This is a genomic window from Micromonospora sp. NPDC005710, assembly GCF_040630995.1.
GTDB lineage: Bacteria > Actinomycetota > Actinomycetes > Mycobacteriales > Micromonosporaceae > Micromonospora.
Genome location: NZ_JBEXYP010000013.1, coordinates 1 through 57214 on the forward strand (window position 1 = coordinate 1; position 57214 = coordinate 57214).

Annotated in this window: 48 protein-coding genes; 17 read left to right on the forward strand and 31 right to left on the reverse strand. The window is 71.2% G+C overall.

Annotated features, from left to right (window positions below; genetic code table 11):
* Positions 1-76: 76 nt before the first annotated feature.
* The 7 genes from ABZ406_RS18620 to ABZ406_RS18650 all read right to left on the reverse strand — a co-directional run bounded on the left by ABZ406_RS18620 (position 77) and on the right by ABZ406_RS18650 (position 7959).
* Entirely contained in the window at positions 77-928 is an 852-nt protein-coding gene (locus ABZ406_RS18620; protein ID WP_357762865.1) for a type IV toxin-antitoxin system AbiEi family antitoxin domain-containing protein, read from the reverse strand.
* Positions 929-1217: 289 nt separating this feature from the next.
* Positions 1218-2399, reverse strand: a complete 1182-nt coding sequence (locus ABZ406_RS18625; RefSeq protein WP_357762868.1) for a saccharopine dehydrogenase C-terminal domain-containing protein — start codon at positions 2397-2399, stop codon at positions 1218-1220.
* Entirely contained in the window at positions 2399-3838 is a 1440-nt protein-coding gene (locus ABZ406_RS18630; RefSeq protein ID WP_357762871.1) for an FAD-dependent oxidoreductase, read from the reverse strand. Before ABZ406_RS18630 ends, ABZ406_RS18625 begins: the two co-directional genes overlap by 1 nt.
* A gap of 37 nt (positions 3839-3875) precedes the next feature.
* Positions 3876-4712 (reverse strand): ABC transporter permease, encoded by an 837-nt coding sequence (locus ABZ406_RS18635; protein ID WP_357762874.1) that lies wholly within the window; start codon positions 4710-4712, stop codon positions 3876-3878.
* Positions 4713-5621: an ABC transporter permease gene (locus ABZ406_RS18640; RefSeq protein ID WP_357762877.1), complete on the reverse strand. Its 909-nt coding sequence runs from the start codon at positions 5619-5621 to the stop codon at positions 4713-4715.
* Positions 5618-6769, reverse strand: a complete 1152-nt coding sequence (locus ABZ406_RS18645) for an ABC transporter ATP-binding protein (protein ID WP_357762880.1) — start codon at positions 6767-6769, stop codon at positions 5618-5620. The genes ABZ406_RS18640 and ABZ406_RS18645 overlap by 4 nt, the downstream gene beginning before the upstream one ends.
* Before the next feature lie 5 nt (positions 6770-6774).
* Positions 6775-7959 carry a spermidine/putrescine ABC transporter substrate-binding protein gene (locus ABZ406_RS18650; protein ID WP_357762883.1) on the reverse strand — a complete coding sequence of 395 codons (1185 nt, stop codon included), beginning with the start codon at positions 7957-7959 and terminating at the stop codon, positions 6775-6777.
* A gap of 215 nt (positions 7960-8174) precedes the next feature.
* Here ABZ406_RS18650 and ABZ406_RS18655 point away from each other — a divergent pair, with 215 nt between their 5' ends.
* Complete coding sequence (locus tag ABZ406_RS18655) at positions 8175-8687, forward strand: Lrp/AsnC family transcriptional regulator (RefSeq protein WP_354941307.1); 513 nt, start codon at positions 8175-8177, stop codon at positions 8685-8687.
* 82 nt (positions 8688-8769) lie between these two features.
* Here the strand turns inward: ABZ406_RS18655 and ABZ406_RS18660 are convergent, their stop codons facing one another.
* Both ABZ406_RS18660 and ABZ406_RS18665 read right to left on the reverse strand, forming a co-directional pair.
* Positions 8770-8964, reverse strand: a complete 195-nt coding sequence (locus ABZ406_RS18660; protein WP_357762887.1) for a DUF397 domain-containing protein — start codon at positions 8962-8964, stop codon at positions 8770-8772.
* The gene (locus ABZ406_RS18665) at positions 8955-9698 is read right to left on the reverse strand and encodes a Scr1 family TA system antitoxin-like transcriptional regulator (protein WP_357763346.1); all 744 of its coding nucleotides are present in this window, start codon (positions 9696-9698) and stop codon (positions 8955-8957) included. The genes ABZ406_RS18660 and ABZ406_RS18665 overlap by 10 nt, the downstream gene beginning before the upstream one ends.
* A gap of 907 nt (positions 9699-10605) precedes the next feature.
* On the opposite strand from ABZ406_RS18665, the gene ABZ406_RS18670 reads away from it, so the two are divergent.
* The gene (locus tag ABZ406_RS18670) at positions 10606-11952 is read left to right on the forward strand and encodes an aspartate aminotransferase family protein (RefSeq protein WP_357762890.1); all 1347 of its coding nucleotides are present in this window, start codon (positions 10606-10608) and stop codon (positions 11950-11952) included.
* A gap of 188 nt (positions 11953-12140) precedes the next feature.
* On the opposite strand, the gene ABZ406_RS18675 is transcribed toward ABZ406_RS18670, so the two are convergent.
* Positions 12141-12509 carry a DUF3499 domain-containing protein gene (locus ABZ406_RS18675; RefSeq protein ID WP_091394110.1) on the reverse strand — a complete coding sequence of 123 codons (369 nt, stop codon included), beginning with the start codon at positions 12507-12509 and terminating at the stop codon, positions 12141-12143.
* 153 nt (positions 12510-12662) lie between these two features.
* Here ABZ406_RS18675 and ABZ406_RS18680 point away from each other — a divergent pair, with 153 nt between their 5' ends.
* Positions 12663-13112 carry a metallopeptidase family protein gene (locus ABZ406_RS18680; RefSeq protein WP_074316962.1) on the forward strand — a complete coding sequence of 150 codons (450 nt, stop codon included), beginning with the start codon at positions 12663-12665 and terminating at the stop codon, positions 13110-13112.
* Between the two features lie 201 nt (positions 13113-13313).
* Here the strand turns inward: ABZ406_RS18680 and ABZ406_RS18685 are convergent, their stop codons facing one another.
* The 6 genes from ABZ406_RS18685 to ABZ406_RS18710 form a co-directional block, all read right to left on the reverse strand.
* A complete protein-coding gene (locus tag ABZ406_RS18685; protein WP_088980572.1) occupies positions 13314-13571 on the reverse strand; it encodes a WhiB family transcriptional regulator in 258 nt (85 codons plus the stop codon).
* Positions 13572-14030: 459 nt separating this feature from the next.
* Entirely contained in the window at positions 14031-14360 is a 330-nt protein-coding gene (locus ABZ406_RS18690) for a phospholipase (RefSeq protein WP_357762895.1), read from the reverse strand.
* A gap of 20 nt (positions 14361-14380) precedes the next feature.
* Positions 14381-15775 (reverse strand): DUF4331 domain-containing protein, encoded by a 1395-nt coding sequence (locus ABZ406_RS18695; protein ID WP_357762898.1) that lies wholly within the window; start codon positions 15773-15775, stop codon positions 14381-14383.
* A gap of 52 nt (positions 15776-15827) precedes the next feature.
* Positions 15828-16106 carry a hypothetical protein gene (locus tag ABZ406_RS18700; RefSeq protein WP_357762901.1) on the reverse strand — a complete coding sequence of 93 codons (279 nt, stop codon included), beginning with the start codon at positions 16104-16106 and terminating at the stop codon, positions 15828-15830.
* A 162-nt stretch (positions 16107-16268) separates the two neighbouring features.
* Positions 16269-18812, reverse strand: a complete 2544-nt coding sequence (locus ABZ406_RS18705) for a bifunctional FO biosynthesis protein CofGH (RefSeq protein WP_357762904.1) — start codon at positions 18810-18812, stop codon at positions 16269-16271.
* A 516-nt stretch (positions 18813-19328) separates the two neighbouring features.
* Positions 19329-20414, reverse strand: a complete 1086-nt coding sequence (locus tag ABZ406_RS18710) for a hypothetical protein (RefSeq protein ID WP_357762907.1) — start codon at positions 20412-20414, stop codon at positions 19329-19331.
* Between the two features lie 98 nt (positions 20415-20512).
* Here ABZ406_RS18710 and cofD point away from each other — a divergent pair, with 98 nt between their 5' ends.
* Positions 20513-21460 (forward strand): 2-phospho-L-lactate transferase, encoded by a 948-nt coding sequence (gene cofD / locus ABZ406_RS18715; protein WP_357762910.1) that lies wholly within the window; start codon positions 20513-20515, stop codon positions 21458-21460.
* Positions 21457-22542: a coenzyme F420-0:L-glutamate ligase gene (locus tag ABZ406_RS18720; protein WP_357762913.1), complete on the forward strand. Its 1086-nt coding sequence runs from the start codon at positions 21457-21459 to the stop codon at positions 22540-22542. Before cofD ends, ABZ406_RS18720 begins: the two co-directional genes overlap by 4 nt.
* A gap of 118 nt (positions 22543-22660) precedes the next feature.
* Here ABZ406_RS18720 and ABZ406_RS18725 read toward each other — a convergent pair whose 3' ends face one another.
* A complete protein-coding gene (locus tag ABZ406_RS18725) occupies positions 22661-23659 on the reverse strand; it encodes a winged helix-turn-helix domain-containing protein (protein ID WP_357762916.1) in 999 nt (332 codons plus the stop codon).
* A gap of 280 nt (positions 23660-23939) precedes the next feature.
* Complete coding sequence (locus ABZ406_RS18730; RefSeq protein WP_357762919.1) at positions 23940-24986, reverse strand: hypothetical protein; 1047 nt, start codon at positions 24984-24986, stop codon at positions 23940-23942.
* Between the two features lie 39 nt (positions 24987-25025).
* On the opposite strand from ABZ406_RS18730, the gene ABZ406_RS18735 reads away from it, so the two are divergent.
* Positions 25026-25643 (forward strand): NUDIX domain-containing protein, encoded by a 618-nt coding sequence (locus ABZ406_RS18735; RefSeq protein ID WP_357762922.1) that lies wholly within the window; start codon positions 25026-25028, stop codon positions 25641-25643.
* Here the strand turns inward: ABZ406_RS18735 and ABZ406_RS18740 are convergent.
* Both ABZ406_RS18740 and ABZ406_RS18745 read right to left on the reverse strand, forming a co-directional pair.
* Positions 25612-26703 carry a sugar phosphate nucleotidyltransferase gene (locus ABZ406_RS18740; protein WP_357762925.1) on the reverse strand — a complete coding sequence of 364 codons (1092 nt, stop codon included), beginning with the start codon at positions 26701-26703 and terminating at the stop codon, positions 25612-25614. The two genes, ABZ406_RS18735 and ABZ406_RS18740, sit on opposite strands and share 32 nt — an antisense overlap.
* 63 nt (positions 26704-26766) lie before the next feature.
* Positions 26767-27912, reverse strand: a complete 1146-nt coding sequence (locus tag ABZ406_RS18745) for a glycosyltransferase family 1 protein (protein ID WP_357762928.1) — start codon at positions 27910-27912, stop codon at positions 26767-26769.
* Positions 27913-28066: 154 nt separating this feature from the next.
* Here ABZ406_RS18745 and ABZ406_RS18750 point away from each other — a divergent pair, with 154 nt between their 5' ends.
* Positions 28067-28756 (forward strand): TIGR03089 family protein, encoded by a 690-nt coding sequence (locus ABZ406_RS18750; RefSeq protein ID WP_357762931.1) that lies wholly within the window; start codon positions 28067-28069, stop codon positions 28754-28756.
* Positions 28757-28931: 175 nt separating this feature from the next.
* Here the strand turns inward: ABZ406_RS18750 and ABZ406_RS18755 are convergent, their stop codons facing one another.
* Together ABZ406_RS18755 and ABZ406_RS18760 are read right to left on the reverse strand one after the other, a co-directional pair.
* The gene (locus tag ABZ406_RS18755; RefSeq protein ID WP_357762934.1) at positions 28932-30929 is read right to left on the reverse strand and encodes an acetoacetate--CoA ligase; all 1998 of its coding nucleotides are present in this window, start codon (positions 30927-30929) and stop codon (positions 28932-28934) included.
* 143 nt (positions 30930-31072) lie between these two features.
* Complete coding sequence (locus ABZ406_RS18760) at positions 31073-31591, reverse strand: hotdog domain-containing protein (protein ID WP_357762937.1); 519 nt, start codon at positions 31589-31591, stop codon at positions 31073-31075.
* A gap of 23 nt (positions 31592-31614) precedes the next feature.
* Between ABZ406_RS18760 and ABZ406_RS18765 the strand changes: the two genes are divergently transcribed.
* On the forward strand, positions 31615-32286 hold the full coding sequence (locus ABZ406_RS18765; protein WP_357762940.1) for a hypothetical protein: 672 nt from the start codon (positions 31615-31617) through the stop codon (positions 32284-32286).
* 49 nt (positions 32287-32335) lie between these two features.
* Here the strand turns inward: ABZ406_RS18765 and ABZ406_RS18770 are convergent, their stop codons facing one another.
* Entirely contained in the window at positions 32336-33622 is a 1287-nt protein-coding gene (locus tag ABZ406_RS18770) for a multidrug effflux MFS transporter (protein ID WP_357762943.1), read from the reverse strand.
* 255 nt (positions 33623-33877) lie between these two features.
* On the opposite strand from ABZ406_RS18770, the gene ABZ406_RS18775 reads away from it, so the two are divergent.
* Genes ABZ406_RS18775 through ABZ406_RS18795 form a run of 5 tightly spaced genes read left to right on the forward strand, consistent with a single transcriptional unit; the run spans position 33878 to position 38057 of the window.
* Positions 33878-34429: an RNA polymerase sigma factor gene (locus ABZ406_RS18775; RefSeq protein WP_357762946.1), complete on the forward strand. Its 552-nt coding sequence runs from the start codon at positions 33878-33880 to the stop codon at positions 34427-34429.
* The gene (locus tag ABZ406_RS18780; protein ID WP_357762949.1) at positions 34426-35226 is read left to right on the forward strand and encodes a zf-HC2 domain-containing protein; all 801 of its coding nucleotides are present in this window, start codon (positions 34426-34428) and stop codon (positions 35224-35226) included. The genes ABZ406_RS18775 and ABZ406_RS18780 overlap by 4 nt, the downstream gene beginning before the upstream one ends.
* A 37-nt stretch (positions 35227-35263) precedes the next feature.
* A complete protein-coding gene (locus ABZ406_RS18785) occupies positions 35264-36064 on the forward strand; it encodes an ABC transporter ATP-binding protein (RefSeq protein ID WP_357763349.1) in 801 nt (266 codons plus the stop codon).
* Positions 36061-37446 (forward strand): hypothetical protein, encoded by a 1386-nt coding sequence (locus ABZ406_RS18790; RefSeq protein WP_357762952.1) that lies wholly within the window; start codon positions 36061-36063, stop codon positions 37444-37446. The genes ABZ406_RS18785 and ABZ406_RS18790 overlap by 4 nt, the downstream gene beginning before the upstream one ends.
* Positions 37443-38057 (forward strand): hypothetical protein, encoded by a 615-nt coding sequence (locus tag ABZ406_RS18795; RefSeq protein WP_357762955.1) that lies wholly within the window; start codon positions 37443-37445, stop codon positions 38055-38057. The genes ABZ406_RS18790 and ABZ406_RS18795 overlap by 4 nt, the downstream gene beginning before the upstream one ends.
* Before the next feature lie 39 nt (positions 38058-38096).
* On the opposite strand, the gene ABZ406_RS18800 is transcribed toward ABZ406_RS18795, so the two are convergent.
* Positions 38097-39263, reverse strand: a complete 1167-nt coding sequence (locus ABZ406_RS18800; protein WP_357762958.1) for an acyl-CoA dehydrogenase family protein — start codon at positions 39261-39263, stop codon at positions 38097-38099.
* Between the two features lie 252 nt (positions 39264-39515).
* Here ABZ406_RS18800 and ABZ406_RS18805 point away from each other — a divergent pair, with 252 nt between their 5' ends.
* On the forward strand, positions 39516-40943 hold the full coding sequence (locus ABZ406_RS18805; RefSeq protein ID WP_357762961.1) for a UDP-glucose/GDP-mannose dehydrogenase family protein: 1428 nt from the start codon (positions 39516-39518) through the stop codon (positions 40941-40943).
* A 150-nt stretch (positions 40944-41093) separates the two neighbouring features.
* Complete coding sequence (locus ABZ406_RS18810) at positions 41094-45992, forward strand: permease (RefSeq protein ID WP_357762963.1); 4899 nt, start codon at positions 41094-41096, stop codon at positions 45990-45992.
* 535 nt (positions 45993-46527) lie between these two features.
* Here ABZ406_RS18810 and purE read toward each other — a convergent pair.
* From purE to mca, 6 genes are all read right to left on the reverse strand, one after another.
* On the reverse strand, positions 46528-47025 hold the full coding sequence (gene purE, locus ABZ406_RS18815; protein ID WP_357762966.1) for a 5-(carboxyamino)imidazole ribonucleotide mutase: 498 nt from the start codon (positions 47023-47025) through the stop codon (positions 46528-46530).
* Positions 47026-47057: 32 nt separating this feature from the next.
* Complete coding sequence (locus ABZ406_RS18820; protein WP_357762970.1) at positions 47058-48233, reverse strand: 5-(carboxyamino)imidazole ribonucleotide synthase; 1176 nt, start codon at positions 48231-48233, stop codon at positions 47058-47060.
* 121 nt (positions 48234-48354) lie between these two features.
* Positions 48355-50391 carry a thioredoxin domain-containing protein gene (locus ABZ406_RS18825; RefSeq protein WP_357762972.1) on the reverse strand — a complete coding sequence of 679 codons (2037 nt, stop codon included), beginning with the start codon at positions 50389-50391 and terminating at the stop codon, positions 48355-48357.
* A gap of 52 nt (positions 50392-50443) precedes the next feature.
* Positions 50444-52975 carry a bifunctional diguanylate cyclase/phosphodiesterase gene (locus ABZ406_RS18830; RefSeq protein WP_357762975.1) on the reverse strand — a complete coding sequence of 844 codons (2532 nt, stop codon included), beginning with the start codon at positions 52973-52975 and terminating at the stop codon, positions 50444-50446.
* 179 nt (positions 52976-53154) lie between these two features.
* The gene (locus ABZ406_RS18835; RefSeq protein WP_357762978.1) at positions 53155-53448 is read right to left on the reverse strand and encodes a hypothetical protein; all 294 of its coding nucleotides are present in this window, start codon (positions 53446-53448) and stop codon (positions 53155-53157) included.
* A gap of 48 nt (positions 53449-53496) precedes the next feature.
* Entirely contained in the window at positions 53497-54378 is an 882-nt protein-coding gene (gene mca / locus ABZ406_RS18840) for a mycothiol conjugate amidase Mca (protein WP_357762981.1), read from the reverse strand.
* A 203-nt stretch (positions 54379-54581) separates the two neighbouring features.
* Between mca and ABZ406_RS18845 the strand changes: the two genes are divergently transcribed.
* Both ABZ406_RS18845 and greA read left to right on the forward strand, forming a co-directional pair.
* Entirely contained in the window at positions 54582-55022 is a 441-nt protein-coding gene (locus ABZ406_RS18845; RefSeq protein WP_357762984.1) for a DUF4307 domain-containing protein, read from the forward strand.
* Between the two features lie 156 nt (positions 55023-55178).
* Complete coding sequence (greA, locus tag ABZ406_RS18850; RefSeq protein ID WP_357762987.1) at positions 55179-55676, forward strand: transcription elongation factor GreA; 498 nt, start codon at positions 55179-55181, stop codon at positions 55674-55676.
* Between the two features lie 95 nt (positions 55677-55771).
* Here the strand turns inward: greA and ilvA are convergent, their stop codons facing one another.
* Positions 55772-56992 (reverse strand): threonine ammonia-lyase, encoded by a 1221-nt coding sequence (gene ilvA / locus ABZ406_RS18855; protein ID WP_357762990.1) that lies wholly within the window; start codon positions 56990-56992, stop codon positions 55772-55774.
* Positions 56993-57214 lie beyond the last annotated feature (222 nt).

Genomic DNA, 57214 nt, shown 5'->3' on the forward strand with positions numbered 1-57214 from the left:
GGGCGGGGGCGGGGGCGGGGGCGGGGGCGGGTGGGCAGGCAGGCAGGCAGGCAGTAAAGGCTGGGTGGGGCGGTGGCTAGGGGCCCAGGAGTGGGATCAAGGTTCGGATGATGTGGGTAGGCCGCCGGTACAGGTCCTCGTCCGTGAAGTGGCGCATCTGCCAGCCGTTGGCGGCGAGCCAGTTCGTTCGGGCGCGGTCGCGACGGAGGCGGACACGGTCCAGGTGAGACAGTCCGTCGTACTCCACACCGACGCGGTGTCGCCGGTACCCAAGATCCAGGCGATAGAGGGGTATCCCATTGCTGTCCGGGACCCAGATCTGCGGCTCGGGCGTCGGCAGGCCGCCATCCATCAGCACCAGGCGTAGCTGACTCTCCTGCCGACACTCTGCACGAGGATCGGCGCGTGGTACGAGATCACGTGCCTGGCAGACTCCACGCAAACGATCGTGCCGAACGACTTCGACCCTCAGTTCCTCGGACCGACAGGCCCCTACGCGAAGGCAAAGGTCCAACAGCGGCAGCGCATCCATCCGGCGCAACGACCGGGCCAGGTCCACCGCGCACCTGGCGGCGGGTGCACAGGGCACTCCGGCCAGCAGCACCGGATCACGCACCGGCAGCACCGCCTCGTGGGTAACCACGCCGCGAATACGGGGGACGCTCTCCCCCGCCGGCACGATTACGTGCACGTCGGGGCTACGCGCGTCGCCGAAGCCGTGCAGTTGCGCGCCCGTGTGGAAGCCGACGACGGCGCCTGCGGGCAGCCGCCGGAATATTGCCGGCAGGCTTCGGATCTGGTCGGCTGACGGCGCGTAGACGCTCCGTGACAGTCGGTGTAGGCGGGACATGTCGGTCAACCTGCGCACTTGTTCCCGGCTGAGGCCGGCTGCGAGTAACTCCTTGTATCGATACAGAGGTTCTGCCATGCCGCAGAAATCTGCAGCACCAGGCCACCAATCCTCGACCCCAATGATGCGTCCTGTGGATAACTACCCCTCCTGTGCACAACCCCCAGCAGCCTGCCCAACCGTGCTACGCACCGAGTCGAGCCACCCGGGTCGATCATGGAGTTGTGGTGGTGCACGAATGCCGCAATTTGGCACATCACGCCCACCACAACTCCATGATCCACGCGGTCAGCGGGCGGGGCGGGGGCGGGGATTGTCCACTGGTGACGACGGAACTGTCGCGATGCCGTCAGTCACCGGGGCGTGGTCACCGCTCTTCCAGGCCCCAGGGCGAGCCGTAGCTGGTGAGCAGGTCGAGGAACGGCATCGGGGGCAGCGCCTCCGGCCCGAGCACCCCGACACCGGCCCAGGCGCCGCTGGCGAGCAACTCCAACGCGACGACGGGGTTGACGGCGGTCTGCCAGACGACGGCCTGGTGCCCGTACTCCCGCATCGACCATTCGTTGTCGACTACGTGGTACAGGTAGACCTCCCGGGGTTGCCCGTCCGGGCCGAGGCCGCGTACCCAGGTGCCGGCGCAGGTCTTGCCACGCATCCGGGTGCCGAGCGTGGCCGGGTCGGGCAGGCTCGCGGCCACCACGTCACGGGGGGAGACGTCGACGCCACGGACCCGCACCGGTGTGACAGCGTCCAGGCCGAGTTTGTGGAGGGTCTTGAGCACCTCGATGAACTCGTTGCCGAGGCCGTACTTGAAGGTGACCCGCCGGGCCTCGACCCAGCGCGGGATGAGCAGCACCTCCTCGTGCTCGACGTTGACGCACTCGACCGGCCCGATTCCCTCCGGGAAGTGGAAGACCTCCGGTTCGGAGAATGGTTCGGTGGTGAACCAGCCCCGGTCCCGCTCCCAGACGACGGGCCGGTTGAGGCATTCCTCGATCGTGGTCCAGATGGAGAACGAGGGCGCGAAGTCGTACCCGTCGACGGTGAGGTTCGCCCCGTCCCGGACGCCGATCTCGTCGATCTCGGTGAAGAGTTCGTCGGCGGCGTACCGGGCGAACACGTCGGACAGGCCGGGCTCGACGCCGATGCCGCACAGTGCCAGTCGACCGGCCGCCGACCAGGTGTCGGCCAGCGCGAACTGTTCGTCGCCGAGTTTCACACCGGTCTCCGCGCGGGACAGTGACATGGCCATGTCCAGGTAGTCCGCGCCGGCGGCGAACGCGCCGTTGAAGATGGGCATGACGAACCGCGGGTCGACGGCGTTGAGCACGTGCGTGATGCGGTGCTCCCGGCACAGCGCGGTGACCTCCTCGGCGGAGGAGGCGTCGACCTGGGCGGCGACGAACCGGTCACCGTGTCCGGCCACCGCCCGTTGGGCGCGGACGGGGTCGTGGTCGGCGACGACGACGGTCTCGAAGAAGGTCCGTCGGGCGGCGATGGCTACGGCGGCGGAGCCGACGCCACCGGCGCCGACGAGGAGGACACGCATCAGGAATCAAACCCCAAACCGAAACGATCGAGAGTACGGAGCCAGAGGTCGCGCCGACCCTCGCGCGCGTCGGCGCGGGCCAGTGACCAGCGGGTGAGGTTGATGCCGACCGCGCGGACGGGTTCCGGCGGGAACGGCAGTGGCTTGCGGCGAACCAGGTCGAGCCGGGTCAGCGGGGTGTTCCCGCCGTCGAGCAGGTCGAGCAGCACCCGGGCCGCGAAGCGGGTGGCCCCGACGCCGAGGCCCGTGTAGCCGGCCGCATACGCCAGCCGACCGCCGTAGGCGGTGCCGAAGAACGGGCAGAACCGGGTGCAGGTGTCGATGACCCCGCCCCACCGGTGGCTGAAGCGCACGTCGGCGAGCTGCGGGAACGTGGTGAAGAAGTGGCGGGCGAGGGTGGTGAAGGTGGCCGGTCGTTGTTCGAGTTCGGGCGCGACCCGGTTGCCGTAGTGGTAGACGGCGTCGTAGCCGCCGAAGAGGATCCGCCCGTCGGCGGTGATCCGGTAGTAGTGGAACTGGTTGGCGGTGTCGGCCAGCCCCTGTCGGTTGCGCCAGCCGATGGCGTCGCGCTGGGTCGGGGTGAGCGGTTCGGTCATCAGCACGTGGTCGTAGACCGGCACCACGTACGCCCGCAGCCGTCGCAGCAGCGGCGGGAACGCGTTGGTGGCCAGCACGACCCGGCGCGCCCGGACCGAGCCGGGCAGAGTGGCGGCGGGCCGGGCGGCGGGGTCGGTGCCCACTGTGCTGGCGTGCAGGGCCGCGCCGTCGGCGCGCAGGCCGGTGACCCTGGTGTGTTCGTGCACGCGTACGCCGAGGTCGAGGCAGGCGCGGCGCAGACCCCAGGCCAGCTTCGCCGGGTCCACCATGGCCACCCGGTCGGCGTCGAACATGCCACCCAGGTACGTCGGGGAGTGCACTTCGGCGCGCACCTCGTCGCGGTCGAGCAGCCGTACCCGGTGGCCGTACCGGCGGGCCAGGTCCGCGTCGGCGGCCAGCGCGTCGAGTTGGTACGGCTCGACGGCGACGGCCAGTTCGCCGGTGCGCTCGAAGTCGCAGTCGATGTCGAATTTTGCGACGGTGGCGGCGATGGCGTCCAGGTTGTCCCGGCCCAGGCGTTCCAGCTCGCCGACCTCGTCGGGAAACCTGTCGACGCCGTTGGCGAGGCCGTGGGTCAGCGACGCGGCGCAGAACCCGCCGTTGCGCCCGGACGCGGCCCACCCGCAGGTTCCGGCGTCGACGAGCAGCACGTCCCGGTCCGGGTCGGCCTGTTTCGCCAGCAACGCGGCCCACAGCCCGCTGTAACCGCCGCCGATCACCAGCAGGTCGGCGGACTGCCGTCCACCGAGTGGCGGCAGTGGATCGGGGCGGTCCGGGCGATCGAGCCAGTACGGCACTGGTGCCGCGTCGGCCAACGCCCGGCCGGTGTCCGGGAGCGTCACGAGGGCGTCTCCGTCGGACGATCCGCAGGTGAGGACGTCATGACGGCCGACGTACGGGACGTGCCGGCCCGGCCAGCAGGTTGGCGCGGCGGGCCCGTCGACCGCGCAGCGAGCTGAGCCCCACGAGCAGCAGCGCGATGGCGAACATCGCGGTGCCGATCACGTTCACCTGCGGGGGGATGCCACGCTGGGCAGCGCCCCAGACGTACATCGGGAACGTGACGGTGGTGCCGGCGTTGAAGTTCGTGATGATGAAATCGTCGAAGCTCAGCGAGAAGGCGAGCAACGCGGCGGCCACGATGCCGGGCAGCACCAGCGGCAGGGTGATCCTCCGGAAGGTCTGCCACTCGTTGGCGTAGAGGTCCATGGCGGCCTCCTCCAGCCGCCGGTCCATCCCGGCGAGCCGTGCCTTCACGGTGACCACCACGAACGACACGCAGAACATCACGTGCGCGATCACGATGGTCCAGAAACCCTGCGGTACGCCCGCCGACACGAACAGGGCCAGCAACGACGTACCCATCACCAGTTCCGGCGTGGCCATCGGCAGGAAGATCAGCACGTTGATCCCGGACCGGCCCCGGAAACGGTGCCGGACCAGCGCGAACGCCATCAGGGTGCCGAGCACCGTGGCGACAACCGTGGCGATGAAGCCGATCTGCACACTGCGGACCACCGCGTCGCACATGTCCGAGGTGGCACACGGCTGCCGCCAGTTGTCCAACGTGAACTCGTTGAAGTCGTACGACAATCGGCTTGACGGCCGGTTGAACGACAGCGCGGCCACCACCAGGATCGGCAGCGCCAGGTAGCCGAGCACCAGCAACGCCACGATCATCACCCAGCGGTCCGCCCACCAGCACGAGAGTCTCATTTAGAGCACCTCCTCCGTGCCGGCTCGGCGGAGGTAACCGAAGACCACAGCGAGGATCGCCGCCATCAACAGGAACGACAGCGCGGCGCCCTGCGGGTAGTCCAGTCGGACCAGGAACGCCGAGTCGATGACGTTGCCGATCATGTATTCGTTCGGGGTGCCGAGCAGTTCCGCGTTGATGTAGTCGCCGCTGGCCGGGATGAAGAACAGCAGCGTGCCGGCGACCAGACCGGGCATGGACAGCGGCAGCGTGACCCGGCGGAACGCCTGCACCGGGCTCGCGTACAGGTCGGTGGCCGCCTCCAGCAACCTGTGGTCCAGCCGCTCCAGGCTCGCGTACAGCGGCAGCACCAGAAACGGCAGGAAGTTGTACGTCAGGCCGAGGACCACGGCGAACGGGGTGGCCAGCAGCCGACCGTCCGGGGCGAGCAGGTGCACGTCGCGCAGCAGGCCGACGAGCGCGCCGTTGTCCGACAGGATCGTCTTCCAGGCCAGCGTCCGGACCAGGAAGCTGGTGAACATCGGCGCGACGACACACACCAGCAGCAGGTTCTTCCACCGGCCGGCCTTCTGCGCTATCGCGTACGCCAGCGGGTAGCCCAGCAGCAGCGCCAGCACCAGGGCCAGCCCGGCGTAGCCGAACGAGCGCAGGAACTGCGGCCAGTACGCCTGCACCACGTCCGGGTAGTTGCCGACCGCCCAGGTCATCGCGTACCCGGTGGAGAGCGAGCCGCTGGGGTCGTACAGGCTGGCCGCCGCCAACTGCACGAGCGGCACACCGAAGAAGATGAGCAGCCAGGCCGCGCCCGGCAACAAGAGGAGGTACGGCAGGAGTCGGCGTCGCCCGGACCGGGCTGCCGGTGGTGCGGGTGGCGGGTGCCCCGCTCCGGTGGGAGCCAGGAGGGTCACGACGACGCACCCACCGGCTCGTCGAGCACCGGCGACGTCCGGTCGCTGTCGCCGTCGGCGCGGGGTAGCAGGAACGCGTGCCGCGGATCCCAGTACGCCACCGCCTCACTGCCGACCGCCACCGGCGTCGACGTTCCGCTGTTGGCGGCGAACACCGACAGCTCGGTGCCCCAGCCGGTGCGCAGCAGGTACTGGGTGCTGACTCCCACGTAGGAGGCGTCGGTGACCACCCCGGTGACGTGCTGATGCCCAGCGGGCACCTGGTCGGCGGAGTCGACCAGAATCAGCTTCTCGGGGCGTACCCCCAGGTGGACCGGACCGTTCTCGGCGCGCGAGCGGCCGACGGGCACCGAGAGGCGCGTGCCGTGTGCCGTGACGGTGACGTCGCCGCCGCTGACGCCGGTGGCGTCCCCGGCGAGCAGGTTGGACTGGCCGAGGAAGTTCGCCACGAAGGCGGTGGCGGGGAACTCGTACAGGTCGGCCGGGGCACCCAACTGCTCGATCCGACCGGCGTTCATCACCGCGACGGTGTCGGCCATGGTCATGGCCTCTTCCTGGTCGTGGGTGACGTGGACGAAGGTGATGCCCACCTCCGTCTGGATGCGCTTCAACTCGATCTGCATCTGCCGGCGCAGCTTGAGGTCGAGGGCACCCAACGGTTCGTCGAGCAGCAGCACCTGCGGCCGGTTGATCAGGGCGCGGGCCAGCGCGACCCGCTGCTGCTGACCGCCGGAGAGCTGGGCGGGGCGGCGGTTGCCGTACCCGTCGAGCTGCACCAGTGACAGCATCCGGGTGACCTCGTCGTCGACCGAGCGGATGCCACGGCGACGCAGCCCGAAGGCGACGTTCTCGAAGATGCTGAGGTGCGGGAAGAGGGCGTAGCTCTGGAAGACGGTGTTGACCGGCCGTTTGTACGGGCGCAGCCGGGCGATGTCGGTGTCGCCGAGCAGCACCTGGCCGCTCGTCGGCTCCTCCAGACCGGCGATCATCCGCAACGTGGTGGTCTTGCCGCAGCCGGACGCGCCGAGCAGCGCGAAGAACGAACCCTGCTCGATGGTCAGGCTCAGGTCGTCGACGGCGGTGAAGACGCCGAACCGTTTGGTGAGGTCGGCCAGGCGCAGGTCGCCGGCGGGTGCTTCGCGTGCCATCCCCGTCACGCCCCGATGACCTGTTGGAACTTGCCCTCGTACTCCTTCTCCTGCTTCTCGTCCAGGGCCATGAACACTGTGGACTTCGACAGCAGCGCCTCGTCCGGGAAGATCAGCGGGTTGGCGGCCAACTCGGGATCGATCTTCTCCATCTCGGCCTGGGCGCCCTTGACCGGGCAGATGTAGTTGACGTACGCGGCCAGCTTCGCCGCGACCGCCGGCTCGTAGTAGTAGTTCATCAGGGCTTCGGCGTTGCCCCGGTGGGTGGCCTTGTTGGGGACCATCATGTTGTCGCTGTAGAGCATCACGCCCGAGTCCGGCGCGACGAACCGCACCTTCTCGTCCTCGCCGGAGAGTTGGATGACGTCCCCGGACCAGCCGATACATGCGGCGATGTCGCCCTTGGCGAGGTCGGGCGCGTAGTCGTTGCCGGTGAACTTGCGGATCTGCCCGGAGTCGACTGCCTTCTTGAGCTTGTTCAAAGCGTCGTCGAACTGGGCCGCGGTGAAGTTCGCCGGGTCGTGCCCGTTCGACCCGAGCAGCAGACCCATCGTGTCGCGCATCTCGCTGAGCGCCGTCACCTTGCCCTTGAGGTCGGGGCGGGTGAGCAGTTCGTCGACGGTCCGCAGTTCCTTCGTGACGTTGCCGTTGTACGCCAGGCCGGCGAGGCCGGACTGCCACGGGATGGAGATCCGGTTCTCGGTGTCGAAGGGCCTGTTGAGCAGCGACGGCAACAGGTTGGCCTGCACGTTCGGGATCTTCGCCGGGTCGAGCTTCTGGATCCAGCCGAGCCGGATCATCCGGGCCGCCATCCAGTCGGTGAGCACGATGATGTCCCGGTCGGTGCTCTGGCAGGCGGCGAGTTGGTTCTGCACCTTGCCGAAAAACTCGTTGTTGTCGTTGATGTCCTCGGTGTAGGTCACCTGAATGCCGGTCTTCGTGATGAACTCGTCGAGGCTCGGCCGCTTGGACTCGTCCTTGTCGTCCACGTCCATGTACTGCGGCCAGTTCGCAAAGGCAAGCTTCTTCTCGGTGCCGGAAAGGTCCTCGCTGACACAGCCGGCTTCGGTCTGCTGCGCGCCCTTGGTGCCGCAGCCCGCAAGGCTGCCGCCCATGCTGAGCAGGGCCGCCGAACCGAGAGTGCCGGTGAGCAGTCCACGCCGGGAGAGGGGCCGGAGGGGAGTACGCATGACGACTCCTAGGGGGTCATCGTCGGCGGGCGGGACGGGGGAGGCACGCCGGCGGGAATGTCGGGAGGGTCAAGTGCCATGGACGACTGATCCTGACATGAGGTGACCTCCCTTACAAGGGATTCCGTTGCGGGAATAGCGATGTACGACGAAATACGCCAGACTACGCGGGGTTACACGCGCGACATCAAGATTCGGCACATGGGGAGCGGGCAATGACAAACCGGCAGCACGAGAACAGCAACGGCGGTCGACGCGTTGCTGTCCGTGAAGGCGCCAATCACGCTCTGCTGGATGACGTGGCCAAGCAGATCATCGAGCAACTCCAGGAGGACGGCCGCCGCCCGTACGCGACGATCGGCAAGGCGGTCGGGCTGTCCGAGGCGGCGGTCCGCCAGCGGGTGCAGCGGCTGCTCGACTCCGGCGTGGTGCAGATCGTGGCGGTGACCGATCCACTCCAGCTCGGCTTCAACCGACAGGCGATGATCGGCCTGCGTACCGACGGTGACCTGGAAGCGGTGGCGGACCGGCTGGCCGAGCTGGACGAGGTCGACTACGTGGTGATCACCGCCGGGTCGTTCGACCTGCTCACCGAGGTGGTCTGCCGCAACGACGACCACCTGCTGGAGATCCTGCAACGACTGCGCGCGGTGCCCGGGGTGCTCTCCACCGAGGCGTTCGTCTACCTCAAGCTCCGCAAGCAGACCTACACCTGGGGTACGGCCTGACCCTCCCCTGATCCACTCAGCCTCCAGAGAGTCGGGGTGTCCGGGCCGCCCTGATGCCCCGACTTTCGTGAACCCGAGTGGATCAGCGGCCCGCCGCGCCGACCGCGCCGACGAACGATGCCCAGGCGGTCGGGGCGAAGGCCAGGGTGCCCCCGTCGCGGTCCTTGCTGTCGCGCACCAGCACCCGACCGGGCAGGTTGTCGGCCACCTCGACGCAGTCACCGCCGTTGTTGCTGCTGCGGGTCGCGGTGCGCCAGCGGGCGTCGGTCATGTCCATGTCGTGGCCACTTCCCTGATCAGCTCGATCGACCGTCGTCGGGGTAACGCCTCGCCGGTGACGCTCTCCCACCTGCGTCCCAGATTAGCGACGTCGAGAGAATCGGTCACGACCTGACCGCGAAGCTGGTTGTCGAGATACGCCAATTCCGTCCCGTCGGGCAGCCGGCCCAAGACGAAGGGCCCGGCCAGACCGGTGTGCCACGGGCTGTCGGCCGGGATGACCCGGACCTGGACATGCTCCCACTCCGCCACTGCGGCGAGGTGGGCCAGTTGCCCGGCCATCACCGACCCGTCCCCGACCGGCCGGCGCAGCACCACCTCGTCGATCACCGCCACGAGCTGAGGTGGGGCGTCGCGGCACAGGATCACCTGCCGTTCGATGCGGCCCGCCACGATCTGGTCCACCTCGGACGGTGCGACCAGCCCACCGGTGCCCAGGACCGCGCGGGCGTACCCCTCGGTCTGAAGCAGACCCGGCACCAGCAGCGGCTGGTAGGACCTGAGCGAGGTTGCGTCCTGTTCCAGCTCAGCCCACGGCCGGAACCACGGCAGGTCACGGCGGCGGAACGGCTCGGGCCACAGGTCGGCCGCGTCACGTCGCAGAACCTTGGCCACCGCCACCCGGGTACGCGGATGCGGGATGCGCCCAGCGGCGAGCCACCGCGCCGCCGTCTTCGGGTCGACGTGGACCTTCTCGGCCAACGACTCAACCGTCTCCCCCGCCTCGGCCATCGCCACCCGCAACGCCTCGTTCGCCACCAGACCCTCCTACCGCTCTTCCGTGCCGTAGCTCTCCCCGCCACCAGGTGGCTGCGACGCCGCTCGATGCACGTTGCGGCGGACGATAACCACGCTGAGTGTCCGTGTCTTCGGCCTACCGGCGTGTTGCGGTGTGACGTGTTGGCGCGCATCCAGGACGCCCTCCGACCGCCCCCGAAGTGCCCCACCAACGTCCCAAGGTCCGCACCTCCCCAGTCCGCGGCCGCGCCTCCCGACCGACGTCACCTCGACCCCGCCCCGCGCCTCCCGACCCCGCCTCACCTCGACCCCGCCCCGCGCCTCCCAGGCTCGCGTCACGTCGCCTCCCGGTCCCGGCCTGAGCCAAGGTGGCCCCGACCCGGCAGCAACCTGGCCCGCGCCCTTGATCCACTCGACTTCACCAATAACGCGGTGTCAGCCACGCCCGGACACCGCAATTTCAATGAACCGGAGTGGCTCGAGCCGGCGGCCAAGAGGGGGCGCGGCCACCAGTCGGGCCCTTTAGAGCTGATGTCGTAAACGATTCGGCGGCCAGCGGGACCGGCGACGAGTCCACCCGGCTGACCAGCCAGGCCCGAAACCCAGGCGAGCGCGTACCGCGTCGACAAAGCGGCCGTGATATCGCAAACGATTCAACTCCAAAGGCCGCGACCACCAACACCTCCAGCTCTCGGCGACCGCCGACCGCCGACCCCCGACCGACCAGACCGGCGATGGTGCGGATTCCGTTGCATCCATGGCGCGCGTGCGCTAAATCCGTCGCCAACTGACCGTGATACCGCCGATAACACTTGCTTCCGAGGTTGAGACTGTGCGATAACCGTTGGCAGAGCGGCCGGCCTCACCCCTTGAACCGGCCCGACGACCGATGGGGCTCGACATGGCCAACGCCACCGACCACCTCTGGATGCACTTCACCCGGATGGCGAGCTACTCCGCCGGTGAAGTGCCGACCATCGTGCGCGGCGAGGGAACGTACGTGTGGGACGCGCAGGGTCGCCGCTACCTGGACGGGCTCGCCGGCCTCTTCGTCGTCAACGCCGGCCACGGCCGCACCGAACTGGCCGAGGCTGCCGCGAAGCAGGCCGGCGAGCTGGCCTACTTCCCGCTCTGGTCGTATGCGCACCCGAAGGCCGTCGAGCTGGCCGAGCGGATCGCCGCTCTCACCCCGGGCGACCTCAACCGGATCTTCTTCACCACCGGCGGCTCCGAGGCGGTCGAGGCGGCGTGGAAACTGGCCCGCGCCTACTTCAAGCGCACCGGGAAGCCCAACAAGTACAAGGCGATCAGCAGGTACATCGCCTACCACGGCACCTCCATGGGTGCCCTGTCGATCACCGGCCTGCCGGGCATCAAGAGTGATTTCGAGCCACTGGTGCCGGGCGCGATCAAGGTGCCGAACACGAACTTCTACCGGGCGCCCGAGCACGGCGACGACCCCGAGGCGTTCGGCCGCTGGGCCGCCGACGAGATCGGTCGGGCCATCGAACGGGAAGGGCCGGACACCGTCGCCGCGGTCTTCCTGGAGCCGGTGCAGAACTCCGGCGGGTGCTTTCCGCCGCCGCCCGGCTACTTCGAGCGGGTACGGGAGATCTGCGACGCGTACGACGTGCTGCTCGTCTCGGACGAGGTGATCTGCTCGTGGGGGCGACTGGGCGAGTACTTCGGCGCGGTGCGCTACGGCTACCAACCCGACATCATCACCACCGCCAAGGGCATCACCTCCGGGTACGCCCCGCTCGGTGCGATGATCGCCAGCGACCGGCTGATGGAACCTTTCCTCACCGAGACGGGCATGTTCGCCCACGGGGTGACCTTCGGTGGCCACCCGGTCTCCTGCGCGGTGGCCCTGGCCAACCTGGAGGTCTTCGCCCGCGAGGATCTGGTCGGGCACGTACGCGCCAACGAGGCCGCCTTCCGGGCCACCCTGGAGAAACTGCACGACCTGCCGATCGTCGGCGACATCCGTGGCGACGGCTACTTCTACGGGATCGAACTGGTCAAGGACAAGACCACCCGGGAGACCTTCGACGAGGCCGAGTCGGAGCGACTGCTGCGGGGCTTCCTCTCCACCGCCCTGTTCCAGGCGGGCCTCTACTGCCGGGCCGACGACCGGGGTGACCCCGTCATCCAACTTGCCCCGCCCCTGATCGCCGAGCAGCAGCACTTCGACGAGATCGAGCAGATCCTCCGCACAGTCCTAACCGAAGCCTGGACCAAGCTCTAACCCACCCCACCACCCCACCCCACCACCCCACCGACGCCCGCGCCGGCGCTCGACGGCGTTGATCAAGAGGTTTCCGTCAAAAACACGCCGACCGATGACCGAAACGTCTTGATCAACGCCGGGAGGGCGGGGTACGGCGGCGGGCGCGCCGGGAGGCGGGCCGGCGGGGGGCGGGCCCGCGGGGGGGGTTAGTGGTTGGGAGGGATTACTCGGAGGTGGCCGCGGCGGCCGGTCTGGTGGGGGTTCTCGGGGCGGTTCTGGTCCGGCTCCGGGGGGCGGGGGGCCGGGCGGGCGGCTTCGCGGACCGCTTCGGCCAGCGCCACCAGGTCGTCGGTGGTGGGCGGCGGTGGCTCGAACTCGCCCTCGTGTCGGACGACGTCCCAGCCCCGCGGCGCGGTCAGGCTGCGGGCGTGCGGCTCGCACAGGTCGTACGTGTGCGGCTCGGCGAATGCCGCCAGTGGCCCCACCACCGCTGTCGACTCGTTGTAGACATAGGTCAATGTGGCGACCGCTTGCCGGGGGCAGCCGTTACGGGAGCAGCGCCGTGGTGACCTCACGTGCGGCAGGGTATCTCCATTACCGGGTCCAGCGCATCGCTTCGCGTTGCGACACGCCCGTCATGGTGATCACACTCGACCGTCCTGGGCGCGCCGCGCCACGGGATCGGCGCTGCCGCTGGGCGGCCCGACACGGGCGCTACCCTTTGCCTCATGACGAGCCCGGAACACCGCCGCCCCGGCTCCGGCCGGCGTGCGCACCGTGACCGGCACGGGCGTGGCCTGCGTGGTCGGCTGGTGCCGGCCACCGTGCCGCTGGCGCGGACCAAGGCCGAGGTCTTCGACGACCTGGTCCTGGACACCGTCGAGACGCTTGAGCGTCGGTTCGCCAAGGAGTTGGCCGGCGTCGAGTTCGCGGTCGAGGACGTCCCACCGGACCTGAACGTCTACGACTCCGATGTGTTGGAGGACGGCGAGGTCCCACTGGCCCGGCTGCTGCCCGGTCGCCCGGGCCGGCAGGAGGTGCCGCCGCGGATCGTGCTGTACCGGCGACCCCTGGAGTTCCGGGCGATGGACCGTGAGGACCTCGCCGATCTCGTCCATGACGTGATCATCGAACAGGTGGCGAACCTTCTCGGCGTGGACCCGGACGAACTCGCCTGAGCCGACCCGGGGCGGAGAGCCCAGGGCGGACAGCCGAGGGCGGAGAGCGGGAAGTCGGGCGGCCCCCGCCGCCTCGACCTCACACCGCCCGGCGCCACCCCCACGTTCACGGCGCCGGGGCGACTCCGCCTCGATCTCACATCGCCCAGCATCCGCCCCACGTTCACGGCGCCAGGCGACCCCGCCTCTGCCTCACACCGTTCAGGCGACCCGCCGCTTCAACTTGCGCCGCTCCCGCTCGGAGAGCCCACCCCAGATGCCGAACCGCTCGTCGTGCCCGAGTGCGTACTCGAGGCACTCGGTCTTGACCTCGCAGCGCGAGCAGATTCGCTTCGCCTCGCGAGTCGAGCCGCCCTTCTCGGGAAAGAACGCCTCGGGGTCGGTCTGCGAGCACAGTGCCCGCTCCTGCCACTCCGGCGCGTTTCCGAGCAGGTCGGCCACCTCAAGCTGGCCGTCCATCAAATGCCTCCTTGTCGCGCACCGGCGTCATCGCCGCTGCAACCCCCCACGCGAAAGGCGTGCTTGTCCGTCCGGTCCCGTTTTGTTGCGTTCCGCGCGAACAACCCCATTCAAATTACACGCGTGTAATGCGTGCGCCGTCAAGCCAAACTTGATAATGGAGTCGCCCTCCCGACACCCCCGGCCGGCCACTCGGGCCGTCCAGCCTCGCAACCTGCCCTATCGATTCAGACCCCGGCCGAGTAACGCCCTCTCCGGCGAGTTGCCCGACTTTTCTGCCGTGGCGCTCCCCCGTCGAGTCACCGGCAGGACGGCACCAAAGACCTCCCACCCCTAAGCTGATCTTGGTGGGGGACAGGTTAACGCGGCGCGGCGCAGACTGCCCGTCCAGCTGTGGACAGCACTCACGCCCCGTCCACGATGTGGACGGGGCGCGGTGGTGAAACCGGTGCGTCGAGGTCAGCCAGTGGCCCCAAATCCGCTGCTGGGCCACGCAAACTCAGCTATCTCTCCACCATGGACAGAAATCGTGCCGGCGGGCGTACGGTCGTCCCACCAGACGGTATACATCCCGCTCGGCAGATCCGGATAGACCGCACTGTGGAAGGAGCCGTCCCGCACCCGACGCTCCCGTACCGCCGAGTGCACCCGCCGATCATCGTCGCGACTGATCTCGATCTCCCGGCCGTGCAGATCCCGACCCGTGTAGACGATCAGGGCACCGGTGTCGCCGCCCAGGTCGAGGATCACAGTCCCGGTCTCCGACGGCCCGTACGCGTGCTCGTGCATCCGCTCGCCCCCCGTGCCGATCAGGACCCCGCCGACGGGTTGTTGAACCCGTCGTACGGCGTACCCAGGTAGGGGAAGTTTCCGAGGAACGGCGCTGTCACGTCGGCGGCGCTCAGCCCCGGGGTGACAGCGGCGGCCGCAGCGTCCGGTGTGAACGTCTTGTCCACGAGCGGGACGGTGACCCCGGCGATCGCCCGCAGCGCGATGCTCACCACGTCGTCGCCGACCCGCCGCCCGTTCGGGAAACCGGCCAGGTCGCCCCCGAGCACCCCGAACCGGTCCGGGCGCCTGGTCGGCGCAATGGCGGTGTTCAGTCGCAGCATGTCCGCCTGCACGTCGCCGGTGGCGTTCGTGAAGCCGTCGATCAGCCCGGCCGGCACGCCGGTGAGCAGGATCGCCACCAGGTCGGCGCGGGCCTTCTTGGCCTTGGTGAGCTTGTCCAGGTTGGGGAAGACGTCCGGGTAGAGCGCCGGCAGCAGGGCGGCCAGCTCCGGCTGCTCGACGAACTGGGCGAAGCGCTTGTCCTCCGACGGCGGCAGCGAGTTCCACAGGTCCTTCTTGGACATCGGCACGATGACCTCGTTGAACAGTGGATTTCCCAGCCGCGAGACCTGGGTGAACGGGCCGGTGGCCGTGTCGGCGGCACCCCGGTCGCCGAGCACCCGCACCTGCCGGCGCGACGCCGACGTCCACACCCCGATGACCGATGCGCGGTCGCCGGCACCGTACCGGTTGGCGCGCCGACGCACCCGCTCCAGCGGCACCTGCACGGCGATGCTGTGCACGTTCATCCGGTCCGTGGCGTTGACCGGCTCACCCTCGGCCTTGAAGATCTTCTTCCCGGCGACGTGCAGCTGTTGAAACGGCCGCAGCGTGCCAAGGTCGAAGATCGCCCCGAGGTCGACGAAGAACCCGTCGGCGCGCTGCCCGGCGAAGACCCGCTCCCCCGTGGACAGCGAGTAGGTGGCCTGCCGTACCAGGTCCGCGTACTTGGGGGTGGACAGCGGGCCGACGTTGCACGGCGGGCACGGCAGCCTGTGCGCCAGCCGGTGCTCACGGCCGTCGGCCACGCGGGTCAGGCTGTAGAACTGCCGCCGGTTCCAGTTCTTGCTGTCCAGCGAGTCGATCGGGCCGGTGTTGTAGAGAAAACTGTTCGGGTTGGTGATCTCGGTGGTGAATTCGAACCGGTAGGTGACATCCGGACGGCCGTCGCCGTCGTTGTCGATATGGATCTCGTAGCGCACGTCGTCACCGAACTCGAAGAAGTTCGGGCCCCCGGAGGGAAGCTGCAACGGCACGTAGTTGGCGATCAACGTGACCGTGTCGCGTTTGTCGGGGCTGACGAACGCGTACAGGTCGGAGCTGTCGGCGACCGGATCCTTGGCTATCTCCGGGGCCTCGCGGTGGGAAGACATGACGGACCAACCTCACTGGGCGGGGACAGGACGGTGGGGCGCAGGGGGCGGGTCAGCGCCGGGCGGCGCGCCGCAACCGGTCCGCCAGGCCACGGTCGCGTACCTCGATCCGCTTCTCACCGACGAAGACGTCCATCGTTCCGGAGTCGGCGTCACGCAGGTGCACGACAATCGGTTCGTCGGCTCGACCGGCCGCGCCGGGGGCATTCTGCGCGGCCGACAGGCCCGGCACGGTGAGCGCGGCGGCGCCGAGGGTGGCGCTGGCCGCGGCGGTCAACGTCTGCCTGCGGGTCAGTCGCGGCCACTGCCGCTTCCGCTGATCACTGGTCATGGGCAACCTTTCCGGCGGTGGCGCGAACGCGCCCGCGGAGACGGACGGGTCCGGTGCCGTCTCACGACGCCGCCGGGCCCCTGAGGGGACACCGGTGGCGGTCCTCGCCACGACCGCCACCGGCACCGCGTGGTACGGCCAGTGGCGGGGAAAGGTTCGACGTCAGGGCCGGGCGTGACCGTACGCAGTCGACCGCTTGCGCGCCGGACGTCCGGCGGCCTTCGCGATGGCCCGCAACTGCTCCTCGGTACGCGCCGAACCGTTGTCGGAACCGGCCATCCGGGAGATCGTCTCCTCCATCAGCGTGCCGCCGAGGTCGTTGCAGCCACCCTGGAGCATCGCGACGGTGCCCTCGTCGCCGAGCTTCACCCACGAGCACTGGATGTTGTCGATCCGGCCGTGCAGCAGCAACCGGGACATGGCGTGCACCGCCCGGTTCTCCCGCCAGGTCGGCCCGGGTCGGGCGATACCCGCCAGATAGATCGGAGCATTCGTGTGCACGAACGGCAACGCCACGAACTCGGTGAACCCGCCCGTACGGTCCTGCACCCCGGCCAGCACCCGGAAGTGCGCCAGCCACTGCCCGGGGTGGTCGACGTGGCCGTACATCATCGTGGAGCTGGACCGGATGCCCAGCTCGTGGGCGGTGCTCACCACGTCGACCCACGCGGCGGCCGGGAGTTTGCCCTTGGTCAGCACCCAGCGCACGTCGTCGTCGAGGATCTCGGCGGCGGTGCCCGGGATGGTGTCCAACCCGGCCTCGCGCAGTTGGAGCAGCCACTCACGGACCGGCACCCCGGCCTTCGCGGCAGCGGTGACGATCTCCATGGGCGAGAACGCGTGCACGTGCATCTCGGGCACCCGGGCCTTGATGGCGCGCACGATGTCCGCGTACCCGGTGACCGGCATCTTCGGGTCGATGCCGCCCTGGAGGCACACCTCGCTGGCACCGGCCGCCCACGCCTGCTCGGCCCGGTCCGCCACCTGCTCCACCGAGAGCCGGTATGCGTCGGCGTCCCGCTCCCGCTGCGCGAAGGCACAGAAGCGGCAGCCCACGTAGCAGACGTTGCTGAAGTTGATGTTGCGGTTGACCACGTAGGTGACATCGTCGCCGACCGCCGCGCGGCGCACGTCGTCGGCGAGGCGGCACAACTCGTCGAGCGCCGGCCCGTCCGCGCCGAACAACGCCAGGGCGGCATCGGCGTGCCGGGGTTCGAGCAGCGCCGCCGGGTCGTCGGCGGCCAACCGCAACCCGGCCGTCACGTCACCGTCCGCGCCACTCCCGGCCGGTGCCAGGGGTACGCCCACCCGGCGGGCCGTCGCCTCCGGGGTGACCTTGCCAGCGACCTCGGACCAGTCGCCGTACACGCTGTCGAAGTCGCCGCGCCGGTCATCGGTGCGGCCGGTGGTGTCGATGGTGGCGTGCAGGTCGACCCGACCGCCGAACACCTCCTCCGGCTCCTGCCACGGTCGCCCCTGCGGCAACGCCGACTCGACAGCCATGCCGGTGCTCGGGTCGGCCAACGCGCTGACGTGCGGCAGCAGCCGTGGATCGAGCCACGGGTCCCCCGCACGCACGTACTCGGGGTAGATCGTCAGCCGCTCCCGCAACGTGAAACCGGCCAACTCGGTGTGCCGGGCCAACTCCTCGATCTGCGGCCAGGGGCGCTCCGGGTTGACGTGATCCGGGGTGAGCGGCGAAACGCCACCCCAGTCGTCGATGCCCGCGCGCAGCAGCAGCTCGTACTCGCCGGCGATCAGATTCGGCGGGGCCTGGATCCGGGCCTTCGGGCCGAGCAGCAACCGGGCCACCGCCACCGTCGCGGCCAGGTCGTGCAGCTCCGCGTCCGGCATGCCGCGCATCGCCGTGTCCGGCTTGGCGCGGAAGTTCTGCACGATCACCTCCTGGAGGTGGCCGTACTCCCGGTGCGCGCGGCGGATCGCGAAGAGCGCGTCCACCCGCTCCACCGAGGTCTCCCCGATACCGATCAGGATGCCCGTGGTGAACGGCACCCCCACCCGGCCCGCGTCGTCGAGCACCCGCAACCGGACCGCCGGCTCCTTGTCCGGTGAACCGAAATGCGGGCCACCCGGCTCCGACCACAGCCGCGTCGCCGTCGTCTCCAACATCATGCCCATGCTCGGCGCGACCGGCTTGAGCCGTTGCAGCTCCGACCAGGACAGCACCCCCGGGTTGAGATGCGGCAACAGACCCGTCTCCTCCAACACCGCCACCGCACAGGCACGCAGGTAGTCCAGGGTCGAGTCGTAACCGCGCTCGTCCAACCAGGTCCGGGCCGCCGGCCAGCGTTCCTCCGGGCGGTCACCCAGGGTGAACAGCGCCTCCTTGCAACCCTGCGCGGCACCGGCCCGGGCGATCGCGAGAACCTCGTCGCGATCCAGGAACGGCGCCGGCAGCCGATGCGGCACAGTCGCGAAGGTGCAGTAGTGGCAGCGGTCCCGACAGAGCCGGGTCAACGGGATGAAAACCTTCTTGGAGTACGTGACAACACCCGGCCGCCCGGCGTCACGCAACCCGGCGTCCCGGACCCCACCGGCGATCCGGAAAAGTTCGTCGAGCACGTCGCCGCGGGCGGAAAGCAGAGCCGCCGCCTCGTCGACGTCCAGTGCCCGCCCGTTCGCGGCCCGGCCCAGGGCCCGCCGCACGCTCGCGTCGCTCGGGCCGGAGTGGGTGCGATCAACCATCCACCCACCCTATGCGCAGCGCGAAGACACCCCACCAGTCCCCACCACGCCCGCCCCAACCCTGCACCCCGCCGCACCCTCAGCCCCGCGCCCCGAGGCTGATGTCCGAGCCCAAGCCCGAGCCCCAAGCCCGAGCCCCGAGCTGCAAGCCCGATGCCCCAAGCCCGGAACCTCGAGCCCCGCGCCATTTGCCGGTTCTCAATGCCCCGTGCCCGTGCCCGTGCCCGTGTCCCGCGCTGCAAGTCCCATGCCCTATGCGCGCGCCCTGCCGGCACCGTCGAGCCTCACGCCGCGCCGTCACCCTCATCCTGGGCGCGCCGACCAGCCGTGCCACGTCGATCAAGGAGTTGTGGTGGGCAATAAAACGTCACTTTAAGGCCCAAATCCGGCACCACAACTCCATGATCGACGCACCTGACGCGCCCTCACTTCGCGATCTTGCAGTTTGTGTCGCGACTTAGGGGGCAGTTCGCTCATTTCGACCACCGAAAGCGCAAGATCGACGCGATCTTGGGGTCAGCGCGGCTGGTCCGGGTGGTCGTTGGGCCTGATGTGTTGGGTGCGGTCGGTGTCCGCGTCGGTGGGGTGGGAGATGACCTCGGTCGGGTCGGCGGACTGGCGCGGGATCGCCTGAGTCGGGTCGGCTGACGGCGGCTGCCCGAACGGCGGCGCGGCCGGGGACGGCGGCGACGACTGGGGGGCGGGGTTCGCCGGGGGCGCTGACTGCGGTGCCTGGAACGGCGGCGCGGACTGCGGGACCGACGGCGACGACTGCGCGTGCGGCGGGGCCGACTGTGGGAACGGCGACGACTGCGGGACCGACGGGGACGGCGGCGCGGACTGCGAGACCGACGGCGACGACTGCGGGAACGGCGGGGCCGACTGCGGGAACGGCGGGGCCGACTGCGGAGCCTGGAAAGGCGGCGACGGCTGACCGTACTGGCCGGACTGCGGGTAGGCGCCCGGCTGGCTGGACTGTGGGTAGGCACCCGGCTGGCCGGGGGCGGGCCATCCCCCCTGGGGCTGACCACCGGGCTGGCCCGGGGCCGGCCAACCGCCCTGCTGCTGCGGCCACCCCGGCTGCGGCTGCCCGTAGACGCCAGGCTGGGGCTTGGGTCGCGGCACGTAGTAGTGGGCGCGCCAGATGGTGTAGACCACCCACGCGGCGACCGCGAAGATCACGATCCAGGCGAAGCGGGTGAGCACACCGAGCAGCGCGTCGAGGATCTCGGCCTCGGCCAGTCGCCCAACCGTCCAGATCAGCATGGTCAGTGTGCCGAACAGGGCGCTGACCGCGTACTCGACGACAGCCGCCTGTGTGATCAGCTTCGCCTTCGCGACCACCGGCGAGATGTGCGTGGCCAGCAGTACCGCCAGCAGTGGGAGACCCACCGCCTCCATCCCGACGAACGCGAAGAAGGCGTTGCCCGCCCGATCGGTGAAGGAGCTGTAGTCGTTCGGGGCGATCAACCGGAGCAGGCCCACGAAGAGGAACACGGCGTTGGCGCCGAGCAGCGCGAGCGCGGCGAGCTCCCGTAGCGGCTTGGTCAGCTGGCGGGCCTGCGACGCGTCAGCGGACGCGGGCTCGGCGGGGCTGGTCACGAACTCCCCCTCGGGGCGTGGACGGACAGGGCGCACGTGAGCCTAGTCTCCCGGGCCACCCACGGATCGGAGGCGTCACGTGCGCGAGGATGGTCGACATGCGCATCGTGGTTCTGGCCGGCGGCATCGGCGGCGCCCGGTTCCTGCTCGGGGTCCGGGCGTACGCCCGTGACGTCGGCGCGGAGGTGACCGCCGTGGTCAACGTCGGCGACGACCTGTGGTTGCACGGGTTGAAGATCTGCCCCGACCTGGACAGCGTGATGTACACGCTCGGCGGGGGTGCCGACCCGGAACGGGGCTGGGGGCGGGTCGGCGAGAGTTGGACGGTCAAGCAGGAGTTGGCCGCGTACGGGGCGCAGCCGAACTGGTTCGGCCTTGGTGACAAGGACATCGCCACGCACCTGGTCCGCAGCACGATGCTCAACGGCGGTTACCCGTTGAGCGCTGTCACCGAGGCGTTGTCCAGCCGTTGGGAGCCGGGTGTACGCCTGTTGCCGGCGACGGACGATCGTCTGGAGACCCACGCCGTGGTGGAGGACGACGAGGGTCAGCGGGCCATCCACTTCCAGGAGTGGTGGGTGCGGTACCGGGCCGACATTCCCACCCAGCGGTTCGTGTTCGTCGGCGCGGAGACGGCGAAGCCGGCGCCCGGGGTGCTGGACGCGATCGCCTCGGCCGATCTGGTGCTGATCGCGCCGAGCAACCCGGTGGTGAGCGTCGCGCCGGTGCTTGCCGTACCGGGGATGCGGGAGGCCGTGGCGGACGGCCCGGCGCGGGTGGTGGGTGTGTCCCCGATCATCGGCGGCGCGCCGGTGCGGGGGATGGCCGACCGGTGTCTGGCGGTGCTCGGTGTCGAGTGCAGCGCGGCGGGGGTGGGTCGCCTCTACGGTGGCCGGGCCGCCGGCGGCCTGCTGGACGGTTGGCTGGTGGCCGAGGAGGACGCGGGCGCTGTGGTGCCCGAGGTGACGGTCCGCGCGGTGCCGCTGCGGATGACCGACGAGGCGGCGACGGTGGCCATGGTCCGCGCCGCGGTGGAGTTGACGTGAGGCTGGAGATTCTGCCGGTGCTCGGCATCGGCCATGTGACAGAGGGCGACGACCTGGCGGCGGTGATCGCGACCGCCGCGCCGTGGCTGCGCAACGGCGACGTGCTCGTGGTGACCAGCAAGATCGTGTCCAAGGCGGAGGGCCGGCTGGTCGATGTGCCGGCGGACGGGCCGGAGCGGCTGGCCGCACGGGACGAGGTCCTGGCCGGGGAGACCGCCCGGGTCGTCGCCAGCCGGGGGGCGACCCGGATCGTGCAGACCCGTCACGGCTTCGTGATGGCGTCGGCGGGGATCGACGCGTCGAACGTGGACAAGACCCAACTGGTGCTGCTGCCGGTCGACCCGGACGCCTCGGCGCGGGCTCTGCGGGACGCGCTGCGGGAACGTTACGACCTGGACGTGGCGGTGATCATCAGCGACACGATGGGCCGGCCCTGGCGCAACGGGCTCACCGACGTGGCGCTCGGCGTGGCCGGGATGCCGGCGATCCGCGACCACCGGGGTGAGATCGACCCGTACGGCAACGAGTTGCAGTTGACCCAGATGGCGGTGGTAGACGAGCTGGCAGGTGCCGGCGAGCTGATCAAGGGCAAGTGCGATCAGGTGCCGGTCGCTGTGGTGCGGGGCTACCTGCCCGCCACTGATCAGGATGACGCCGGGGGCGCTCGGGCGTTGATCCGCGACGCGGCCCAGGACCTCTTCTCGCTCGGCACTGCGGAGGCCCGCGCCGCCGCGCTGACCGACGCCGCAACCCTGGCCGACGGTCCCGGTCCGACGCCTGCCGACCTGGGCGCGGTACGACGGGCGATCGACACTGTCGCCGAGGTGGTCGCCCCCGGCACGGTCTTCACCCTTGTCGACGAGGCCGAGGTACGCGCGGGTCTGGTCGCCGAGATGCCCGGTTGGCCGGACGGCGCCACCCTGCTGCTCGGCTCGGCCCCGACGCCCGTCGAGCCGATCGGGCTGGTCCGCTTCGGCGCCGACCTGCACCGGCTGCGCGTCGCCCTGGCCGCCGAGGGCGTCGGGTCGACACTGTTGCCGCCGCCACCTGGCAGCCCGGCGAGCGCGGCACTCGCGCTCTGAAGGCCGGCGAGCACCCGTGGGCTGAAGACCGGCGGGCGCAGCGCCGGCGCTCGCTTTCGACGTCGGCGGGCGCTGTGCGGTGCGTGTCGCGGCCCCGCCCGGTGACGGGACGGCCGGGTCACGCGTCGAGCATCGCCCGGCCCAGCGGGGTCAGCGTGTGCAGCACGCTGTTGCGTTCGCGGTGGCTGACCAGCAGGCCGGCATTGCGCAGCACAGTGGCGTGCTGGCTGGCCGCCGCCGGTGAGATGTTGAGCTGGCGGGCCACCTCGCCGGTGGTGCAGCCCTCGTCGCTGGCCTGCAACACCGCAGCCCTGGTCCGGCCGAGCAGGGCGGCGAGTGATTCGCGGGCCGCACCGGACGCGTACCCACCGCCGGCGTCGGGCGACACCAGTGCGCCCAGCCGGTCAACCGGGTAGACGAGCACCGGTGGCAGCGCCGGGTCGAGCAGTGCGACAGGGGTGGCCGCGCAGAAGAACGACGGCACCAGCAGCAACCCACGGCCGTCCAGGTGCAGCTCCCGGCTGTGCGGATAACTGCGGACCTCCAGCACCCCGTTCTCCCAGCGCATCGCCGGCCGGAGGCTGGTGAGCAGGCCCTGGACACCGCCGTCGAGCAACGCCCGCGCCCGTCGCGTGCGGTCCGCCGCCACGGCAGCCTGGATTCGACTCCAGTACGGGGTGAGCGCCAGCGACCGGTACTGCTTCATCGAGTCGGCCAGGTGGTGCAGCGCCGACACCTCACCCCGGGCCAGCGCGGCCGCCGAGGAGGGGAGCTGATTCTCGGCGGCCAGCACGCTCAGGTCACGGTGCAGCAGTTCGGCGGGCGTACGGCGCAGCGCGTCCAGCCCGGCCTCGAAGCCCTCGACGCTCGCGTACGGGGTGAGGAAGTCGGGGAAGTAGCCGCGCGGCGGGTTCAACGAGAAGAGCAGGCGGAGCTGCTCGGAGGCGGCGTCCTGGCGCAGTTCCTGGGCGACGCTGCGCCGCCAGTTGGCGGTCAACGGGTCGCGGGTGCGGCCGCGCAGCACGTGCAGGCTGAGGACCAGCTCCCAGACCGGGTCCGCCGCCGGCGCCACCCGGGTCCGGAGGATGTCCTCCCCAGAAAAGTGGATCTTCAGCATGGAGCACTCCCGTGTCGCCAGCAGGGGGATGCCGGACGACCGTTCGACTCTACCTGGCCGGCAGTAATCTCCATCTTTAAGCCTGGGCTGAAAAACCTCGACGCTTCCGGGGGCGGTTCGGCATGCTCTCCATGCCCGAACACGGCGCCGCGCGTCCTTGACGCTCGCGCTGCCGGGGGCACCGGGACCGGGGAGGCCCCGGTGATCGGACGGCACCACGAGGGTCTGCGGCCCTTGCTCCGCAGAGGTGCCGTCCGGTCATCCGCCCCGAGCGTCCACTTCAGCCGACCCAGAGCGCGACCCGATGGTCCTCGTCGGTGACGTAGAACGGTCGCCCGTCCAGCTCGGCCACCCCCTCGACGTGGTGGAACGGCGCCAGGTCCGCCACCTCCTCCCCGACCAGCCGACGCTCGTCGCCGGCCGGGTCGGCGGGCAGCCGGAAGCGGACGTGCCGGGAGGTGACCTTCCCCCCGTCCGGGTGGTCGTCGAGCAGGACCGACCCCTTGCCCAACGCGTCGATCGAGCCGATCACGGCCGCGTACCCGCCGTCCACAGTCGGAGTGATCGCCCGGAAGCCGGTCAGCTGCCCCGGCGGGGTGACCCCGGTCAACACGTACGCGCCCACCGCCCGCGGCCACTGCCGGACGGCGGTGAACATGCCCGGCACACCGGCGACCTCGACCAGGATGGGCTCGCCGGTGTCGGTGACCGGGAAACGCAGCCCGAGCAACACCGTCCCGGCCGGGGTGAAGGCCGCCGCCTCGACGTTCAACGGCAGGTCGTCCGGTGCCAACCGGCTCACCCAACGCTTCTCCCGGACGGTCCCCCGCGCCAGCGTCTCCACGATGAACCGTTCCCGCACCCGCTCCCCCGCCGGCAGGAGGGTCACCGGAGACGCGGCGAGGGCGTCGTTCACCGCCCGGTGCAGTCGGAACGAGTTACGCACCACGTGCACCGGCACCGGCCCGGCCGCGGCGTCGTCCTCGCGGAACCGGGCCACGAAGGCCCGCCGAGGTCGCAGCGGTCCAGCCTTCGAACCGAAGTGGGAGCCGAAGACGTACACCCAGCCGTCGTGGTGGGCGAGCGCCTCACCGTCCTCGGTCCGCCCGTTCTCCACACCGGCGTCCGCCCGTACGTGGCGGGCCGTCCACTCGCCGTCGTCGCGTTCCAGCAGCAGCGCCAGGCAGCGCTCGACCGGCCCCTCGTCGAGCACCGTCCAGAAGCCCCGCCGGGCACCGTACGCGCGCAGCAGCGCCGCCGACCGCACCGGCAAAAGATCGCTGGCCTCGTTACCGGCCACCACGAATTCGACGAGTCGCACTGTCATCGCGCCAGCGTACGAAGCGCAGGCTCGTACAGTGGCGAGGTGCCCGACACCGTGATCACCGGCCCCCCCGTCCAACCCACCGACCCCGAGACGTACGCGGCGCTGCACGCCGACACCACAGCGGTGCTGGAGGGCTGGCAACCCACCAGCCCGGACGCGGCACGTGCACGGGATCGCACGCTCGCGCTGCTCACCGCCGGGCCGGTCGCGATGAGCCGGCAACACCGTCCGGGGCACATCACGGCCAGCACGCTCGTGCTCGACTCCACCGGTTCCCGGGTGCTGCTCTGCCTGCACGGCAAGTTCGGGCGATGGGTGCAGCTCGGCGGGCACTGCGAGCCGACCGACCATACCCTTGTCGCCGCCGCGCTCCGCGAGGCCACCGAGGAGTCCGGCATCGCCGGCCTGCGCATCGACCCGGTGCCGATCGACGTGGACGTGCACGAGGTGCAGTGCCAGGGCGGCTCGGTGCATTACGACGTCCGGTTCGCCGTGCTCGCCCCACCGTCGGCGGTGGAGCAGGTCAGCGACGAGGCCGAGGCGCTGGGCTGGTTCCCACCGGACCAGCTGCCCGAGCCGCTGGCCGGCGGGACCGCACAACTTGTCGCACCGGCCCTCGCCGCTCTCAGACGTAGCCCTCTTCGCCTCGCTCCTTGAGCTCGTCGACAAGGGATTTGACGTCCTGCGCCCGGTCACGCGGGCAGACCAGGACTGCGTCCGGGGTGTCCACCACGATCAGGTCGCGCAGACCGAGGACCGCCACCAACCGGCCTGACTGCGGCACGACCACGAGGTTGCCGCTGTCCCGCAGCAGCACGCCCGGCTTGGCCTCCGTGCCGAGGACCACGTTGCCCGCCTCGTCGGCCGGCAGCACGTCGCCCAGGGTGTGGAAGTCCCCGACGTCGTTCCAGCCGAAGTCACCGGGCACCGTCGCTACCCGACCTGCGGTGGCCGCACCCTCCATCACCGCGTAGTCCACCGAGATCTTCGGCAGGGTCGGCCAGATCGCGCCCAGGACCTCGTCCTGCTCGGGGGTGCCCCAGGCGGCGGCGATCGCGGCGACGCCGGCGTGCAGCGCCGGCTGCTGGCGGGCCAGCTCGGCGAGGAAGACGTCGACCCGCCACACGAACATGCTGGCGTTCCACAGGTGCCGGCCCGAGCGGACGTACGCCTCGGCGACCTCGGTGGCCGGCTTCTCCTTGAACTCGGCCACCGGCCGCCACGGCACACCCTCGGTCGGGTCGCCGGTCTCCAGGTAGCCGTAGCCGGTCTCCGCGCGGGTCGGGGTGATGCCGACGGTCATCAGCAAGCCCTGCTCGGCGCCCCGGACCGCCTCCTGGACGGTGCAGACCCAACTGTCCGGGTCGCGGATCAGGTGGTCGGCCGCGAAGCTGCCCATCACCGCGTTCGGGTCGCGTGTCGCGATCACCGCGGCGGCCAACGCGATCGCCGCGCAGGAATCCCGGGGAGAGGGCTCGACCAGGATGTTCTCCTCCGGCACCACGGTCAACTGCCGGGCCACCGCGGTGACGTGCGCAGCACCGGTGACCACGAGGGTCCGGTCCGGTGTGGTCAGCGGCGCGAGCCGTTCCACTGTCGCCTGGAGCAGCGAGGCGCTGGTCCCGGTCAGCGGGTGGAGGAACTTGGGATGGCCAGCGCGGGACAGCGGCCACAACCTCGTGCCACTGCCACCTGCCGGAATGACCGCATAGAGCATCCGCACATCATGCCCGACGTGCCGGCCGGAAGTGGCACGGGTCACCAGCAGCGGCACGGAGGGTCAGGAGCGGGCGCGACTCCAGGCGGAGATGTGCACCTCGGCGCTGGACTCCCAGGTGAACTCCTTGGCCCTGTCGAATCCCGCCTTCGCCAGCGACAACCGCCGGTGCTCGTCGTCGAGCAGGGCGGCCAGGTCCGCGGCGATCTGCTCCGGGTCCTCGGAGGTGTACGCGACCGCGTCACCGCCCACCTCGGGCAGCGAGAGACGGGGCGTGGTCAGCACCGGAGCGGCGCACGCCATCGCCTCCAGGATCGGCAGCCCGAACCCCTCGCCGTACGACGGGTACGCGGCGACCAGGGCGCCGCCCAGGAAGCCCGGCAGGTCGGCGTAGCGCAGGTAGCCGGGACGCAGCAGACGCAGGTGCGACGGAACCTCGGCCACCGCCCGGTCGATGTCGTCGTCGTGCCCCTGCCCACCGGCGATCACCAGGGCCGGTGGGTCGACCCGGTCGGCCACCGCCCGCGCCCACCCACGGATCAGGTTGGGCACGTTCTTGCGTGGCTCCTTGGCGCCGAGGAAGGCGACGTAGCTGCTGTTGCCCAGCCCCAGACGCGCACGCACCCGGGCCTTCTCCTCCTCGGTGGGAGCGTGGAAGGCAGCCTGGTCGACGCCGTGGTAGGCCACGTCGATGCGGGTCGGGTCGGCGTCGAGCAGCCGGATCAGCTCGTCGCGGGTGGCCTTGCTGGGGACGATCACCCGGTTGGCGCGCCGCATCGAGGTCTTGATGGCGCTGCGGAAGAACGTGCGGCGGGACTTGTCGTAGTGCTCCGGCTCGGTGAAGAACGTCGCGTCGTGCACGGTGACGGTGACCGGCACACCGGCCCGCAGCGGGCAGGTGTAGAACGGCGAGTGCAGCACGTGCGCGCCGACCTGCTGGGCGAGCAGCGGCAGGCCGGTCTGCTCCCAGGCGAGCCGGGCCGGACGGTGCGCCACGGCGGCCGGAGCGGGGATGATCTCCGCGCCGGGCAGCATGCGGGTGTAACGCTCCAGGTCGGTGCGGAGACTGACCACCGCCAACTCCACCCCCGACCCGCACACCTTGCCGAGGGCACCGAGCAGACCGTCGACGTATCGACCGACACCACCACGGTCGGCGGGGACACTCGTGGCGTCGATGAGCACGCGGGGCGGGCGACCGGCGGTCACGGGGCGACTCCTTGTAATGACGGATCTGTGGGAAACAACACTCCGGGGGTCAAGCCTACGCCGGGGCGCGGGGCCGACGCTGACTGCGACCCGACGGTACGCCGACTTGTCATCGTCATCGAGTACGGCCCGCACTGGCGTATCGTTCGCGCCGATGGCCGACAACATTGCCCGGGTGTTCGCCGACGCGATCGCGAGCGACCCGACCCGACCGCTGCTCACCTGGTACGACGACTCCACCGGCGACCGCACCGAACTCTCCGGCGCCACGCTTGCCAACTGGGTGGCGAAGACCGCCAATCTTCTCGTCGACGAGGTCGGCCTCGCGCCGGGCACCCCGGCCGGGGTGCTGCTGCCTCCACACTGGCAGACCGCGGCGGTGCTGCTGGGTTGCTGGTCGGCGAAGCTGAGCGTGGTCGACGCGCCGGGCGACGTGGGGGTGCTCTTCGCCGCCGCCGACCGGTTCGACGAGGCGCAGTCCTGGTCCGCCGACGAGCGGTACGCCCTCGGGCTGGCCCCACTCGCCGCCCCGCTCCGGCAGGTGCCGCCCGGGTTCGCCGACTACGTCGTCGAGGTACGCGGCCACGGTGACCACTTCAGACCGCAATCCGGCCCGGGCCCCACTGACGCGCACCTGCTGGACCGTGCCGAGGCCCGCGCCACCGAGTTGGGCATCCTTCCCGGCGCCCGGGTCCTCGTCGACGCCGCCCGGCACCCCGACCCGGTCGACTGGCTGCTGGCCCCGCTGACCCGGGCCGCCACCATCGTCCTCTGCGCCAACCAGGACCCAGCCCGCCTGACCAACAGGCTGACGGCAGAAAAAGTAACCCACCCCCTCCCGTAACCCGCCCGGCCCGGCCCGCCCCGCCCCGGCCCGACCCCACTCCGTCGATCTTGCAGTTTCGGTTGCCGCTATACGTGGATTGCCCGATATGCCGCGACAGAAAGTGCAAGATCGACGGGCTGAGGCGGGCGGGGACGGGGGCGGGTGGGTGGGGGTGGGTGGGGGCGGGTGGGGGTCAGGTTTGGGGGCGGGACTTGGCGAAGGTGGCGAAGGCGGTCAGGGACTCGGGGTTGGCCAGGGCGCCCTTGGCCGCCGCCTGGTCCACCGGGGTGCCGGTGAGGATCTTCTTGACCGGCACCTCCAGCTTCTTCGCGGAGAGGGTGCGGGGCACCGAACGCACCTGGTGGATCTCGTCGGGCACGTGCCGGGGTGAGAGGGCCGTCCGCAGCTCACGGCAGATCTTCGCGCGCATCGGGTCGTCCAACTCCAGACCCTCGGCCAGCACCACGAAGAGCAGCAGCTCACCGGCGCCGCCCTCGTCGTCCTCCAAGTGAACGACCACCGAGTCGAGCACCTCGTCGAGCCCTTCGACCACCGAGTAGAACTCGGCGGTGCCCAGGCGCACCCCGCCGCGGTTGAGGGTGGCGTCGGAGCGCCCGGTGATCACGCAGCCGCCGCGCTCGTTGATGGTGATCCAGTCACCGTGCCGCCAGACGCCCGGGTAGACATCGAAGTACGCCTCGCGGTAGCGGGTGCCGTCGGGGTCGTTCCAGAAGCCCACCGGCATGCTCGGCATCGGTTCGGTGATCACCAGTTCGCCCAGTTCACCGATGACCGGGGTGCCGTCGGCGGAACGGGCATCCACCTTGGCGCCCAACGCCCGGCAGGCGATCTCACCGGCGTACACCGGCAGCAGCGGCACCCCGCCGACGAAGCCGGTGCACACGTCGGTGCCACCGGAGAGCGACTGGAGTTGGAGCTGGTCGCCGACGGTCTCGTACACCCAGCGGAAGCCCTCGGCGGGCAGCGGCGCGCCGGTCGAACCCACGCCGCGCAGCGCCGACAGGTCGGCGACCTCCCGGGGGACCAGACCGGCCTTGCGGCAGGCCAGCAGGTACGGCGCGGAGGTGCCGAAGTATGTGGTGCCGGTCTCCGCCGCCAGCCGCCACAGCCCGCCGAGGTCAGGCTCAGCCGGCTGGCCGGGCTCCGCCCGGACCGCGGGGTTGCCGTCGAAGAGCACGATTGCCGCACCCACCGCCGGGCCGGAGACCAGGAAGTTCCACATCATCCAGCCGGTGGTGGTGAACCAGAAGAACCGGTCGGCCGGGCCTAGGTCGTGGTGCAGGGCGAGCATCTTCAGGTGTTCCAGCAGGATGCCGCCGTGGCCGTGCACGATCGGCTTCGGCAGCCCGGTGGTGCCCGAGGAGTAGAGCACGTAGAGCGGGTGGTCGAACGGCACCGGCGTGAACGTCGACGGCTCGTCGGTGGGCGCGGCCAGCTCGGCCCAGCTCAGCGCGCCCTCGGGAGCGGGGCCGGTCGGATCGAGGTAGCCGATGCTGACGGTGTGCCGCAACGACGGCAGGGCGGCCCGGATCGCGGCGACCTCGGCACGCCGGTCCACCGGCTTGTCGCCGTACCGGTAGCCGTCGACGGCGACGAGCACTGTCGGTGCGATCTGCTGCCAGCGGTCGGTGACGCTGCGGGTGCCGAACTCCGGCGCGCAGGACGAGAAGATCGCGCCGAGGCTGGCGGTGGCCAGCAGCAGGACGTACGTCTCGGCGATGTTCGGGGCGTACGCCGCCACCCGGTCACCGGCGGTGACGCCGAGCCGGCGCAGCCCGGCCGACACCCGGCGGACCTGCTCGCGCAGTTCTCCGGCGGTGAGCGTGGCCGGAGCCCGGGTCTGCCCGTGGGAGATCACCACCGGGTCGTCGTCGGCCCGCCCCGGCATCCGCAGCACGTTCTCGGCGTAGTTGAGCGTCGCGCCGGGGAACCACCGGGCGCCGGGCATCTCCCGCTCGGCCAGGGTGGCGGTCGGCGGGGTGTGCGCGATCACCTCGAAGTGGTCCCAGATCGAGCTCCAGAACCCGTCCAGGTCGGTGGTGGACCAGCGCCACAGGGCGTCGTAGTCGGCGAAGTCCAACCCGCGGTGCTCCCGCAGCCAGCGCAGGTAGGCGCCGATCCGGGACCGCTCGCGTACGTCCGCCGGCGGCGCCCACAGCATGTCACCCACTGCTCCACCCTCCCCCTGGCCCGACACGACACTGTGACTGGGCCGTGGCGCCATCTTGCCCTACCTCGAAGCGCCATTCTGCGCACCGGGTAGGCCCACCGACGCGTGCCCGTCCCACACTCCACCCCGCCATCCCATGTGGGTCAGCCCGCTCGGTGGGCCTGGATGGCACGGCGGCGGGCGAGGCGGTGCTCCCGGCGGATCTCCGCCTCCCGGTAGCGGCGTTCGTCCTCCGCCGTCTCCGGCAGCACCGGGCGGACCGACCTCGGCGCCCCACCCACGTCGACGCCGACGAACACCAGGTACGCGGTGGCCACCCGGACCGGCGCGTCCTCGGCCGAGTCCCACCGCTCGGCCACCACCCGCACGCCCACCTCCATCGAGGTCTGGCCGGTCCAGTTGACCTGTGCGTGCGCGTGCACGAGGTCGCCGACCCGGACCGCCTCGGAGAAGACGATCTCGTCGATCGCCGCTGTCACGGCGGTTCCGCCGCTGTGTCGCGCGGCGGCGGCACCGGCCACGTCGTCGACGAACTTCATCAGGACGCCGCCGTGCACGGTGCCGTAGAGGTTCACATCCACCGCCGTCATGATCTTGCTGAGAGTGACGCGCGAGTACGACGTCGGCTTGCCGTTCGGAGGGGCGGAGAGGTGCTCAGTCATGGCGAAAACGGTACGGTGCGCGGATGCGACATCTCTGGAGCTTCCTCGCCGGGCTGGTGGTGGCGCCCATCACCTGGGTGCTCGTCACACTGGGGCAGGACGGGTCGAGCCGGACGGTCGACCGCTGGGTGGAGACCGGCACGTTCAACACCGCCAACCTCATTGAGCCGGCTGTCTACCTCGGTGTCGGCGGTGTCCTGCTGGGCCTGCTCGGCACGCTGCGCTTCTCGCCGCTGGGCCCGTTGGTGGCCGGAGCGCTGCTGGTCACCCCGTATGTCGGGATGTTCGTGGCGCCCTTCACGGTGCGGGACGCGATCCCGCACGAGTGGAAGGTTTTCGGCGACCCGCTGCCGCTGCGGCTGCCCGTGGAGAACGGCACGCTCTTCCTGATCGGCCTGCTGCTGCTGATGGCGACGTTCAGCCAACAGCGGTGGCGGCAGTGGCCGACGCCGAAGACCGAGCCGGCCACGGCACCCACCCCGGCGTCGGACGGAGGCCCTCGCGACGACGACTTCACGATGACCGACTGGCCGACCCCCGCGCCCGCCGAGCGCGACACCGCGCCCCTCACTCTGGGTTACCCGGCGGACTCGACACCCACCGAACCGTTGCCCCGCCGGGTGGGCGGCGAGTCACCCTGGTCCGCCCCGCCGCGTGGTCAGCCGCGCCCCGAGGACACCACCGAGATCCGCTGATCGTCGGGGCGGGCTGGTCGACCGGCCCGCCCCTCTCGTTCCTTCCGGGCTAGTGCGGCGCCAGCGCCAGGTCCGTGTCGACAGTGCCGAGAGTGGCGCGGGGCACGACGAGGAGCATGACGATCAGCGCGGCGGCCATGCCGCCCGCGATGACGATCGCCATCGGCACACTTCCGGTGCCGAACAGACCGGCCAGTGGCGCCGACACCGCGCCGATCCCGAACTGCACAGCGCCGAGCATCGCCGCGGCGGTGCCAGCGGCCTCACTGTGCCGGCTCATGGCCAACGCCGGAGCGTTCGGCAGAGCGAGGCCGGCGGCGGCCAGAACCAGCCACAGTGACGCGAGCAGGGTGCTCAGGCCACCGATGCCGGTCGCCGCGAACATGACCAGCAGCAGACCGGCCGCCGTGCCGGCGATCAGGGCACTGACCAGGATCTGCTGCGGGGTGTAGCGGCGCAGCAGCCGCACGTTGAACTGGGTGGCCCCGATCAGACCCACCGCACCGGCCCCGAAGGCGATACCGAACTGCTGCTCGTCCAGGCCGTACTCCTGCTGGAGCACGAACGACGAACCTGAGACGTACGCGAACAGGGCCGCCATCGCCAGGCCGGCGACCAGCACCAGGCCGACGAACGCCCGATCGTTGACCAGCCCTCGGTAGTCGCGCAGTGTGGCGCGCACCCCGCCGTGCCGCCGACGCGCCACCGGAAGGGTCTCCGGAAGCCGGAACGCGGCCACCACGATCAGCAGCGCGCCCAGCACCGCAAGCGCCGCGAAGACGCCCCGCCAGTCGGTCCAGCCCAGCAGGCCACTGCCCAGCGTCGGAGCGAGGATGGGCGCCAGACCCATGACGAGCATCAGCCGGGAGAAGATCCGGGCGAAGGACGCCCCGCTGAACAGGTCGCGGACCACCGCCGTCGCGACCACTGTGGCGGCCGCGACGCCGAGCCCCTGGAGTACGCGCAACCCGCCGAGCACCTCGATGTTGGGTGCGAAGACACACAGCACGGAGGCCACGATGTGCGCGGCCAGCCCGGCCAGCAGTGGAATCCGCCGGCCGACCACGTCGGAGAGCGGGCCGATCAGCAACTGGCCCAACGCGAGGCCGACAAGCGTGCCGGTCAGCGTCAACTGGACAGCGGTCTCGGTGGTCTGCAGGCCCGCCGTGATGGCCGGCAGCGCAGGCAGGTACATGTCGATCGTCAACGGCCCGATCGCGATCAGGGCGCCCAGCACGAGGACGAGCTGCGCCCGCTGGCGGTTGGTCATCAGGTCGCCGGGCAGCACCTCTGGCGCGACGGCGGGGTCGGTCTTCTCCACCAACTGCTTCATCATCTCGATCTCTCTGGGGAAGCCGGTGCGTCGTCACGAGCGGCGGCGCGGCGTGGACATGACGAGGCAGGGGTCGTGACGGGGGTGGCCGGGCACGCGCGATCATCCGAGGGTGGCCCTCTCGCTCGGCAACACGTCGGTGCCGGGTGACGTTCCCGTTGTGTGGGGAGTCACGCTGCCCCAGCCGGCCGACCTGAACGTGACCGACCTCACACCACAATCGAAACCGGGGCCGAGGTACGGGTCGTCTTGCCTGGTGTGAAACGAAGTCTGGACGGGCTCGACGAGGGTGAATTGCTTCGCCGCGTCGCCCGAGGCGACCGGCTCGCGTTCGACGCGTTGTATCGGCGTACCGCACCCTGGCTGACCGCGCGACTGCGACGGCGCTGCGCCGACGAGGACGTGGTAGCCGAGGTGTTGCAGGAGACGTACCTGGCGGTCTGGCGATCCGCCGGCAGCCAGGCACAGTCTTCCACGTCCGGCAGCGCAGTGGGATGGCTGTGGACGATCGCCGCGCACCGGCTGATCGACGCGTTCCGCCACCGGGCCCGACGGGAGCGGGTTCCGCCGGTGCAGACCTTCGAGACCGTAGCCCCGGCGGCCGAGGACGAGGCGCTGGCCGACGGAATGGACGCCAACCTGGAGCGGGCCCTGCACGCGCTGCCAGCGGAGCTGCGCCAGGTGCTGCGCGCGATGGTCCTCGACGGGTTGACCGCGCGGGAGACCGCACTGCTGCTCGGCATGCCGGAAGGGACCGTGAAGACCCGGGCCCGACGGGCCCGAATCGCCCTCCGGGAGGCGCTGTCATGACCACTCACCCGACGCCCACCCTCATCTCCCGGTACGCCTCCGGTGACGCCGGCGTCGACGAGACGACCATCTGGGCGGTCGAGGCGCACCTGGAGAGCTGCGCCGCCTGCCGCACCGTGCTGACCGACGCCGTCGACCCGGGCACCCGGGACCTACTGGACCGGGTGGCGGACGGCATCGCCACCGCAATCGCCACCGGCCCTCCTCCGGTACGCCGAACCCGGCTGCGACGCACCGGGGTCGCCGCACGGATCCTGCCCTGGCTGGTCACCGCCACCGGGCTGATGCTTGCCGCCGCCCTGTTCGAGTGGACCTTCGACAGCCTGCCGTCGCTGGTACTGCTAGTCGCGCCGGTGGCGCCGCTGCTGCCGGTGGCCGCAGTCTGGAGCCGGCGTGTCGACCCGGCCTGGGAACTGACGGCCACCATGCCCCGCACCGGCCTACCACTGCTGATGCGCCGCACGCTGGGGGTGCTGACGGCGGTCATCCCGGTGCTGGCGGTAACGGGCTGGTTCACCGGGCACTCCCCTGGGCTCTGGTTGCTGCCAGTGCTGGGCTTCACCGCCGGCACCTTGGCGCTGGGCACGGTGCTGGGGGTCGACCGCGCCGCGGTCGCGTTGGCGATCGCCTGGTGCGCCGGCGTCGTGGCACCGAGCCTCGCCGACGGGCGACTCCCGGCGATCCTCACCGACAGCAGCCTGCCCGGGTGGGCGCTCACCACCGTGGCGTTGACGGCCGTCGTGCTCGTGCGAACCCGACGACGGCCGCACCAACCCCACCAGAACCTCATGCACTGATGACGCCATCGAATCAGGGCCGAATGGAGAGATCATGATGCGTACGGTCAGCGTGGCGGAGACCGCGCCGTCCACCTATCCGTGGGTGGTGCACACCGAGAAGTTGCAGGTCCGAGCCGGCCGACACCTCGCGGTCAACGAGCTGGACCTGAGGTTGGGCACCGGCGTGCACGGCCTGCTCGGCCCCAACGGCGCCGGAAAGACGACGTTGATGCGAGCACTCGCCACAGTGCTCAAGCCCGCCGGGGGGCGGCTGACCCTGCTCGGCGGCGAAGTCACCGGCGACGCCGACCTGCGTGCGGTACGCCGAGGCCTTGGCTACCTGCCGCAGCACTTCGGCTTCTACCCACGCTTCACGGTCCGGGAATTCGTCGAGTACATCGCCTGGCTCAAGGAGATGCCGAAAGCCGCAATCCCTGGCGCCGTGCAGCGGGCCGTCGATCGGGTGGGCCTGACCGACCGCGCCGACTCCCGAATGAAGACGCTCTCCGGTGGGATGCTGCGCCGCGCCGGCATCGCCCAGGCGATCGTCAACGACCCGGCGGTGCTGCTGCTCGACGAGCCGACGGTCGGGCTGGACCCGGAGCAACGCCTCGACTTCCGCGAGCTGCTGCGGGAGATCGGCCTGGACAGCTGCGTACTCGTCTCCACCCACCTGGTCGAGGACGTCGCGGTGGCCTGCTCCGACGTGGTGCTGATCAGTGAGGGCCGGCTGGTGTGGCAGGGCACCACCGGGCAGTTGACCGAACAGGGTGGTGCCGGCGACGCCGGCGACAGCGCCACCGAACGCGGCTACTCGTCGCTGCTGCGTGCCTACCGTGGGCGGGTGTCGGCATGACCGCACGCATCCTGCGCATCGAGCTGCGCCGCACGGCGGCGCTGGGCATCGCGATGTTGATGCTGGTGACCGGCGCAGCGCTGCTGCTGTCGGCCACCCCGTCCTTCGCCGGGCGGTGGATGCAGCTCGCGGTGATGGCCCGGTCGATGCTGATGGTGCTGCTGCCGCTCGCGCTGGCCGGTGGGGCGTGGATGGGGCAGCGCGACGCGCGCTACCGCGTCAACGAGCTGTTGGCCAGCACCGTCCGACCACGGTGGCAGCGCGTCATTCCCACCGCCAGCGCCCTCGCGATCTCCGTGGTGACCGCGTACCTCCTGATTTTTCTCATCGCTGCCGGATGGGTGGTGCCCACCTCGGGATACTTCCCGAGCGCGACAATCCTCGTCACCGCGGTCGGCGTCCCGGCGCTGATCGCCGCGGGCTGGCTGGGCATGGCAGCCGGCCGGGCCGTACCCCGGGTGATCACCGCACCGATCCTCGCCGTGCTCGGGTTCGCCCTGGTGGGGTTGGCGCCGGAGCTGGCCAGTTCGCCCGCGATGGACACGGACCTCGCCTACTTCCGACCGGAACCGGCAGCGGTGCTACTCATACCCACCTTCACCGGCCTGGACGACTTCCAGACGATCGCGACGTCGGTCAGCCTGCTCCAGGCGCTGTGGCTGGCGTCCCTCGCCGCGACCGGTCTGCTGCTGCTGGGCGCGAGCCGGCGCCGTGCCATCGCCTACGCGGTGCTCCCGGCGGTGCTCGGCGTCACTGTCGCCCTACCGCTCCTGCCCGTCGGCGGAGCCCGCGGGGCGGCAGTCGTCGACCCGGTCGCCATCGAGCTGGTCTGCGACAGCGACGGCCCACAGGTCTGCGTGACACGGGCGCACACTGCCCTGCTGCCCGCCGTCGTCGGCCCCGCCCGCCAGGCGCTCGCCATGATGGCGGCGAAGCTGCCCAACGCACCCGTCCGGGCGGTGGAGACCCGACAGGTCAGCTTCTGGGCGAGGCTGGACCCGCACGCCGTACCGGCCCGGCACTCGCCCGACACATTCGTCTTCGACACTCCCAGTTTCGACCACGTCGGGCACGCCGACCTGTCCGGTGACTACTTCCTGCCGTCCCTGTTGCAGGCCGCCTGGCAGCAGGAGTGCGGCGAACGACCCATTCGCGGCGAGGTGTACCGGGCCCGGATGGTCGCCGCCGCCTGGCTGACCGGCCGACCACCGACCCCGCCCGGATGGGCGCCTGATGAGGTGGCGCAGATGCAGAGCACGTACCAGGCATTCGTGAGCCTGCCGGAGGCCGAGCAACGACGTCGGATGGCAGCGGCCCGTGAGAGCGCCCTGGCCTGCCGGGACGACGAGCTGGTGACGATCCTGCCGACGGACCAACAGTGAGGTGGCTTCGACTGCACCTACGCTCGCGCCGGATCCCGCTCGCCCTGACCACAGTGACCACCTCGATCGCGTTGGCCTGGGCGCTGTCCCTGGCCTACACCGACTCGGCGACCATCAACGCCCGCACGGCCAGCCTCACCATCATGCTGGCGGCCGTCGCGGTCGGCACCACCCTCACCGGTGCCGACGACGCGCTCGACCGCAGCATGGCGATCAACTGGCCGGTACGCCGCGCCGGGCACCTACTGCTCGCCGCTGCCGTGATCACCGCGCTGCTGTCGCTCAGCACGATCACCGACACCCGCTACGAGCCGTTCGCCCTCGTGCTGCGCAACACCACAGGGCTACTCGGGCTCACCGCGCTCGGCGCCACCCTGCTGGGTGCCGCCCTGGCCTGGATCGCCCCGACGACCTGGACCCTCATCGCGGTACTACCGTCGATGGGGCCCAGCCAGGATCTGAAGATGCAGGTGGCCGGCTGGCTGGTCCAGCCCGCCGGCACCACCGCCGCCACCGTCTGCGCTGTCACCCTGGCCGCGACCGGTCTGCTCGCGTACGCCCTGCGGGGTTGCCCGTTGCGGCCCGCCAACGAAACGGTCTCCGACCGCTGAAGGGCCTCCGGTGCTCCGAGTCTGGAGCACCGGAACGCCCTAGCCGACGTCGGCGAGCAGTTGTCGCGCCATGACGATTCGCTGCACCTGGTTGGTGCCCTCGTAGATTTGCGTGATCTTGGCGTCCCGCATCATCCGCTCGACCGGGTAGTCCCTGGTGTAGCCGTAGCCACCGAGCAACTGCACCGCATCCGTGGTGATCTCCATGGCGGCGTCCGAGGCGAAGCACTTCGCGGCCGCGCCGAAGTAGGTGAGATCGTCGTCGCCACGCTCCGACTTGCCGGCGGCCGCGTACGTGAGCTGCCGGGCCGCCTCCAGCTTCATGCCCATGTCGGCGAGCATGAACTGGATGCCCTGGAACTCGGCGACCGCCTTGCCGAACTGCCGACGCTCGGCCACGTACCCCTTGGCGTAGTCGAGTGCGCCCTGCGCGATCCCGACGGCCTGCGCGGCGATGGTGACCCGGGTGTGGTCCAGGGTCTTCATCGCGGTGCCAAAGCCGGTGCCCTCCGCGCCGATCAACCGGTCGGCCGGGATCCGCACGTTGTCGAGGTAGACCTCGCGGGTGGGCGAGCCCTTGATGCCGAGCTTCTTCTCCGGCGCGCCGAAGCTCACCCCGGGATCGGACTTCTCGACCACGAAGGCCGAGATGCCCCGGGACCGGGCGGCCGGGTCGGTGACGGCGAAGACCGTGTAGAACTCGGACACGCCGGCGTTCGTGATCCAGCGCTTCACACCGTTGAGCACCCAGTGATCCCCGTCACGAATCGCCCTGGTGGTCATCGACGCCGCGTCGCTGCCCGCCTCCGGCTCGGAGAGGCAGTAGGAGAACATCGCCGCACCGGCCGCGACAGGCGTCAGGTAGCGACTCTTGAGCTCGGCGGAACCGGACAACAACAGCGGCATCGTGCCGAGCTTGTTCACCGCCGGGATCAGCGAGGAGGACGCGCAGGCACGGGCCACCTCTTCGATGACGATGGCCGTGGCCAGGGCATCCGCACCCGCGCCGCCGTACTCCTCGGGGATGTGCGGGGCGTGGAAGTCGGCCGCCCGCAGCGCGTCGTAGGACGCCTTGGGAAACTCGCCGGTCTCGTCGGCCTCCGCGGCGTGCGGAGCGACCTTCGCGGCGCAGATCTCACGCATCGCCGCCCGGATCGCCTCGTGCTCCTCGGGCAACCGGTAGACGTCGAACTCCCCTGCGGCCATCTCGGCCCTCCCCTTCACCACTATCATGCGCAGTCTGTGACGACTCCTGACCGCCGACCGCGCAGACTGAAGACTAGCTACTGCAGTTCAGGTGATGTTACCGGCGCGTAGGTATGGGCAAAGATGGTGCACCCGACGCGCTGGGCGATGATGGAGACCGAGACAGAGAGCCACCCCTCCGGTGCCCCGCCCAGGCGCCGCAGCAGAATGCGACGCGACGACGCGACGCCAGTGCGAGCGGAGAAGACAGGCGTGACGATCCCCTACCCCACCATCCAGCCGAGCCCCGCCATCGCCGCGGTGACACCGCCCTCAGGTGCACCCCGGCCGCGGGTGACGTTCCTGGGGACTGGTTACCTCGGTGCGACGTACGCCATCTGCTACGCCGAACTGGGGTACGAGGTACTCGGGTTCGACGTCGACGCGGACAAGATCGCCATGCTGAACGCCGGTCAGGTGCCGATCCACGAGCCCGGCCTGGACGAGCTGCTCCGGCGCAACCTGGCCGCCGGCCGCCTCCGGTTCAGCACCGACATCGCCGAGACCGCCGAGTTCGGCGACGTGCACTTCATCTGCGTCGGCACCCCCCAGCGGGCCGACGGCATGGGCGCCGACCTGTCGTACGTCGAGGCGTCGGTCACCAGCCTCGCGCAGCACCTGACCCGCAAGGCGTTGATCGTCGGTAAGTCCACCGTGCCGGTCGGCACCGCCGAGTGGGTCGAACAGCTCGTCGGTAAGCACACCCCCGACGACCTGGACGTCGAGGTGGCCTGGAGCCCGGAGTTCCTCCAGGAGGGCTTTGCCGTCGACGACGTCCTGCGACCCAACCGGATCGTGGTCGGCGTCAAGAGCGAGTGGGCCAACGGCATGCTCTACGCCGCCCACAAGGGCGTGTTCGACCTGGCCGCCACGGAGGACCGCGAGGTGCCCCTGGTGGTCACCGACTTCTCCACCGCCGAGCTGGTGAAGGTCGCCGCGAACGCCTTCCTCGCCACCAAGATCTCCTTCATCAACGCGATGGCCGAGGTCTGCGAGGCGTCCGGCGGCGACGTCACCCAACTGGCCCGCGCGATCGGTTACGACCCGCGGATCGGCAACCGGTTCCTCCAGGCCGGCCTCGGCTTCGGAGGCGCCTGCCTGCCGAAGGACATCAGGGCCTTCCAGGCCCGCGCCCAGGAGCTGGGCGCCGGTGAGGCGCTGCGCTTCCTGCACGAGGTCGACCTGATCAACCTCCGTCGGCGTACCCGGGTGCTCCAGCTCGCCGCGGACCTGCTCGGCCGCCGCTCCGGCCCGGCCGGCCCGGACTTCTCCGGCACCCGCATCGCCGTGCTCGGTGCCACCTTCAAGCCCAACACCGACGACGTCCGCGACGCCCCGGCGCTCGCCGTCGCCGCACTGTTGCAGAAGGCCGGCGCCGACGTGCACGTGTACGACCCGCAGGGCACCGAGAACGCCCGCCGCGCGGTTCCCGAGTTGACCTACGAGGGCAGCATCAACGATGCGGTGAGCGACGCCGACCTGGTCTGCGTCCTCACCGAGTGGGCCGACTTCCGCAACGCCGACCCGGTCGCCCTCGGCGAGTTGGTCAAGGGCCGCAAGGTCGTCGACGGCCGCAACTGCCTCGACCCGGCACTGTGGACCCAGGCGGGCTGGGAGTACCGGGGCATGGGACGCCCCTGACGAAACCGACACCCACCGGCCGGTCATCGAGCATCTCGATGGCCGGCCGATGTCGTTGTTTGTGCCGGACCCGCCGACATGAGTCGAAATCCGCGCCAGCTTTGGGCATGCTGCGACAGTGGGAGTCCACAGTGCGGGTGGAGGGGTGTCGTGGCGACCTTTCAATGCTCCTCGTGCGGCCGGGAGATCAAGCCGGCCGTCCGATGCCCCCACTGTGGGGCAGATCAACCACAGTGGGTCGAGCACCTGGGCGACATCGAGCGTTCGATAGCGGAGATGAAGGCGCGCGACGCCGCCATCGCGCGTGAGCAGCGGCAGATCGCCGCCAAGATGCAGGCGGCGCTCTTCCAGCGGGACATCCTCGCCCACGCCGGCGAGGAGCGGATCAAGCAGGCCACCAGGCCACGCCGTGTGCTTCGCCGCCGTCCCGGCCGGCGACCACCCACCGCCACCATGGGAGCGCCGCCCCGGGTGCCCCGCCAGGGCACCCCGCCCGCGCCGGAGGACCCGCCGCCGCCCCCGCCCCGAGCCGTCTGGCTGGACGTGGACGACCCGGAGCACCCGCCGGAGGCGTCCTCGCGTGAGGTGCAGAACATCCCCCTCGGGCTGGGCGCGCTGCTGCTCGGCGTCGCCGCCGTGGTCTTCGCCGCAGTGGCCACCAGCTCGATGGACGCGCTGGCCCGGCTCGGCATCCTGCTCCTGGCCACCGTGCTGATGCTGCTCGCCCCACCGGCACTGGCCCGGCGCGGGCTCACCTCGACCGCCGAGACCATCGCCGCGGTCGGCCTGCTGCTGGTGCCACTCGCCGGCAACGCCCTCTGGGCGGTGGACCGGATCGGCACCGGCAGCGGGTCCGGCACCGTCTTCGCCGGGGTGATCTTCGCGGTCACCGCCGCCGTCGCCTTCGGGTACGCCGCCTGGACGGGTCTGCGCGCGCCCCGCTTCGCCACAGTGCTCGCCGCGCAGCCGGTGCTGCCCCTGCTCGCGTACGACCAGGTCTCGGGTCCGGGCGGCTGGGCGCTGGTGCTGGCCCTGGTCGCCCTGGTCAACCTCGGCCTGGCCCGCTCAGGTGTGACTCTCGAGCGCCTCCCCCGGGAGGACCTGCCATCACCGGCCGCGCCGTCCCCCGCGCCGCGCCAACGTGACGACGAGAGCCGGCCGGAGGGCGCCCCGGAGGAGGCCGGCGAGCTCATCGACGCCGGAGCGGGCCGCAGCGACCCACAGCCGACCCGCCCGGTGCCGGGCCTGCGTGAGCTGACCTGGCTGCTGCACGCTCTCGCGGTCGCCGTCTCGCTCGCGTACGCGGTCACCGCCCTGCTGCGGGCCGAGACGGTGCCGACCGCTACCGGCGCCGGGATGGTGCTGCTGCTGGCCGCCGTGACCGGGCTTGCCGGCGCGCTGGTGCTGCGCCGCCCGCCACTGCCCGACGTGGCGGCCGGCATCGTCACCCTGGCCGTGATCGGCGCGCTCAGCCGAATCGTCTCGGTGGCGCTCCCCGGCCGGGCGCTGCTGCTGATCGCGGCGGTCATCACGGTGACCGGGCTGGCAGTGCGCGCGGTCCCGGAGGCAGCACGACGCGGCCCACAGATCGCCTCCGCGGTGGCACTGACCGTCAGCGGCCTGGTGGTCGCCGGCGGCGCGCTACGCGCCGGAGTGGCACCGGTCCGGGCGGCGCTGCCCGCCTGGAATCCTGACCTCGGCCGGTACCAGGGCGAACTGGCCGCCGCCGTCGGGCCGACCACCTGGCAGCTCGCGGGTGCCGCGTTCCTGCTCACCATCGCGGCCGTGCTGGCCCTGCCCACCGAGATCCGTCGGGAGTTCGCGGTCGCCGGCGCGGCACTGACCGCTCTCGCCGTCCCGGCCTCGTTCGGTCTCGGCTGGGCGACGGCACCCTGGCCCATGGTGGTCGCCGCGATCGGCATCGGGATCATCGGGCTCTCCGCCCGCAGCGACCGGGCCGCGCTGGCGCACGCCATCGGTGCGGCAGTGGTCGGCCTGTTCGGCGCGGGTGCCAGCCTGGCCAGCCCCACCCTCACGGCCGCGGTCCTGATCACCCTGTTCGTGGCTGGCACGCTCGTCGCGCTGGCGCCCCGGATCCGGATCGCCTCGGCCGCCTCCGACACGGTCACCGCCTGGGCCGCCGGTGGTGCCGCGTTCGCGCTGCCCGGAGCGGTGGCCGCCTTCGTGGCCGCCACCATGCCGAGCGACCCGACCCTCACCCCGGCGAGCCTCCGCGAGGTGACCGTCCCGATCCTGGCGGCCAGCTTCCTGGCGGTCTGCGCGACCCTCGGCTACGCCGCCGTCGTGCAGGTCTCCCAGCGCCACATCCCCGCCCCGCTGTCGGTGGGCACCGGGCTGGGCGCACTGATCGTCACCGCCGCCGCGTTCGGCGCACCCGGCGCGACAGTCGCCGACGCCTGGGTCGGCGCGCTGCTGCTGGTCGCGGCGGTGCTGCTCTTCCTGGCCCCCTCCATCGACGCCGGCCGGCGCGCCGACCTCACCCTCGACGGCTCGGACCTGGCCGCCGCGGCGGTCACCACCGCCCTGATCGCCACCCTGGTACGGATCGGGGCGGTCCTCGCCCCCGGCGGGCAACTGGCGGCGGCCGCCGCCCTGCTCCTGGTGGTCGCCGTGGCCGCCCGCAGCATGCCGGAGGAGTGGCGGCGCGGTCCGATCCTCGGCCTCACCGTCGGCGGCGCCCTGATCGGCGTCCTCGCCGCTTGGACGGCGGTACGCGGCGGCGTCGGCGTGCTGGCCACGCCCGGCCCGATCTGGCAGGGCGACCTGAGCGGCTGGCCGGCCGCCCCCGTCGGCGGTGCCACCTGGCAGGCGCCGGTCGCGTTGGCGCTGCTGGCCCTCGCCGCCGGCATCCTGCTCCCGCCGCCCTGGCGTTGGGACGTGTCCGGGGTGGCGGTGGTGCTCGCCACGATCGCCGCGCCGGCCGCGTTCGACCTGGCGTGGTGGTCGCCGGTCCTGGTCGGCGGGATGGTGGCCACCGTGTTCGGCATGGCAGCGGTGGCCACGGAGGAGGCTCGCGCCGGGCTGTCCCGGGCCACCGTCGCCGGGGTCGTCGCGCTGCACGCCGCCGGGGCCGGACTGGTCCGCCCGTGGACCACGGCCCTGGCGCTGGGCAGCATCGCTCTGATCGGCGTGGTGGTGGCCATGCTGGCCCGCGTCCTCGCCGGCCCACAGGTCACCGACATCGACACCGAGGGAATGCCGCCACACCTGGCGCAGATCGGCGGCGCGGCGATCGGTGCCGCCCTGCTGGCCCTCCCCGGTGCGGTGGCGGCCCTTGCCGCCGAGTTCGAACACTCGGCGCAGGTGGTGTTGACAGCGGCGCTGGCGGCGACCAGCCTCGGCCTGGCCGCCGTCGCGGCCGTCCGCCGGCAGGTGCCGCAATATCTGCCCTGGGTCAGCGTGGCGGTGGTCGGCGGGGCCACCATCAGCGCCCTCGCCGCCATCCCCACCGGCCTCGCCGCCGGCGTCTACGCGGCCGCCGCCGCCCTGCTCGGCGTACTGGCCGAACTGATCCGCGCGGCCACCGTGCCACCCACCGGCGCTGCCCAGCCGGTCCGGCGTTGGGCGGTACGACTCGACGGCGCCCTCCGGCGGCTGCCGGACGACCCGGAGCGCCGGCGCTGGCGCGTCAACCCCGCCGCCGGTGCGCTGGCCGCGGCGGCCCTTCCCACCGCCCTGGCGCTCGTCTCGATCGCACCCGCGCTGGTCACCGCGCTGGTCGAGCCGCACCGCACCCTGACCCGGATCTGGCAGGGCCCGCCGCCGGAACTGCTCACCCCGCCACCGGACGTGGTCAACCCGACCCACGTACTGACCGCGCTGCTGCTCACCGCCACCGCCGCGCTGGCCGCCACCGGCTTCAGCGGCGGGCGGCGGTCTCGGGCCGTCCCGGTGGTGCTGCCGGGGGCGGCCGTCACGCTGCTGATCGCACCCATCGCGCTCGGCCAGGGCTGGCCCGCCAGCACCGTCGCCGCGCTGTCCGTCTTCACCATCGCGATGCTCGGTCTCGCCCTGACCCCACCGCCGCCGATCGTCGAACGGGCCCGCTCACTACGGCTGGCCCGGGTGCTGGTGTTCGCCATCGGTCTCGCCGGTGGCAGCGCCGGCCTCGCCGGCAGCCTCGCCGACCGGCAGATGACCCTGTTCACCCTCGGCAGCGCGGTCGCGGTGGGCGCGGTGGCGGCACTGTTCGGCACCACCCAACGGGCACGCATCCTCGGCTGGCTCTTCGCCTCCCTCATGGCGCAACTCTTCGTGCTCACCGTCGGCCTGGTCGCCGGGGTGGCGGCCGTCTGGTCCGCGTTCGGGGTGCTGGCCGTCGGCGCGGTCCTTCAGGTGCTCGCCGCGACCCTCCCCCGGCTGCGCCGCCCCGAGGCGCAACGGGAAGCCTCCACAGTGGAATGGACCGGGTACGCTGCCGCGCTCATCGCCCTCGCCCTCGCCTTCGACTCACCCCGCCACATCGCCGCCCTGCTGGCCGCCTGGGGCGCTGTCCTCGGGGTGGCGGCAACCCGACCCGGCCGCCGGCCGGTGGAACGCCGGATCCTGTTCTGGGCGGTGGTGGTCTGCGAGATCACCGCGTGGTGGATCCTGATGCGGGTCGCCGACGTGGCGCTGCCCGAGGCGTACACGCTGCCGTTCGCGGCACTGGCCCTCCTCGTCGGCGTCCTGGAACTACGCCACCGACCCGACATGAGCAGTTGGGTGGCGTACGGGCCGGCACTGGTAGCAGCCTTCGTGCCGACGCTGGCCATCGTGCTGGCCACCGAGTCCAGCACGCTGCGGCAGATGCTGCTGCTACTCGGCGCGGTCGCCGTGCTGATCTTCGGGTCGTCCAGTCGGCAGCAGGCGCCAGTGATCGTCGGCGCCTCGGTCACCGCCATCGCGGCGATCCACGCCCTGTTCAGCCTGGGCCCATGGCTGGTACTGATCCCGGTGGGCATCCTGCTGCTGGTCCTCGGCGCGAGCAACGAACGCCGCCGCCGAGCCCAGGAACGCCTACAGACGGCCCTCCGCGGCATGAGATGAATCGGAGGGCCCTGCGGCGTTAGTGAGTGGGCGCGGCTCGTGGGGGCGAGTTCGCGTCTGCGTGTGCGTGTGCGTGTACAGCGGGGCGTGTGCGTCAACCAACCGTGGGCGCGAGTGCGTCGACGTGTGCGTCGATCATGGAGTTGTGGTGGGGAATATAAACCGCGAATGCCCTCATCTCGGGCACCATAAGTCCATGATCGACGTGTCGGAGTCTGGGCTCGCGGAGGTGAGCCGGGTCGACGGGCCAACCTCGCGCGATCTTGCGCTTTCTGTTGCGACATAGGGTATGAAAACCACAAAACAACAACCGAAAGTGCAAGATCGCCGGGTGAAGCCGGGCGCAACCCGGCAGGGCGAGGTCCGCGCGGGCCACAGTTGCGCGATCTTGCACTTTATGTCGCGGCATAAGGCGTGAAAGCCGCGAAACAACAACAGAAAGTGCAAGATCGCGAGAGCGCGGGTGGAGCGCCGAGGGCGAGGGCGAGGCTTGCCGGGGGCTCGCGGGGCGAGTCTCGCGGGGGTGGGAGCTGGGCTAGGGCTGGGGCAGGGTTGCTTGGAGGGCGGCTTCCTTGGTTGCCACAAGCTTCTCCAGGTCCTGCTGGTAGGTCGCCATCTTGGCGCGCAGGCCCTCGTCGCTGGCGCCGAGGATCCGTACGGCGAGCAGGCCGGCGTTGCGGGCGTTGCCGATCGACACGGTGGCGACCGGGATCCCGGCCGGCATCTGCACGATCGACAACAGCGAGTCCATGCCGTCGAGGTGTTTCAGCGGCACCGGCACACCGATCACCGGCAGCGGCGTCACCGAGGCGACCATTCCGGGCAGGGCGGCGGCACCACCGGCCCCCGCGATGATCACCTTGAGGCCCCGGTCGGCGGCGTCGCGCCCGTACTCGATCATTGCGACAGGGGTTCGGTGCGCCGAGATCACGCGTACCTCGTAGGTCACGCCGAAGTCGTCAAGCACCTCGGCGGCGGCCCGCATGGTCGGCCAGTCCGAGTCGCTACCCATGATCAAGCCAACCGTGCTCACTGTGGCCCTTCCGTCGTACCCGAAATCGTGGCTCACTCGTGGCCCTCGCGCAGCCACCGCGCGGCGCGGGCGGCACGGGCCCGCAGGTCGTCGAGGTCGTCACCGAGCACGGTGACGTGCCCGATCTTGCGGCCGGGTCGCACCTGCTTGCCGTACAGGTGCACCTTGGCACCCGGCTCGGCGGCGAAGAGGTGGTGCAACCGCTCGTCGATCGACATGCCGCCCGGCTCGCCGCCGAGCACGTTCGCCGACACCACCACCGGGGCGGTCAACGCTGTGTCACCCATCGGGTAGTCCAGCACCGCCCGCAGGTGTTGCTCGAACTGGGAGGTCCGGGCACCCTCGATGGTCCAGTGCCCCGAGTTGTGCGGACGCATCGCCAGCTCGTTGACCACTATCGCGGGCCGGCCGGCGTCGTCGCGCACCTCGAACAGCTCCACGGCCAGCAGACCGATCACGCCGAGCGCGGTGGCCAGGTCGATGGCGAGCTGCTGCGCGGAGACCGCCAGCTCCTCGTCGAGGCCGGGCGCCGGGGCCAGCACCTCCACGTTGATGCCGTCGCGTTGCACCGTCTCGACCACCGGGTACGCGGCCACCTGACCGAACGGCGAACGGGCCACCTGCACGGCCAACTCCCGCCGCAGCGGCACCCGCTCCTCGACGATCAGCCGGGTGCCACCGGCGAGCAGCGTGGCCGCCAGCTCGGTGGCCTGGGTGGCGTCGTCGACCATCCAGACGCCCCGGCCGTCGTAGCCGCCCCGGGCCGCCTTCAGCACCACCGGCCAGCCGACCTGCTCGCCGAAGCCGACGAGGTCGGCGGGCTCCCCGACGGGCCGCCAGGCCGGGTTGGGGGCACCCAGCTCGGTCAGGCGCTCCCGCATGACCTGCTTGTCCTGGGCGTGCAGCAGCGCGTCCGCCGGCGGGTACAGGGACACCCCTTCGGCCGCCAGCGTGCGAATGTGCTCGGAGGGCACGTGCTCGTGGTCGAAGGTGACGACGTCACAGCCCTTGGCGAAGGTGCGCAGGGCGGCCAGGTCGGTGTGGTCGCCGTACTGGACGTCGGCGGCGACGAGCGCCGCGCCGTCGTCAGGGGCGGTCGCGAGCACACGCAGTGACTGGCCGAGGGCGATCGCGGCCTGGTGGGTCATCCGGGCCAACTGGCCGCCACCCACCATTCCGACAACTGGCAGACCGGTACGGGAATCCATAGCGCGGCCAGCCTATCCGGGCCGCCGACGGGCTCGGCCGGAGGGCTGGCGACCCGACGGGCGAGCGCCGGCGGGACCACCACGCGAGGCGCGCCAGCGACTACCGGGCGTGGTGGTGCGCTCAGGCCAACTCGGCGACCAGGTCGTCGACCGAGGTGACCGGCCGCTGGCAGACGAAACCCCGGCAGACGTACGCGGCGGACCGCCCGTCGACAAGCGGACGGTCGGCGAGCAGCGGCACACCCGGCTGGTCCGGACGCCCGGCGACGACCACCGCTCCCGGCGGTGCGTGCCGGTGGGCGGCGGCCACCAGGGGGTCGCCGGTCGGGTCGTCGGTGACCACGGCGATCTCGTACGGCCCGGAGGCCAACGCCTCGCCCACCATTGCCGCGTACCCGCTGAACCGGGGGTGCTTGCCGACGATCGGCGCGACAGTGCCGAGGGCCGCTTCGGCGGCCTCCCGGTAGCGCGTCTCGCCGGTCAACGCCGAGTACGCCACCAGCCCGGCGATCAACGCCGACCGGCCGGACGGGGTGGCGTTGTCGGTCGGGTCGGCCGGTCGGGCGACGAGCCGCTCCGCGTCGTCGGCGGTGTCGTAGAAGGCGCCTCCGGGCGCGGCGAAGTGCGCCAGGGCGGTGTCCAGCAGTTCGCCGGCAAGAGTGAGCCAGCGACCCTCGCCGGTGAGCTGGTGCAGCGCGCAGAAGGCCTCGGCCACACAGCCGTAGTCCTCCAGGACACCGGCCGGTTCGCCGACCTTGCCGTTGCGGGAGACCCGGCGCAGCCGGCCGTCCACCAGGTGCACAGTGGCCAGGTGCTCGGCGGCCTGACGCATCGCCCCGTCGGCGACGATCGTCACGCCGTCCATCAGGTTGGCATCCTCGTCCTGCGGGGACGCGGAGAGGGCAGCTACCTGTTGGAACTCGGCGATGGCGGTGATCGCCAAACCGTTCCAGGCGGCCACCACCTTGTCATCGAGGGCCGGCTGCGGGCGAGTGTCCCGGGCCGCGAGCAGCCGCCCGACGATCTGCTGCCACCGGGCACGCACCTCGGGCGCGGCGTCGTCCACGTCCCGGGCGAGCCGCAGCACACTCATGCCGTGTTCAAAGGTGCCGTCGTCGGTGACTGTGAACAGGTCGGCGGCGAACCGGCCGTCGTCCTCGCCCAACGCCTCGACGAGCTGGGCGGGCGTCCAGGCGTAGGTGAGCCCTTCGACGCCCTCGGTGTCGGCGTCCAGCGCGGACGCGAAGCCCTGCCCGGGCCGGTGCAGCTCGTCGGCGAGGAACCGGGCGGTGTCCCGGGCCACCCGGCGGGCCAGCGGGTCACCGGTGAGTCGCCACAGCTGGGTGTAGACCCGCAGCAGCAGCGCGTTGTCGTAGAGCATCTTCTCGAAGTGCGGCACCGTCCAGTGCGCGTCCACCGAATACCTCGCGAAGCCGCCCGCGAGCTGATCGTAGATGCCACCCCGGGCCATCGCCTCGGCGGTGTGCCGGCTGACCTCCAGGCTGCCCGGGTCACCGGTGCGCTGGTGGTGGCGCAGCAGGAAGAGCAGGTTCATGTGCGGCGGAAACTTGGGGGCGCCACCGAACCCGCCGTTCGTGGCGTCGTACTCGCTGGCCAGCTTGGCGGCTGCCGCGTCGAGCAACGGGGCGTCCAACGGCGCGGTGGGGCCGCCCACTGCCTGCGCGCCGCCGATGGCCTCGACCACGGCGGCGCCCTGGCCCAGCACCGCCTCACGTTGCTCCCGCCAGGCGGTGGCGACCGACTGGAGCAACTGGACGAAGTTGGGTCGCGGGAAATAGGTGCCGCAGAAGAACGGGGTGCCGTCCGGGGTGGCGAAGACGGTCATCGGCCAACCGCCCTGACCGGTCATCGCCTGGGTCGCGGTCATGTAGACCGCGTCCACGTCCGGGCGCTCCTCACGATCCACCTTGATCGACACGAAGTTGTCGTTCATCAGCGCGCCGACCTGCGCGTTCTCGAACGACTCGTGGGCCATGACGTGGCACCAGTGGCAGGCCGCGTAGCCCACCGAGATGAGCACCGGAACGTCGCGCCGCTTCGCCTCGGCGAACGCCTCGTCCGACCACTGCCACCAGTCGACCGGGTTGTCGGCGTGCTGGAGCAGGTACGGGCTGGTGGCGTCGACGAGTCGGTTCACCTGACGACCATAGCCAGCCCCGGCGCGGACCGTGCAGGCTCCACCCGGACGGTCAGGAGGCGCCGTCGGCGCGGAGCCGGAACACGTTCGACTCGGCCGAGTCGCGCAGCGACCCCAGCACCGCGCTGATCTTGTCTGCCGGCATCGGCTTGAAGAAGTGGTAGCCCTGCGCGGAGGTGCACCCCAGCTCGGCCAGGGCCATCCGCTGCTCGGCGGTCTCCACGCCTTCGGCGACCACCCGCAACCCCAACTCGTGGGCGAGGCCCACAGTCGTCCGGACGATCGCGGCGGCCTCCGGCGAGTCGGCCATCCGGATGACGAACGAACGATCCACCTTCAACTCGTCCACAGCGATCCGGGTGAGGAAGGTGAGCGACGAGAAGCCGGTGCCGAAGTCGTCGACGGCGAGTTGCACGCCCATCGACCGGAGGGTCGCCAACACCTCGTCGATGACCTCCAGTTCGCTCATCACCACTGTCTCGGTGATCTCCAGAACGAGCCGGTGCGGCGGCACCTGGTGGCGGTGCAACGCGTCAGCGATCTCCGCCGGCAGCCGGGGGTCGAGCAGGCTGCGCGCCGACAGGTTCACCGAGATCGGAACGTCCAACCCCTCCCGGGCCCAACCGGCTGCCACGCCTAGCGCCTTGTCCAGCACGTAGCGGGTGAACGTGCCGAGCTGCTCGCTGTTCTCCACCGGCCGGATGAAGTCGGCCGGGTTCAGCCACCCACGTCGGGGGTGCTGCCACCGGATCAGCGCCTCCACGCCGGTGGGGGCACCGGTGGCGAGGTCGACCGCCGGCTGCAACGCCAGCACCAGTTGATCGTCGACAGTCAACGCCTCACGCAGCTCGGCCAGCAGGGCGAGCTGGTCGGTGCTGGCCGCGTCGCGTGCGCCGTCGTACGCGGCGACGTTGCCGCCGCCGTCCTTGGCCTGGTACATCGCGATATCGGCCCGCCGCAGCAGCTCGGTCAGGTCCGCGGTGCCCGCGGCGGCCACCACCACACCGACCGAAACCTCGATGGACATCCGTACGCCGGCCACCTCGGTCGGCGCGGCCAACCGCTCGGCGATCTCGCGGGCCTGGCGCAACGCGTGGGCCATCGGGGCGGCCCGGTCGCCGAGCACCGGCACCGCCGTGAGCAGCAGGGCGAACTCGTCGCCGCCGAGTCTGCCGAGCAGGTCACCGCTGCGAACCAATCCGCTGAGCCGGTTCGCGGTCAGCCGCAGCAGCTGGTCACCCGCCGCGTGGCCGAGCGTGTCGTTGACTTCCTTGAACTGGTTGATGTCCAGCAGCAGCAGTGCCACCGGGTGATCGTGGCTGAGCTGTCGCAGCGACTGATCACCCTTACTCAGCATCGCCGCCCGGTTGACGAGGCCGGTGAGCGGGTCGTGCACCGCCTCGTACGACGAACGGGCCGTGACCAGCCGCAGTTCGTGGTGGGTCGCGGCGTCGTGCAGGGCGGCGGCGAGCGCGTCGCCGAACGCGGCCACCGCGTCGTGTTCGCGGGCGGTGGGCGGGGCCGAACGGGGGAACCTCACCCGCAGCCGGCCGACCGGCGCGGCGCCCACCGACAGCGCGCGGCTCAGCTCGTGCTCGTCCGGCTCCGACTGGTCCGGTGGGCCGGTCTCCCGGTCGACCAGTTGGCCGCTGGCGTCGCCCCGGTAGCGGTGCCACCGGCCGTCGGTACGGGCCACGTCGACGTCCACCAGTTCGGCGTTGAACAGCGTCAGCGCGCCGGTGACCGCCGCGCTTGCCACGCCCCGCTCGTCGAGCTGGTTGAGGGCTGCGGTGGCCTCGGCGAAAGCCCGCCAGGTGCGGCGCTCCTGATCAGAGCGCAGCCGGTAGCGGTAGGTCTGCTGGAGCAGCCACAGCAGCGGCGGCAGCAACAGCAACCAGCGAGGGTCCAACTCCAGCAGGGCGACCACCACCAGCCCCACCGCCACGTTGCCGACGAACATCATCAGCTTGCCGCGCAGCGCGGCGAGCAACGGTGGCCCGATCGGCAGCCCATGCCGCAGGCCCAGCGTCACCCCACCCAGCCAGGCGGTCACCAGCAGGTACGTCACCGAACCGGCGATGACGGCGAGCGCCAGCACCGGGGTGGGCGGGGAGAGCAGCGGCCGACCGAGCGCCGTGGTCACGGACACGGCGAGCGCCGACGCGGCGGCCAGCGACGCGGCGATCCGGACGATCTCCAGGACCGGACGACGATCGTTGTGCAGGGACAGCAGGGTCCAGGCCAGCCCGGTGCCGAGCAGCGTGGCCGACGGGAGCCAGCCGGCCGGGGTCAGGTAGAGGCAGACGATCAGAGCCGCCTCGCCCCAGGTGATGCTGACCATGCCCGCGGCCGAGCGGAACCGCAGCCGGGCGAGCTGAGCGAGGCCCAGGACGGCGACGGCGATGCCGAAGCGGGCCGGACCGCCGAGGGGGTCGTCGGCCGGCAGCCGGACCGGAAGGGTCAACCCGACAGCGGCGGCGGCCAGAGCGGTCAGCGTGACGGCGGCGGTGAGTACGAGCACCCGGCCCGGTGTGCCACGCACCCCGAGCCGATCGAACGGGTCGTCGGTCGCACCGGAGGTCATCGACCTCCCCCGTCAGCCGACCGACCGACGTCGCGGCGGGCGGCCGGTGCTGTGCTGGTCATCGGCGCCCCCTCCCGCACACGGCTCGGAGACTTTTGGTCCCCCCGGCGGAAGGCTAAGCCAAACCGAGTGGTCGCAACAGGGGGCGACCACCCGGTTCGGCGTGATTCATGCGCGGACTACCCGTTCAGGTGCTGCTGGTGCCCGTTGGGAGCGGGCGTGGATGAATCACGCCCCCCGGTCCCGTCTGTCGGATCGACGACTGCCGCATCGGCCCTGGTGGGGTCGGTCGGCCCGGACTGCTGGGGAAAACGGTCCGGCAGCCGGCGCAGCCGAGAGTTCATGTTGCGGATCAGCAGGATGGTCGCGGTGGCCAGCAGCAGGATGAGGAAGAGGCCCATCGGCCCGGCCAGACCACCCGTGCGGGTGTCCCCGAAGTTGTTCTCCGCGAGCACCTGGGCAGCGGTCAGCATGGCGTTCCTCCGATGTGCGGTTGGTAACCAGGGTAGCCCCGCCGGGAATCAGCGCGCGTGCGCCGTCTCCCGTACTCCCGCGAAGAGATCGGACTCGGGCAGCGGGCTGTCGACCATCGAGCGGGCCAGCTCGTAATCCTCTGTCGGCCAGGCGCTCCGCTGCAGCTCCATCGGCACGTGGAACCAGAAGCCGTCCGGGTCGACCTGGGTGGCGTGGGCGCGGAGCGCGTCGTCGCGAACCGGGAAGTATTCGGCGCACTCCACCCGGGTGGTGATCCGGGGGCCCTTGTCGGGCCGATCCTCCCACCGCTTGAGCCACTCCTCGTACGGCGACTCCAGGCCGGCGGCCAGCATGCCCTCGTGCAGGGCCATGATCTTGCCCTTGGAGAAGCCGATGTCGTAGTAGAGCTTCAGCGGCTGCCAGGGAGCGCCCAGCTCCGGGTAGCGCTCCGGGTCACCGGCGGCCTCGAACGCGGCCACGCTCACCTTGTGGCACATGATGTGGTCCGGGTGCGGGTAGCCGCCCTCCTCGTCGTACGTGGTCACCACGTGCGGACGGAACTCGCGCATCAGCCGCACCAGCGGACCCGCGGCGACCTCGACGTCCTGCAGGGCGAAACACCCCTCGGGCAGCGGCGGCAACGGATCGCCCTCGGGCAGACCCGAGTCGACGAAGCCCAGCCAGGCCTGGTCGACGCCGAGGATCGCCCGCGCGGCGTCCATCTCGGCACGCCGGATGTCGCCGATGTTGGCCCACACGTCGGGCCGGTCGAGCTTGGGGTTGAGAACGCTCCCGCGCTCGCCGCCGGTGCACGTCACGACCAGGACGTCCACCCCCTGGGCGACATATTTCGCCGTCGTCGCCGCGCCCTTGCTCGACTCGTCGTCCGGGTGCGCGTGCACGGCCATGAGACGCAGTTGCTCTGCCAACTTCGGCGCTCCTCGTCTGTGCCGGACGGTGGACCCGACCGGGCTCGACCGGCTGACCTGCCGGGATCTTTCCTCACCGCACCCTGTCACCGGCCACCAGTGCCGGGCATGACCTGCCATTCCTGCCGCTGGACCGGATGGGAGGATGGGGCTCTGTCATTCTTGCCGATGCCGCCGACAACAACGCCAGGAGATACCCGCCGGTGACCGAGACGCACGCCACAATTTCCCCAGGCGCGCCGGTTTTTCCGGCCGGACGCTACGGCCGCCGCCGGGCACCGGGCGGCAAGCGCCGCCGTACGCTGCTGGCCGGGCTGGTGCTGCTGGCACTCGTGGCCACGCTGACCGTGATCTCGGTCCGGCTCTACCGCCAGTACGGCGATCCGGCCTACGACGCCCAGGTGATCACGTACACCGACATCACGGACAACCAGGTCCTTGTCGACTTTCGGGTGACCGTCCCGACCGGCGGGTCAGCGGTCTGCGTGCTGCGGGCCCGGGACCGTTCCGGCGCCGAGGTGGCCCGCGAACAGGTCACCGTGACCGCCGACCCCGGCGATCGGCACGTCACGGCCCGGCACCGCCTGGCCACCACCGCACGGCCGTTCATCGGCGAGGTCCTGCGCTGCCAACCACCGGCCTGAGCTGCCCAAACAGCCCCGAAGGCGGTGTTTGCCGAGCCCCTACCGCGGGTGTCGGATCCGGACACCGGCGGTGACGGCCGACAGAGTGTGTCGTACTGCACTGGTAACTTGGTAGTTCACCTGTCAGCCAGCCACGCACAACTGAGGAGAACGCCTGTGTCCACTGGCAACGAGGCGCCCGCCACCTGGCTGTCGCAGGACGCGCACGACCGCCTCCAGGCCGAGCTCGACGAGCACATCGCCAACCGCCCGGCGATCGCAGCCGAGATCAACGCCCGGCGCGAGGAGGGCGACCTCAAGGAGAACGGCGGCTACCACGCCGCCCGCGAGGAGCAGGGCAAGGCCGAGGGGCGCATCCGCTACCTGCAGGAGCTGCTGCGCACCGCGAAGGTCGGCACAGCGCCGACGGCCGACGTGGTCTCGCCCGGCATGGTGGTGACGATCTACTTCGACGACGACACCACCGACACCGAGACCTTCCTGCTCGGCTCCCGGGAGATCGCGGCCACCACCGACCTGACCGTCTACAGCCCCGAGTCCGCGCTGGGCAAGGCGATCCTGGGCGGCCGAGCCGGGCAGACCTGCACCTACACGGCGCCCAGCGGCGCCGACATCAAGGTGACAGTGGTCAGCTTCGAGCCGTTCTCCGGCTGATCGTCGCCGATCGCCCTACCCGCTGCCGGCCGGGTCGACCGCCGCCGGCCACTGTCGTAGGCACCGCACATTCCGAGGCGTGACACCCACCGGTGTCACGCCTCGGCCGCGAAGACCACCTGGTAGCCGCTGGCCCGCAGGGCGCTGATAAGCGTGTCCGAGTGCTCGACGCCCCGAGTCTCCACCGATAGCGCCACCTCCACCTCGCCGAGGCCGAGGTGCGGGTTGGCCCGCTGGTGCTCCACGTCCACCACGTTGGCCCGGTGCTCGGCGATCTGGCTGAGCAGCGACGCGAGTTGCCCCGGGCGGTCCGAACAACGGACGGTCACCCGCAGGTAGCGACCCGCCGCGGCCAACCCGTGCTCGATCACCCGCATCATCAACAGCGGGTCGATGTTGCCACCGGACAACACCGCGACGACAGGCGTCTCCACCTCGACCACGCCGGCCAGCAGCGCGGCGACACCTACCGCCCCGGCCGGCTCGACCACCTGCTTGCCGCGCTCCAACAGCATCAGCAGGGCCCGGGAGATGTCCTCCTCGGAAACCGTGACGATCTCGTCGACCAGCTTGCGCACGTGGTTGAAGGTGATCTCGCCCGGCCGACCGACCGCGATGCCGTCGGCGATGGTGAAGAAGGCCGGCAGCCGGACCGGTTCTCCCGCCACGAGTGAGGGCGGAAACGCCGCCGCCCCGGCCGCCTGGACACCGATGATTCGGACGTCCGGCCGCAACGCCTTCACGGCCACCGCCATGCCCGAGATCAGACCGCCGCCACCCACCCCGGTGATGATCGTCTTCACGTCCGGGCACTGTTCGAGGATCTCCAGCGCCACAGTGCCCTGCCCGGCGATCACATCGACGTGGTCGAACGGGTGGATCAGCACCGCCCCGGTGCGCTCGGCGTACGTGTGCGCCGCCACCAGCGACTCGTCGACGGTGTTCCCGGCCAACTCGACCTGCGCGCCGTACCCCTTGGTGGCCGCCACCTTCGGCAGCGGCGCGTTCACCGGCATGAAAACGGTGGCGTGCGTACCGACCAGGCCGGCGGCGAGGGCCACGCCCTGCGCGTGATTGCCGGCGCTCGCCGCCACCACACCGCGCTCCCGCTCCGCCGCCGACAACCGGGAGATCCGCACGTACGCGCCCCGCACCTTGTACGAGCCGGCGCGCTGCACGTTCTCGCACTTGAGCCACGTCGGCCCGCCCAGTGCCGCGGTGAGCGGTCGGGACGGCTCCAGCGGGGTGGTGCGGGTGACGCCAGCGAGCAACTTCCGTGCGGCCCGCACGTCGTCGAGACCGACCAGTTCCGTCATGCCCCGATCGTGCCACCCGCGCTCCCCGACCAACCCGCGGGCCAGGCCCACCGAAGCGCCGGCCGACCAGGGCGCGAGCCGTTCAGGCCGCGGACCGACCGGGGCACGGACCGACCGGGGCACGGACCGACCGGGGCACGGCCCGACCGGGGCACGGCCCGACCGGGGCACGGCCCGACCGGGGCACGGCCCGACCGGGGCACGGCCCGACCGGGGCACGGC

Bases quoted from the DNA above. Each gene is read 5' to 3' on its own strand.
- ABZ406_RS18620 (WP_357762865.1), bottom strand. From the start codon at position 928: ATGGCAGAACCTCTGTATCGATACAAGGAGTTACTCGCAGCCGGCCTC.
- ABZ406_RS18625 (WP_357762868.1), bottom strand. From the start codon at position 2,399: ATGCGTGTCCTCCTCGTCGGCGCCGGTGGCGTCGGCTCCGCCGCCGTA.
- ABZ406_RS18635 (WP_357762874.1), bottom strand. From the start codon at position 4,712: ATGAGACTCTCGTGCTGGTGGGCGGACCGCTGGGTGATGATCGTGGCG.
- ABZ406_RS18645 (WP_357762880.1), bottom strand. From the start codon at position 6,769: ATGGCACGCGAAGCACCCGCCGGCGACCTGCGCCTGGCCGACCTCACC.
- ABZ406_RS18650 (WP_357762883.1), bottom strand. From the start codon at position 7,959: ATGCGTACTCCCCTCCGGCCCCTCTCCCGGCGTGGACTGCTCACCGGC.
- ABZ406_RS18655 (WP_354941307.1), top strand. From the start codon at position 8,175: ATGACAAACCGGCAGCACGAGAACAGCAACGGCGGTCGACGCGTTGCT.
- ABZ406_RS18660 (WP_357762887.1), bottom strand. From the start codon at position 8,964: ATGGACATGACCGACGCCCGCTGGCGCACCGCGACCCGCAGCAGCAAC.
- ABZ406_RS18665 (WP_357763346.1), bottom strand. From the start codon at position 9,698: ATGGCCGAGGCGGGGGAGACGGTTGAGTCGTTGGCCGAGAAGGTCCAC.
- ABZ406_RS18670 (WP_357762890.1), top strand. From the start codon at position 10,606: ATGGCCAACGCCACCGACCACCTCTGGATGCACTTCACCCGGATGGCG.
- ABZ406_RS18680 (WP_074316962.1), top strand. From the start codon at position 12,663: ATGACGAGCCCGGAACACCGCCGCCCCGGCTCCGGCCGGCGTGCGCAC.
- ABZ406_RS18685 (WP_088980572.1), bottom strand. From the start codon at position 13,571: ATGGACGGCCAGCTTGAGGTGGCCGACCTGCTCGGAAACGCGCCGGAG.
- ABZ406_RS18690 (WP_357762895.1), bottom strand. From the start codon at position 14,360: ATGCACGAGCACGCGTACGGGCCGTCGGAGACCGGGACTGTGATCCTC.
- ABZ406_RS18695 (WP_357762898.1), bottom strand. From the start codon at position 15,775: ATGTCTTCCCACCGCGAGGCCCCGGAGATAGCCAAGGATCCGGTCGCC.
- ABZ406_RS18700 (WP_357762901.1), bottom strand. From the start codon at position 16,106: ATGACCAGTGATCAGCGGAAGCGGCAGTGGCCGCGACTGACCCGCAGG.
- ABZ406_RS18705 (WP_357762904.1), bottom strand. From the start codon at position 18,812: ATGGTTGATCGCACCCACTCCGGCCCGAGCGACGCGAGCGTGCGGCGG.
- cofD (WP_357762910.1), top strand. From the start codon at position 20,513: ATGCGCATCGTGGTTCTGGCCGGCGGCATCGGCGGCGCCCGGTTCCTG.
- ABZ406_RS18725 (WP_357762916.1), bottom strand. From the start codon at position 23,659: ATGCTGAAGATCCACTTTTCTGGGGAGGACATCCTCCGGACCCGGGTG.
- ABZ406_RS18730 (WP_357762919.1), bottom strand. From the start codon at position 24,986: ATGACAGTGCGACTCGTCGAATTCGTGGTGGCCGGTAACGAGGCCAGC.
- ABZ406_RS18740 (WP_357762925.1), bottom strand. From the start codon at position 26,703: ATGCTCTATGCGGTCATTCCGGCAGGTGGCAGTGGCACGAGGTTGTGG.
- ABZ406_RS18750 (WP_357762931.1), top strand. From the start codon at position 28,067: ATGGCCGACAACATTGCCCGGGTGTTCGCCGACGCGATCGCGAGCGAC.
- ABZ406_RS18760 (WP_357762937.1), bottom strand. From the start codon at position 31,591: ATGACTGAGCACCTCTCCGCCCCTCCGAACGGCAAGCCGACGTCGTAC.
- ABZ406_RS18765 (WP_357762940.1), top strand. From the start codon at position 31,615: ATGCGACATCTCTGGAGCTTCCTCGCCGGGCTGGTGGTGGCGCCCATC.
- ABZ406_RS18770 (WP_357762943.1), bottom strand. From the start codon at position 33,622: ATGATGAAGCAGTTGGTGGAGAAGACCGACCCCGCCGTCGCGCCAGAG.
- ABZ406_RS18780 (WP_357762949.1), top strand. From the start codon at position 34,426: ATGACCACTCACCCGACGCCCACCCTCATCTCCCGGTACGCCTCCGGT.
- ABZ406_RS18785 (WP_357763349.1), top strand. From the start codon at position 35,264: ATGCGTACGGTCAGCGTGGCGGAGACCGCGCCGTCCACCTATCCGTGG.
- ABZ406_RS18790 (WP_357762952.1), top strand. From the start codon at position 36,061: ATGACCGCACGCATCCTGCGCATCGAGCTGCGCCGCACGGCGGCGCTG.
- ABZ406_RS18800 (WP_357762958.1), bottom strand. From the start codon at position 39,263: ATGGCCGCAGGGGAGTTCGACGTCTACCGGTTGCCCGAGGAGCACGAG.
- ABZ406_RS18820 (WP_357762970.1), bottom strand. From the start codon at position 48,233: ATGGATTCCCGTACCGGTCTGCCAGTTGTCGGAATGGTGGGTGGCGGC.
- ABZ406_RS18830 (WP_357762975.1), bottom strand. From the start codon at position 52,975: ATGACCTCCGGTGCGACCGACGACCCGTTCGATCGGCTCGGGGTGCGT.
- ABZ406_RS18835 (WP_357762978.1), bottom strand. From the start codon at position 53,448: ATGCTGACCGCTGCCCAGGTGCTCGCGGAGAACAACTTCGGGGACACC.
- ilvA (WP_357762990.1), bottom strand. From the start codon at position 56,992: ATGACGGAACTGGTCGGTCTCGACGACGTGCGGGCCGCACGGAAGTTG.